At 40.1% G+C, this 57671-nt stretch carries 60 protein-coding genes and 1 pseudogene; 5 read left to right on the forward strand and 56 right to left on the reverse strand.

Annotation, left to right across the window (positions count from 1 at the left end):
• Positions 1-749: 749 nt before the first annotated feature.
• The 5 genes from Q0R57_RS00005 to Q0R57_RS00025 form a co-directional block, all read right to left on the reverse strand.
• Positions 750-1643, reverse strand: coding sequence for a hypothetical protein (locus tag Q0R57_RS00005; protein ID WP_294742520.1), 894 nt, complete (start codon positions 1641-1643; stop codon positions 750-752).
• A gap of 181 nt (positions 1644-1824) precedes the next feature.
• Positions 1825-2487 (reverse strand): hypothetical protein, encoded by a 663-nt coding sequence (locus tag Q0R57_RS00010; protein WP_294742523.1) that lies wholly within the window; start codon positions 2485-2487, stop codon positions 1825-1827.
• Positions 2480-5389 carry an N-6 DNA methylase gene (locus tag Q0R57_RS00015; protein ID WP_294742525.1) on the reverse strand — a complete coding sequence of 970 codons (2910 nt, stop codon included), beginning with the start codon at positions 5387-5389 and terminating at the stop codon, positions 2480-2482. The genes Q0R57_RS00010 and Q0R57_RS00015 overlap by 8 nt, the downstream gene beginning before the upstream one ends.
• Before the next feature lie 664 nt (positions 5390-6053).
• Entirely contained in the window at positions 6054-9131 is a 3078-nt protein-coding gene (locus tag Q0R57_RS00020; RefSeq protein ID WP_294742529.1) for a metallophosphoesterase, read from the reverse strand.
• A 259-nt stretch (positions 9132-9390) separates the two neighbouring features.
• Complete coding sequence (locus Q0R57_RS00025) at positions 9391-9828, reverse strand: hypothetical protein (protein ID WP_294742531.1); 438 nt, start codon at positions 9826-9828, stop codon at positions 9391-9393.
• 236 nt (positions 9829-10064) lie between these two features.
• Here Q0R57_RS00025 and Q0R57_RS14705 point away from each other — a divergent pair.
• Positions 10065-10250 (forward strand): annotated as a pseudogene (locus tag Q0R57_RS14705) (D-Ala-D-Ala carboxypeptidase family metallohydrolase); the annotation flags it as partial.
• A 21-nt stretch (positions 10251-10271) separates the two neighbouring features.
• Positions 10272-10547, forward strand: coding sequence for a hypothetical protein (locus Q0R57_RS00030; RefSeq protein WP_294742534.1), 276 nt, complete (start codon positions 10272-10274; stop codon positions 10545-10547).
• A gap of 64 nt (positions 10548-10611) precedes the next feature.
• On the opposite strand, the gene Q0R57_RS00035 is transcribed toward Q0R57_RS00030, so the two are convergent.
• Positions 10612-10980 (reverse strand): four helix bundle protein, encoded by a 369-nt coding sequence (locus Q0R57_RS00035; RefSeq protein ID WP_294742536.1) that lies wholly within the window; start codon positions 10978-10980, stop codon positions 10612-10614.
• A gap of 66 nt (positions 10981-11046) precedes the next feature.
• Between Q0R57_RS00035 and Q0R57_RS00040 the strand changes: the two genes are divergently transcribed.
• The 3 genes from Q0R57_RS00040 (at position 11047) to Q0R57_RS00050 (ending at position 12774) form a co-directional block, all read left to right on the forward strand.
• On the forward strand, positions 11047-11757 hold the full coding sequence (locus tag Q0R57_RS00040; protein WP_294742539.1) for a hypothetical protein: 711 nt from the start codon (positions 11047-11049) through the stop codon (positions 11755-11757).
• Positions 11758-11925: 168 nt separating this feature from the next.
• On the forward strand, positions 11926-12165 hold the full coding sequence (locus Q0R57_RS00045; RefSeq protein ID WP_294742541.1) for a hypothetical protein: 240 nt from the start codon (positions 11926-11928) through the stop codon (positions 12163-12165).
• A gap of 192 nt (positions 12166-12357) precedes the next feature.
• Positions 12358-12774, forward strand: a complete 417-nt coding sequence (locus Q0R57_RS00050; RefSeq protein WP_294742544.1) for a hypothetical protein — start codon at positions 12358-12360, stop codon at positions 12772-12774.
• 527 nt (positions 12775-13301) lie between these two features.
• Here the strand turns inward: Q0R57_RS00050 and Q0R57_RS00055 are convergent.
• The 50 genes from Q0R57_RS00055 to Q0R57_RS00290 form a co-directional block, all read right to left on the reverse strand.
• The gene (locus tag Q0R57_RS00055; protein WP_294742547.1) at positions 13302-13769 is read right to left on the reverse strand and encodes a hypothetical protein; all 468 of its coding nucleotides are present in this window, start codon (positions 13767-13769) and stop codon (positions 13302-13304) included.
• Between the two features lie 11 nt (positions 13770-13780).
• Complete coding sequence (locus tag Q0R57_RS00060) at positions 13781-14275, reverse strand: hypothetical protein (RefSeq protein ID WP_294742548.1); 495 nt, start codon at positions 14273-14275, stop codon at positions 13781-13783.
• Positions 14259-14837: a hypothetical protein gene (locus Q0R57_RS00065; RefSeq protein WP_294742551.1), complete on the reverse strand. Its 579-nt coding sequence runs from the start codon at positions 14835-14837 to the stop codon at positions 14259-14261. Before Q0R57_RS00065 ends, Q0R57_RS00060 begins: the two co-directional genes overlap by 17 nt.
• A gap of 410 nt (positions 14838-15247) precedes the next feature.
• Positions 15248-16114 (reverse strand): hypothetical protein, encoded by an 867-nt coding sequence (locus Q0R57_RS00070; RefSeq protein ID WP_294742555.1) that lies wholly within the window; start codon positions 16112-16114, stop codon positions 15248-15250.
• A complete protein-coding gene (locus Q0R57_RS00075; protein ID WP_294742556.1) occupies positions 16101-16529 on the reverse strand; it encodes an STAS-like domain-containing protein in 429 nt (142 codons plus the stop codon). The genes Q0R57_RS00070 and Q0R57_RS00075 overlap by 14 nt, the downstream gene beginning before the upstream one ends.
• Positions 16511-17596, reverse strand: coding sequence for an ATP-binding protein (locus Q0R57_RS00080; protein WP_294742558.1), 1086 nt, complete (start codon positions 17594-17596; stop codon positions 16511-16513). The genes Q0R57_RS00075 and Q0R57_RS00080 overlap by 19 nt, the downstream gene beginning before the upstream one ends.
• A gap of 19 nt (positions 17597-17615) precedes the next feature.
• Positions 17616-18056: a hypothetical protein gene (locus Q0R57_RS00085; protein WP_294742560.1), complete on the reverse strand. Its 441-nt coding sequence runs from the start codon at positions 18054-18056 to the stop codon at positions 17616-17618.
• Positions 18057-18071: 15 nt separating this feature from the next.
• Positions 18072-18686: an MAE_28990/MAE_18760 family HEPN-like nuclease gene (locus Q0R57_RS00090; protein ID WP_294742562.1), complete on the reverse strand. Its 615-nt coding sequence runs from the start codon at positions 18684-18686 to the stop codon at positions 18072-18074.
• 4 nt (positions 18687-18690) lie between these two features.
• Positions 18691-19791 carry a DUF262 domain-containing protein gene (locus Q0R57_RS00095; protein ID WP_294742564.1) on the reverse strand — a complete coding sequence of 367 codons (1101 nt, stop codon included), beginning with the start codon at positions 19789-19791 and terminating at the stop codon, positions 18691-18693.
• Between the two features lie 185 nt (positions 19792-19976).
• Positions 19977-20354 (reverse strand): hypothetical protein, encoded by a 378-nt coding sequence (locus tag Q0R57_RS00100; RefSeq protein ID WP_294742568.1) that lies wholly within the window; start codon positions 20352-20354, stop codon positions 19977-19979.
• Between the two features lie 102 nt (positions 20355-20456).
• Complete coding sequence (locus Q0R57_RS14710) at positions 20457-20642, reverse strand: transposase (protein WP_366516817.1); 186 nt, start codon at positions 20640-20642, stop codon at positions 20457-20459.
• A gap of 348 nt (positions 20643-20990) precedes the next feature.
• A complete protein-coding gene (locus tag Q0R57_RS00105) occupies positions 20991-21368 on the reverse strand; it encodes a hypothetical protein (protein ID WP_294742570.1) in 378 nt (125 codons plus the stop codon).
• On the reverse strand, positions 21343-22836 hold the full coding sequence (locus tag Q0R57_RS00110; protein WP_294742572.1) for a hypothetical protein: 1494 nt from the start codon (positions 22834-22836) through the stop codon (positions 21343-21345). The genes Q0R57_RS00105 and Q0R57_RS00110 overlap by 26 nt, the downstream gene beginning before the upstream one ends.
• Entirely contained in the window at positions 22833-24113 is a 1281-nt protein-coding gene (locus tag Q0R57_RS00115) for a hypothetical protein (protein ID WP_294742573.1), read from the reverse strand. The genes Q0R57_RS00110 and Q0R57_RS00115 overlap by 4 nt, the downstream gene beginning before the upstream one ends.
• 96 nt (positions 24114-24209) lie before the next feature.
• Positions 24210-24608 carry a WbuC family cupin fold metalloprotein gene (locus Q0R57_RS00120; RefSeq protein ID WP_294742576.1) on the reverse strand — a complete coding sequence of 133 codons (399 nt, stop codon included), beginning with the start codon at positions 24606-24608 and terminating at the stop codon, positions 24210-24212.
• A gap of 90 nt (positions 24609-24698) precedes the next feature.
• The gene (locus Q0R57_RS00125) at positions 24699-25061 is read right to left on the reverse strand and encodes a 4-fold beta flower protein (protein ID WP_294742578.1); all 363 of its coding nucleotides are present in this window, start codon (positions 25059-25061) and stop codon (positions 24699-24701) included.
• A 6-nt stretch (positions 25062-25067) separates the two neighbouring features.
• The gene (locus tag Q0R57_RS00130; protein ID WP_294742612.1) at positions 25068-26867 is read right to left on the reverse strand and encodes a hypothetical protein; all 1800 of its coding nucleotides are present in this window, start codon (positions 26865-26867) and stop codon (positions 25068-25070) included.
• Between the two features lie 38 nt (positions 26868-26905).
• Positions 26906-28114: a polysaccharide biosynthesis protein gene (locus tag Q0R57_RS00135; RefSeq protein ID WP_294742615.1), complete on the reverse strand. Its 1209-nt coding sequence runs from the start codon at positions 28112-28114 to the stop codon at positions 26906-26908.
• Positions 28115-28216: 102 nt separating this feature from the next.
• On the reverse strand, positions 28217-29329 hold the full coding sequence (locus Q0R57_RS00140) for a nucleotidyltransferase family protein (RefSeq protein WP_294742618.1): 1113 nt from the start codon (positions 29327-29329) through the stop codon (positions 28217-28219).
• A gap of 6 nt (positions 29330-29335) precedes the next feature.
• On the reverse strand, positions 29336-29758 hold the full coding sequence (locus Q0R57_RS00145; protein ID WP_294742621.1) for an FdtA/QdtA family cupin domain-containing protein: 423 nt from the start codon (positions 29756-29758) through the stop codon (positions 29336-29338).
• Positions 29745-30164, reverse strand: coding sequence for an FdtA/QdtA family cupin domain-containing protein (locus Q0R57_RS00150; RefSeq protein WP_294742623.1), 420 nt, complete (start codon positions 30162-30164; stop codon positions 29745-29747). The genes Q0R57_RS00145 and Q0R57_RS00150 overlap by 14 nt, the downstream gene beginning before the upstream one ends.
• Positions 30165-30169: 5 nt before the next feature.
• A complete protein-coding gene (gene rfbA / locus Q0R57_RS00155; RefSeq protein WP_294742626.1) occupies positions 30170-31078 on the reverse strand; it encodes a glucose-1-phosphate thymidylyltransferase RfbA in 909 nt (302 codons plus the stop codon).
• Positions 31079-31089: 11 nt separating this feature from the next.
• The gene (locus Q0R57_RS00160) at positions 31090-32373 is read right to left on the reverse strand and encodes an aminotransferase class I/II-fold pyridoxal phosphate-dependent enzyme (RefSeq protein WP_294742628.1); all 1284 of its coding nucleotides are present in this window, start codon (positions 32371-32373) and stop codon (positions 31090-31092) included.
• A 25-nt stretch (positions 32374-32398) separates the two neighbouring features.
• Positions 32399-32941: a GNAT family protein gene (locus Q0R57_RS00165; protein ID WP_294742630.1), complete on the reverse strand. Its 543-nt coding sequence runs from the start codon at positions 32939-32941 to the stop codon at positions 32399-32401.
• 6 nt (positions 32942-32947) lie between these two features.
• Complete coding sequence (locus Q0R57_RS00170) at positions 32948-34021, reverse strand: hypothetical protein (RefSeq protein ID WP_294742633.1); 1074 nt, start codon at positions 34019-34021, stop codon at positions 32948-32950.
• On the reverse strand, positions 34018-35046 hold the full coding sequence (locus tag Q0R57_RS00175; RefSeq protein WP_294742635.1) for a DegT/DnrJ/EryC1/StrS family aminotransferase: 1029 nt from the start codon (positions 35044-35046) through the stop codon (positions 34018-34020). The genes Q0R57_RS00170 and Q0R57_RS00175 overlap by 4 nt, the downstream gene beginning before the upstream one ends.
• A complete protein-coding gene (locus Q0R57_RS00180; RefSeq protein ID WP_294742638.1) occupies positions 35027-35668 on the reverse strand; it encodes a sugar transferase in 642 nt (213 codons plus the stop codon). Before Q0R57_RS00180 ends, Q0R57_RS00175 begins: the two co-directional genes overlap by 20 nt.
• 13 nt (positions 35669-35681) lie before the next feature.
• The gene (locus Q0R57_RS00185) at positions 35682-36923 is read right to left on the reverse strand and encodes a glycosyltransferase family 4 protein (RefSeq protein ID WP_294742640.1); all 1242 of its coding nucleotides are present in this window, start codon (positions 36921-36923) and stop codon (positions 35682-35684) included.
• Complete coding sequence (locus Q0R57_RS00190; RefSeq protein WP_294742642.1) at positions 36923-38050, reverse strand: DegT/DnrJ/EryC1/StrS family aminotransferase; 1128 nt, start codon at positions 38048-38050, stop codon at positions 36923-36925. Before Q0R57_RS00190 ends, Q0R57_RS00185 begins: the two co-directional genes overlap by 1 nt.
• A 41-nt stretch (positions 38051-38091) precedes the next feature.
• Positions 38092-38526 (reverse strand): acyltransferase, encoded by a 435-nt coding sequence (locus Q0R57_RS00195; protein ID WP_294742643.1) that lies wholly within the window; start codon positions 38524-38526, stop codon positions 38092-38094.
• Positions 38527-38571: 45 nt separating this feature from the next.
• Positions 38572-39354 carry a hypothetical protein gene (locus Q0R57_RS00200; RefSeq protein WP_294742645.1) on the reverse strand — a complete coding sequence of 261 codons (783 nt, stop codon included), beginning with the start codon at positions 39352-39354 and terminating at the stop codon, positions 38572-38574.
• A 6-nt stretch (positions 39355-39360) separates the two neighbouring features.
• On the reverse strand, positions 39361-40473 hold the full coding sequence (locus Q0R57_RS00205) for a glycosyltransferase family 4 protein (protein ID WP_294742647.1): 1113 nt from the start codon (positions 40471-40473) through the stop codon (positions 39361-39363).
• A 91-nt stretch (positions 40474-40564) separates the two neighbouring features.
• On the reverse strand, positions 40565-41704 hold the full coding sequence (locus tag Q0R57_RS00210) for a hypothetical protein (RefSeq protein ID WP_294742648.1): 1140 nt from the start codon (positions 41702-41704) through the stop codon (positions 40565-40567).
• A gap of 6 nt (positions 41705-41710) precedes the next feature.
• A complete protein-coding gene (locus Q0R57_RS00215) occupies positions 41711-42856 on the reverse strand; it encodes an EpsG family protein (RefSeq protein ID WP_294742650.1) in 1146 nt (381 codons plus the stop codon).
• A 26-nt stretch (positions 42857-42882) separates the two neighbouring features.
• A complete protein-coding gene (locus Q0R57_RS00220) occupies positions 42883-44064 on the reverse strand; it encodes a hypothetical protein (RefSeq protein ID WP_294742652.1) in 1182 nt (393 codons plus the stop codon).
• Between the two features lie 5 nt (positions 44065-44069).
• Positions 44070-45521 carry a lipopolysaccharide biosynthesis protein gene (locus Q0R57_RS00225; protein WP_294742654.1) on the reverse strand — a complete coding sequence of 484 codons (1452 nt, stop codon included), beginning with the start codon at positions 45519-45521 and terminating at the stop codon, positions 44070-44072.
• Positions 45511-46554, reverse strand: coding sequence for a hypothetical protein (locus Q0R57_RS00230; protein ID WP_294742656.1), 1044 nt, complete (start codon positions 46552-46554; stop codon positions 45511-45513). The genes Q0R57_RS00225 and Q0R57_RS00230 overlap by 11 nt, the downstream gene beginning before the upstream one ends.
• The gene (locus Q0R57_RS00235) at positions 46551-47621 is read right to left on the reverse strand and encodes a nucleotidyltransferase family protein (RefSeq protein WP_294742660.1); all 1071 of its coding nucleotides are present in this window, start codon (positions 47619-47621) and stop codon (positions 46551-46553) included. Before Q0R57_RS00235 ends, Q0R57_RS00230 begins: the two co-directional genes overlap by 4 nt.
• A 42-nt stretch (positions 47622-47663) precedes the next feature.
• Complete coding sequence (locus tag Q0R57_RS00240) at positions 47664-48482, reverse strand: Rho termination factor N-terminal domain-containing protein (RefSeq protein ID WP_294742662.1); 819 nt, start codon at positions 48480-48482, stop codon at positions 47664-47666.
• On the reverse strand, positions 48463-49050 hold the full coding sequence (locus Q0R57_RS00245; RefSeq protein ID WP_294742665.1) for an MBL fold metallo-hydrolase: 588 nt from the start codon (positions 49048-49050) through the stop codon (positions 48463-48465). The genes Q0R57_RS00240 and Q0R57_RS00245 overlap by 20 nt, the downstream gene beginning before the upstream one ends.
• Complete coding sequence (fabD, locus tag Q0R57_RS00250; protein ID WP_294742666.1) at positions 49050-49925, reverse strand: ACP S-malonyltransferase; 876 nt, start codon at positions 49923-49925, stop codon at positions 49050-49052. Before fabD ends, Q0R57_RS00245 begins: the two co-directional genes overlap by 1 nt.
• A 693-nt stretch (positions 49926-50618) precedes the next feature.
• Positions 50619-50936 carry an acyltransferase family protein gene (locus tag Q0R57_RS14715; RefSeq protein WP_366516813.1) on the reverse strand — a complete coding sequence of 106 codons (318 nt, stop codon included), beginning with the start codon at positions 50934-50936 and terminating at the stop codon, positions 50619-50621.
• Between the two features lie 6 nt (positions 50937-50942).
• Positions 50943-52004, reverse strand: a complete 1062-nt coding sequence (locus tag Q0R57_RS00255; RefSeq protein ID WP_294742669.1) for a ketoacyl-ACP synthase III — start codon at positions 52002-52004, stop codon at positions 50943-50945.
• A 2-nt stretch (positions 52005-52006) separates the two neighbouring features.
• Positions 52007-52762 (reverse strand): SDR family oxidoreductase, encoded by a 756-nt coding sequence (locus tag Q0R57_RS00260; RefSeq protein ID WP_294742671.1) that lies wholly within the window; start codon positions 52760-52762, stop codon positions 52007-52009.
• Positions 52753-53832: a ketoacyl-ACP synthase III gene (locus tag Q0R57_RS00265; RefSeq protein WP_294742674.1), complete on the reverse strand. Its 1080-nt coding sequence runs from the start codon at positions 53830-53832 to the stop codon at positions 52753-52755. Before Q0R57_RS00265 ends, Q0R57_RS00260 begins: the two co-directional genes overlap by 10 nt.
• A complete protein-coding gene (locus Q0R57_RS00270) occupies positions 53832-54065 on the reverse strand; it encodes a phosphopantetheine-binding protein (protein ID WP_294742676.1) in 234 nt (77 codons plus the stop codon). Before Q0R57_RS00270 ends, Q0R57_RS00265 begins: the two co-directional genes overlap by 1 nt.
• 39 nt (positions 54066-54104) lie before the next feature.
• Complete coding sequence (locus Q0R57_RS00275) at positions 54105-54752, reverse strand: hypothetical protein (protein WP_294742679.1); 648 nt, start codon at positions 54750-54752, stop codon at positions 54105-54107.
• Complete coding sequence (locus tag Q0R57_RS00280) at positions 54749-55960, reverse strand: ATP-grasp domain-containing protein (RefSeq protein WP_294742681.1); 1212 nt, start codon at positions 55958-55960, stop codon at positions 54749-54751. The genes Q0R57_RS00275 and Q0R57_RS00280 overlap by 4 nt, the downstream gene beginning before the upstream one ends.
• Complete coding sequence (locus Q0R57_RS00285; RefSeq protein WP_294742684.1) at positions 55960-57099, reverse strand: DegT/DnrJ/EryC1/StrS family aminotransferase; 1140 nt, start codon at positions 57097-57099, stop codon at positions 55960-55962. Before Q0R57_RS00285 ends, Q0R57_RS00280 begins: the two co-directional genes overlap by 1 nt.
• Positions 57100-57111: 12 nt before the next feature.
• On the reverse strand, positions 57112-57642 hold the full coding sequence (locus tag Q0R57_RS00290) for an NUDIX hydrolase (protein WP_294742686.1): 531 nt from the start codon (positions 57640-57642) through the stop codon (positions 57112-57114).
• Between the last annotated feature and the right edge of the window lie 29 nt (positions 57643-57671).

Consider the following 57671-nt stretch of genomic DNA (forward strand, 5'->3'; position numbering starts at 1 on the left):
AGTACAACTTTTCTCTGAAACAAACAAAGAATTTAATAACAATTTGGTTGTTTGGTAAGTTTTTATTTGGTTGTTTGGTAAGTTTTCGCTTGGTTATTTGACAAGTATTCATTTGGTTATTTGGCAAGTATTCGTTTGGTTATTTGGCAAGTATTCTCGCTTGGGATAGCTCAAGCGAGCTTGGCTCTCCGCTCGCTCGTGCGTCGGTTCTGATGATTAATGCCTCTCATCATCACATGGAAGATACCAGTACTTGATTCCTTTCTCGCTTGTCTTGGCATGTTATACGTTTATCGCGGCAATTTTATGGCAATTTTGCTGATGTCACTGACCTGTCCCCCTGCCATTTTCATCTCCCGCTGATACGTCACCCTCATCGGAAACCACGTCTTGGGGTCACCACACATCCTTGTGTCGCGTCCCAATTCACTTCCCGTTTCTTTCGTCGTCATCATATCACTCTGGTCTTCAGTCGCTTTATGATTTCAACTCTTGATTCCATATCACCATGGAGTTTTATCATTACGCCACAAAAATACAAATTTTATTTTAATTACGATCTATTCCTGCAACTTTTTATCGATTTTTCTTCTTTTTTTCTCCAAAACAACAAAACGCCCCTGAAAAGAGATTCTCTTCTCAAGAGCGTTTTGCTTTGGATATTGATTACAGACTCGTGGGCGACAGATCTTTGTCAGTACCTGTCCCTTAGCATCTTGACATCAGCCTTGACTCCCTGTATCTAATATTTATTCTTTATCAAAGTATTCATTTATTACCTTTGTGCTTTCCTCTGCATTTGCACCATAGCCAGAAGAGCTCTTTACAATTATTTTGTAGACGTCTTCAGATTTAATACCCGAATCAACACACTTAACAATACAATTATCTCCACTTTTATGCACAGAACCTGTAATATAGCCCGCAGCAAAGGTTGTCACGACAACACCCAACTGGTAATTTTCATTACCTTTAAACAGACTATTCAGATTAAATATCTTACCCGTTTCTACTCCTCTCAGGCATGCATAAATTACTAACAATCCATTATAAGAGATTCGTTTTAAAAAAGAATTTGAATTCATATTAGTTGTCTTATCATTCGTCGTATTTTGAAGAGTGATATTTTGCATTTGTATCTGTTCCGAAAGGGTTTCCTCAGTTTTTTGCATACGATCATTAAGCCTTTTTCCAATCTCATCAACAATGCTATTCATCTGGCATGAAATATCTGTAGACGTTTTTTCTAGATTGTTTTCAGCCTCCTTTAAATTTGTCAACGTGTTCTCAATCTGTATTGACACTTTATTAATAGTTCCGAATTGTTTATATATATCCGAACTCGATTGCACAGTAACAAATATCGCTAGAACAGAAAGAACTAATGAAGTAATCGTGGATCCAAAAGACAAGTATGTAAATATTTCATTATCAGGTCCACCATATTTTCCTGTAATAAGCATTATAACAGCAAAACTCAAAAAGCCAGCGATGTAATTTCTATGAACCTTAATTATCTTCTTGGACATGAAACAATCTGTAATATCAAATATTTTTCGTTCAAAAAGATAGTCGCAAACAATTGAAACAAGTGCAATTACCGTCGCACAGATAATCATCAAGATAATAACATTCGTATCCATAGTTCTGAATATTGATTAATCTACTTTAATTTTACTATATCATTAACAAAAAAACTGCGATATTGGTTAATCCGTTACAGGGACAGTATAAGATTGTTGAATTGAATTCTGACATCACAGTTGATCATATTCTTTGTTCAATACTATTAGTCAGATTATGCAATATCTTTCCTCCTTAAAACTATTGCAAATCTATGAAATAATGAAATATCATTATATCCGATTTACTTGCCCGTTTGTTTTTGGATAAATATTTGGTTACTGTACCTACAGCCCCACAGGCATGAAGTAACTCGTCATCGTCTCTCCAATCTACACCAGACAATGGTGATTGACTAGCAAGATTTGTAATCCATGAATTAATCTGTTCCATCCAATATTTCGAATCATGGACAAACACATATCCCAACATGCCACAATGAGGCAAATGTGGAGAATGTATCTCACGCTTAAAACGCTCTATCCCGCCTCTTTCCCCACAAACATATTCTTTATTAGCTGAAGATGGCGATAGTTTTTTTGCTTCAAATTCAAAGAGGGGACGCATCGGATTCATTTCCTTGTCTTTTACAAACACACCCATATCACTTTCCCTGTAACCGACAATCTGCGTGGGATTTTTCCCAAACCAAAATGGCAGAAAGCCATCTAAACTCATATTGAGATGAGAGCATAGCAAATCTGTTATTCGATTCTCCCCGACAGGACTGCCCTGAGCTTTAAAATAAGCCACGAAATCTGGAAGATGATTATCCATATACGATACGACTACAGCCTCAACCTCCTCCCATGAAGAAAACAATCTCGTACCAGTAATTGATGATGTATTCTGTTCTCTAAACATGGGTTAGCATTTGAATATTATCAGCAAAAATATCGTCAGAGTCTCTCAATGCCATGGATTGCAGCCAGTATCTTCTATTTTTGGGCTTTACCAATATCACAATACCACTACCACCAATTTTTAATATTTTCTGGATATATGCGGAATTAATATGCTTGTCACGAGATGGGAATAACGATCTCAAATAGCCAGCAATATCATCGTTCTTTTCCTCCAAATAATGTATTTCGCCTATCTTTCGGAATTCAAACTGTACAGCATAATAATCACCAGCATCAATAACCTTGGACAATGAATATTCATTATCTTCACACTTGGCATAACTGTTCAGTCCTTTACAAAATACATCTGCAAAAAGAATTAGTTCTTTAGGTGAAACATTTTCTTGGTAAAGTTTCTTATGTATGGATTGCTTTCTCGGATTTGAATAGTACTCAAGCGCATCATTCATTATAATCTTATCAGCCTCCGTAAGCTTTACATAAAAATCCTCTTCTGGATATGGGAGGTTTTCTATGTCTTCGTCGTAAAAAGAATTAACTTTTATAACGCCAACTCGACTGCTCATTGCCTGTACAAGGAATCGGAGAAGTACGCCGTTCTTCTCTAAGTAATCAGCCAAGTGCTTTAAGATACCAATATCTTCTTGTGGGGCATGAATCGAATAAATACCACACTTAAAAGTAACATATTCGTTGTAAAGACAAGAAATTAGACCGTCTTTTTTTAATACCTTCCTGATTAATAAATGAGGTGGTTCGAACAATATTTTAGATGTTCGGCGCCAAAAACGATTAATAGTACAAACTCCCAATTTATTATGGGAATAGTCACCCTTAAATGATTCGGTGTCAAGAAAGGCCTGACCATAAATATAATCAAGTTCAATTTTATTTCCCTCTATAAATCCTTCTCCACTTGCCCAACCTTCGCTTTCCTTTTGCCTTAAGAATTCACCAATAGTCCTGCATTTTGTGAATTTATCAATCATTCTGTTTACGCGATAGCCGCCAAGCAAATTGGATTTCCAGATATATGGATTGTAAATGGCATCATGCTTACTCACATAATGAAAATCGTAGTAATCAAATTCCAAGAAGAGTTTGTGGGTATTTGAGAAAGAACGATTCGCTACCAGATGAAGAACATTCTTTGTATCAGGCTTAGAGTTCTCTAAAAAAACTGCTGCCGTTGCCACTCTCTTCCTTCCCCATAACTTGTCATCCAAGTTTGTAAAATCAATAACCTGCAGCAGATTGTGTTTGCCAAACAAAGACTCCTTAAATTTCTCGTCTTTCTGATAAAGTAAAGGGTTGGATGGCTGAATCATACACAGCAACCCCCTATCCTTCAGCAATGGCATTGAATTACTAAGAAAGTGAAGTGCAGGATTTTCATCAGGGATAATTATATTGCTTTGATATCCATATAACTTCTTCACCTCATTAAAATAATCCTTCCTACTCGGTTCCTTGCTGTTTTCCTTCTTCAAATTAAACGGAGGATTGCCTATTACCAAGTCAAAAACACCATAGTTCCGTGAATCTGTTATGTATTCAAAGAAATTCTGGCAGCTTATATTTCTGTCAATTCTTGGAAATTTAAGTTCATTCCACAGGGGTGGATTAAGATCTACCTCATCAAGAATCGCCAATGCCAAACTAAAAACAGAGAGATTGATAGCATCTCGCTCTACATCCACACCATATACAGAATTTGTTAGAATTGTCTTCAGAGTCTCGAGGTTTGGTTTCTTTAGTTCACCAGTTTGTTTCCACTGCTCGTATCGCCACCACTGAATAAGTCGTTTGTAGGCTTTTACCAAGAAAATACCTGAGCCGCAACTCACATCAATCAGTTTGAAGTTCTTTTGCGGCTTATCAATAGGCATACACTCATCTATGAGAGTAGAAACAATCATCTCTGGCGTATAAACGATATCCTTACTGTCAGTAAGAAGTTCCTCATATACAGAACTAATAATCTCTACGGGTAAGCAAGAGAAAGAATATTTACGCCAAAGCAGATATTGATTATCCTCAATATTAGCATCAAGGTAATCAGCCAGTTTCTTGACTTCTGTCTGTTGGATAGCAGCTCTATCCTCGACCTGTGTCTCAACATCCCATTCAAAAATTTTACCATTAAAATCCTTAGAGAGTAAGTCAAGAAGATCCAATAGCTTACCAGCTCTTATGGTGGAGCAGAAATCATCACAATTAAAGTTAACCTTAAAGTAATGGGATGCAAAATATCCACTTTTGTTTGAATCGTCACGTTCCTCGATATACTTGATGAGCAAGCACTGCATAAGCAAACGGAGAGCCACATGCCTGTCAAGACCTGATTGAGACCGAAAATCTGTAAATACGCTTTTCAAGCCCCTAATCAAATCCTTCGTCGCTGTCTGATCAAAATTATTGTTCTGTTCTTTATCCAGTAACTCCCAAAACATACCATTTGCGAACTCAGATGATGGGAATTTGTCAAAAGAGTCAGCTGCACATTTTAAAATTTCAGATATACTCTCATTGGAATTATCCGGTGTCAATCTTGCATTACAGATTGTAATTTGTGCTTTCTCAACAATCATATATGCAGGTACTTGACTTCCATTCCACATAGCTTTATGCACATTCTTCCGATGATCTTCAGAATATGCTTTGATCGTAAAATCAAAAATATACATCTGTGGAATGTATGTTTTCCTATCAGCATAGTAACGAAAATAAACAGCATCCGCATTAAACCTGCTTCGAGCTGTCTCAAGCGCAAACAGAATGGACGGATCAGACACATCATTCTTGTTAGTAAAAACCACACCGCTACATTCCTGGCCTTTTTTAAGAACCGGGACACGAATTCCGTTTATAGTATTCTCAAATATATCTGAAACCACCATTTATTATCTCCGAATTTGTTTGCAAATTTAATATTAATATTACAAATTCACAAGAAATTGCGCAATTATTCTTAATTAACATATCATTTTATACATATTTCCATTCAAATCTGAACAAAAAAAACGCTGATTAGCATATTAACCAGCGTTTTTATCTTTTAAAAATACTCTCTTACTTGTCCCTTCCTCTACTCAAACTTCTTATTCAACCACAAAGAGGCATGTGCACCCCGCACATACCCCTTCACAATCTCCTTTATCATATTCATAAATCCCTGACTCCGTAGTTCTTTAAGCCCCGCCGCAATCTCATCTATCGCAACAGCACCTCCCAACGACCTATACACATACAGCGGCGTCACGCACCCAAAAATCGCGGTTAAGCGAGAGCAATGCCAAGTTTACTTGAGTTTTGCCAAGTGTGAGCGATTTCGACAAGGTCAAATCCATGGAGCCCGAACGGGCTTCGTTCTCCATAAAATCTTTCAGTCTATCTGTAATACTATCCATACATTTAATATCAACCTGCTATTTGCCATAAATCACTCAGCTAGCACTCTCGCTCTACCCAAGCTCTACCCATACTCACTGAGTATACCTAGAGTATATCTAGAGTATAGGTAGAGTATGGCTAGAAGCAGTCTAGAGTATGGCTAGAGTATGGCTAAGGCTGTTTACGACCAAGTTTCGGTATGACATTGCTACCAATTTTTGCGTTACCTTCGTCAAAACGTAAAGCACTAGCAATCCTCTTGCGATCGTTAATCTCCACGTAGTTGTTATACAGATAAGAACGAACCCTTGCACGGATGATGGTCATAGCCGCAGAGTTGTCCTTGTATTTTTCTACTAGTTTCTTAAGGTCATCAACAGCCAGTTTAGAATAGACGGACTCGATGGAGAAGGTGACAATCTCTGCCGCAGGCGAGGCTATCTCTTTTGAGGCATCGTTATACAACCAGCGCAGTTCCTTCACACCAACGGAATTGATGATTTTGCTGAACGTGAACAAGCAGAAACGGAAGGTAGTCAGCTCACAGAAATAGTTGATGTGGTCGCGAATCTTCATGGAGTCGCCATCAAGTTTCTCATCTTTGACAATATCCTCAATGAGGGCTTTCTTTTCGTTTGCGAGTGTGGAGCCCAGATAGCTGACAGTACGGAAACCAGCATAGTAAAGCTCTACCAGCATTTCTTTCAGTTTACTTTTCTCCAACGTATTGCGACGGTTCTTGATAATCTGGCCAACAACCTCGATGGAGCGCATGGCCTTATCTATCTTCTTAAACCGTTCATTCTGACGTTTCTCCTCCTCCAGATGTTCACGCTCCCTTTCAGCCGTATCCTGTTGACGAAGGAATTTCTCACGGGCCTTCTTAGGGTCAGACTTCTTGAATACATCTACGGTCTCCTTTTTCATCTCATCGCAGAGACGTGCTACTGAAGCATAGAAACTGTCATCCTTTTCGAGGGTGATGGGTTCGACATCTTCAATAGAAGCCATCAGCGTGAAGATGGTTTCGTCAATGAAAGAGACATCATCAATGTGGTAAGTCAGGAAAATCAGGATGTTGGCAACTTCCTCAGACTCTATCTCATTGCACAATGCTTGAATAATGTGCTTTCCTTCCTGACTGTTGATAATGCCAGAGATATATTCAGCTACCGTGAAGTAGTACACATATTTGTAACCAAACTTGTAGTAGCATTCATCTTCACATACCAACAGACCAGCATTAAGGAGCACTCTCTTGCAAGTATCATAGCTTGCGATGATATACTTATCCTTGTAGTCTTCAAAGAACTCCTGAAGTTCCTCCTCAGAAAGACTCTCCATCTTCTTGGTGAACTTGTAGAAAGCGAAATGTTTCAAGAAATTCCTGTACTGGGATACATCCTCATCCTTGACCTGCGTAAGCAACGCACAAGTGATAATGGCATCATAACAATGGCCATAGGCGGTCTGCGAATAGTTTTGGCCCGCCATTTTGGTGCTTGACAGCAACAACGAGAGAATATAGATGGGATAAGGAGGTATATACTCCTTGCCGAGGAACTGCTGCACCATGCGAAGCGCTTCGTTGGTCTTGTCGAGCATCTCTTGTGGGGAAATGCTCTGATTATCGAAACGCTCGTAGAACTTCTCGATTAGCTTTGCACGTTTCTCGTATCCAAAAGACTTAATGTGGTAGAGTGCCGTCTGGTCCTTGTCGAAATATTTCTGTGATTCAACAATAAACTTATCTTCCCTGACGGTAATAATAACCCTACTGAACAGAAGGAGCAAGTCTTTAATCATCTTTTCTTTGACATTGCGCGGAAGTTTGCACTTATCAAAGTTATCGAGTAGCAAAACCTTTGCAGACTTATCGTATTGCTCATACTTCTCATAGTCTGCAAACTCAGGCATATACTGTCTATCGTAGGCATTACGCAGTATGCGTTTCAGATTATCGTTGTTGATATCCTTACCACAGAGCATCAACGGATACTTGTGTGCGTTGGCCAAAGACATATAGTACATGTGGCACAGACTAGTCTTGCCACACTGATTGCCTCCTTCTAGAATGAATAGCGAATGGTCGGCATCGCCAATAAGCTGGTCGGCACTCAAGTATTTGCCATCAATATCAGTCTTGTTGACACGGTCGTTCATAGACTCCAGGTCGGGATAGATGTAAATCTCGGACAACTTAAGTTTCTCCTTCTCATGATTATATATAGGAGTAGGCATTTCGTCCAGATTCTGGAAGAATTCCGTATTACTGCGGAAAGCACCAGACTTACGCTCGCTGCTGATATTGCGTGATTGGCTGCTGATTGTCATGTAGATGGCGTTCTTGGGCGAGTACTTAAAGGTGGTCTGATTGCAAGTAGACTGTTCAGTATCAATCACCAGAACCTCAAACATAGACTCCTCTACCCCTGTGGTCTTATCCTTGGAATAGAAGGCTGCGCCCTCATATTCGCTGATATATCCATCCGTGAGATTGTCCGTCTTGCCCGTAGCCATGAACTCATGCTCATGACCATAGATAAGGATGTTGGATGAACCAGCTACGCGGCGCATAAACTTGGTCTTGTTCTGTTTGCCAACAGCCAACCAATTGTAGTAGTGGTGCATGACTGAGACAACCATATCTACCGGTTTCTTGTCTGCAGACATCTTCACACCGTCCATAGGCATGAAGATGGTGCCCTGCGCATCCTTTTTACCACACATCCACGCGGTATTGTAAAGGTTGAAGCGTATCTGAAAATCGCCCACCTTATCTTCAATAGAACTTAGCAGCGTAGGTTTGTATGCTGCATCATCATTTATCTTTCTTATGAAGTCTGCATAGGCAGATTGTGTACCCACAATGTTCTCGAAGATGCTTTCGTCAATTTCCGGATAACTGTCCTGCACACTTTGTAGCAGGACGGAGCGCATCTTGTTCTCCTCCTTCAGGAATACATCATGATTACCGGGGACACAGAGGATACGCTTCTCAACTGGAATAGCACCATTGTAGTTGTTAGTGAGGCCGGATTTCAGACGTGTAAAGAACGTGACAGCATGTTCATATTGTTCCGCCAAACCCTCGTTGGCTATATCGCCCGACACCACCACATATATCTTATTACAGTCAGCAAAGGCCATTTTTACAGCATTGGCCACTTGGTGTGCCCTATCAATAATCCAAGCAGCATTGGCACTGTTTATATGTAGGTCTGAAAGATGTAATATAGCTATTTTCATCTTGTTCCCTGTTTGCGATATTTGCACTTCGCGTTGGGGTGACTTATGCTTAACCACCTCAGAAGGCATAACGCTGGTATGATTCTTTTCCGAAATGGTGTTATCAGCGGTCCCTCCCGATTTTTGAAGAGCAATTTTGATGGCCGAATCGCCAATGTAGATATTTTGCTTGGCCTCCTGGGCATTGGGCAGTATCTGATTGCTTCCGCCCTTAATATCGAACGTATTATCTGACATTGCTTTATACCTTATTATATTTTTATTTGTTTCTGAGGGTGCGCTTTCGCTCCGACCACGCGTTGTTTATTTGGACACGCAAGTTGCTGATGCCACGTCCTTTATCGACACCATTGATAAAGGGGAGCAGGGTCTTGATAAATTCTTCCTTCACAATACGCTCCTCAGTGATAAGGGGCTCATTCTCGCACATCATGGCAACGACCTTACCTACGTCGGCAGCATTCTCACACACGGCAAGTTGGGCCTCATAGTTGCGAAGCGACTCTTCTTTCTCTATGTACACGAGCAACCTACGCTCATCGTCAGTGAGCGGTGGCTCTGCAGCAGCCCCTTTGCGAAGGGCTTCCTTGGCGAACTGGTCACCATAGAAATGCTGCTCTGCTTTGGTGGCATTGGGCAGTATCTGATTACTCCCGCCATAGATATTGAAAGTGATGTTATTTTTGTCTTCTTCCATGATGATTTCTAGCTATTCTTAAATCAATAATCAATGATATTTAAACCGTTTTTGAACGCCTTTTAACGGAATTGAAAAGGCGTGCTTTCTTCTATATCTTTGCATCGAAATCCAACGAGAAAAGCATCCCGGGTAAGCCGCTCTCCGAAGGTTTCTACGAGACAACAAACATTAGTATAACAATTTAAAATGTAACGCGTATGCAAAACATGCTTTTCACACCGCACTTCTCTCAGATGGAGTTCACCGAGAGCCCTACTGCCAAGAAGCGCGGTATCGACAACACTCCGACGCCAGCGGTCGTGAACAACCTCCGCTCACTTTGCGTCAACACCATGGAGCCACTTCGCGAAGAGCTGCAACTCCCAGTCATCATCACCTCCGGTTATCGCGCCAAGGCACTCAACGACATTCTGTCTCACAGTTCACACAAGAGCCAGCATTTGCAGGGGCTCGCCTGTGACTTCTACGTAGGCTGGAACAAGAACAATCGCGGCCAGTCTGGAGTCTGTGGTCTCAACGCTCGTGAGCGCCTCATCAAGGCCTTCCGTCTCATCTTGACGAGTGAGAAGATCGATTACGACCAGCTCATTCTATACCCCAACTTCATCCATGTGAGCTTCGTGTCCCACGAGTCCAACCGCCACTACATCATGAAAGCGGATGGCAACGGTCGCTACGGACGAGTAACCCGCGCTCAGGCGCTCCTTCTCGAATAAAGTGTAAAGTGTATGGTGTATAGTGTAAAGTCAGAGGAAGCTTTGTAAAGTGTATAGTGTAAAGCTATCTGCCTTCGGCTTGATACGAATTGCGTAGTCCGGATAAAAGACGAGCGACCTCCGTAACAAGTTCATCCATGCTAAGACGTTCGCTTGTGGTTATATACCCTAAGTCTTCAGCTACCTCGAACTGAGAAGAGACCTCCATCAGGGAACCAAAGGCAATTTCAATGAAATGTATCTTGTCTTTTACTGAAAAGCGGTTAACCCCCTCAGCAATATTAGAGGTAATAGACACAGAAGATCTCCTAAGTTGATCGCACATCGCGTAACGCTCTTCAGCAGGGAACTTCTTCAGAAGCTGATAAGTACGTTTAACAACCTCTTTCGCTTTCTGATATGCTATCAACTTCCTGTAACTGAATACTTCCATACTCTAAACTTTAAACTGCAAAACTGACTTTAAACTATAAACGTTCAACATTAAACTTTATTAATTATGGCACAGATCAAACAAGTCGGCATTGGCCGCAAAAGTTCAGGTACCATCGATGGTATCACGTATTACACTCTCAACGGCAAAACCTATGCCCGTAGTACTCCAACCATTCCAGCCAGTGTGTTCAACACCACTGAGGCTCGCATCCGTCAGGCTATCTTTAAGTTCATCCAGATGCACTTGAAGCACCACCTGCGCACCATCCGTCAGACCGTCACCGGCAAGAACGGTTCTCCCAGCAACCGCTACTACAGCATCAACGGCAAGGCCCTGTCCTTAGCTCTCCATACGCTGGCTGAGCAGTATGTTGGCGGTGCAGATGTGACCATCACCGATATCGAGGCCGCCATCAGCACCTATGCTGCTGAGCATCCCACCTCTATCAAGATTGTCTCCAAGAGTGGTTATCAGGATGTGTACCTCACTGGGCCCTGGCCTGCAACCATCACCCTCAATGCTTCTGCTGGTGACAACACCGTCATCATCACCGTGAACGAGCATGGCGAGCAGACCGTGATTAACACCGATGGATCGGTCTCGGTTTCAGGTAATCAGGGTTCAGGTTCCAATACGAATAACACGAATGGCGGTTCGTCGACAGGCTCAGAAACCGGTGGTGACAACACTGGTGGCTCTTCGACCGGCTCAGATACCGGCGGCGGCAATAACCCAGGCGGCGGCGACGGTGACGATGATGACAACATGAACTAAGCTAAAGGCTTAATTCGTGTATAGTGTATAGTGTAAAGTTTAGAGTCAGTGGCGAGCTTCGCTCGACAGTGTAATGTGGATAGTATAAAGTGTATCGCTGCTGGCTCTCTACTTTCAACTTTCAACTGTCTTTAAACATTAAACTTTAAACAATTAACTTTATTTATCATGAATAAATTTTTCCAGAAGCTTCTCAAGAAAGCAGTAAAAAAGTCGGTAGATGCCGCAGTCGAGAACCCCGAAATCCTTGTTCCTGCATCGGAGCAGGAGTCAGCCCCTGACAAGGTACCCGACGTTAGTGTCAAACCTAAGGATCCTATGTGGGTGATTATTCTGAAGATCCTGTCTTATATCATTACCCTCATCCTCGGTTTCGTTACTTCCAGCTGCACCAGCCATCTCTTCTAATCGCTTCGCTTAGTTTCAGGTTCCAAGTTTCAGGTTTCAAGTTTCAGGTTTCAAGTAGGTTCCTGGCTCCAAGCACAGGCTCAGGCATTTTACATGAAACCTGAAACTTGAAACCTGAAACTAGGCCTTCAGGCCCACCTGAAACATGAAACGTGACACTTGAAACTAATTTTAATTTAAAATTATCATGCTATGCGCAAAATCGAATATATCTTCATTGACTCAGATTGTCCGAATGACAATGGTAAGTCTCGTCACCATGCTGTGTCTCTCTTCCGACACCACTTCATTATTAACGAAGAGGGACTTGTCCTCCATCCCATCGACATCAGTTCAACGGTCAACCTCATTGAAGGTCCCATCTACGACCGCGACAAGTACAACAAATGCTCTATCAGCATCCACTACTGCGGCTCCCTTGAACCTGGAACATTGAACGTTGAACTAATAGCGAAGCTCATACGTTTGCTCGTTGGCCTTCGCTCTCGCTTCCCCGAAGCCAAGATCCTTGGCGTTTCAGAACTCGATGGCAAGGAACTCTACAGCAAGAACATCATCGTCAGCGATACCATGAATGTTTTGAGACGTGAACTTAGCGACTATCCCTAAGGGCAGAACCTTGAACCTTTAAACTTTGAACAATAGAGGCTTCCGTTCGCACGGTTGTCTCTATTTTTGGTTGGTGTGGTTCCTTTTGTCGTTTTGTGAACCTCCGGGACGGGGCCCTGTTTCATTACATACGGAATATCATACTATCGAGAGTAGCAATAAATTGGTAATAGTCTTCTGGTTCCTCGAAGATATTGACTTCGTCTCCCTCCTTCTCGCTCGGGATAGCTCAAGCGAGCTTGGCTCTCCGCTCGCTCGTGCGTCGGTTCTGGTGATTCTTGCGTCCCTACGGTAGCAAGCGTCCAAAGGCCGAGCGAATGCCTCGCATCATCACATGAAATATCCCTGTTCCAGACTCTACCCTTGCCTTACGTGGCATAAAATTGTGATATTAAAAGCATCAAGCTTGAACTCTTTATTTATCTGATGTCAGTTTCCTGTCCCCTTGCCATTATTTCGCAGAACCAAGCTCCATAACAACCATAAGTCTGCATATCTCAGCCTTCAACAAAGCACGCTGAGGTTTTTTATTTTAGTTTCTTCTGTGGTTTGTTTGTGCCTAATTCAATCTGCTTTTTCATTTCAAGCAGACGTTTTTCAGCAGCATGAACTATATTTTCGAAAGGAGCTTCTATTTCAGCATAAACCCTCACATCTGGAGTGCCCTCGTGACACTCATGCTGCCCACTCATCATTGTTACCTTAAAACAATTAAGTTTCTTGGTAGTTTCGGCTATAAAATATGCACGATTACACTTCAATCTATCACCAACAGCAAGGTGTACCGAAGGTTTCTTCGTTGCCGCAGTCTTAGCATCATTTGAAGGAAGAGCAACAGTTATCTCTGTGCTTCCATCTCGCGAGCACTTGTATTTTCTTCCTTTGAAACCTGTTGGAGATGCAATGTAGGCATTGGCTTGTTTAACAAGCTTCTTGAACTTAATCAATACTCGTTTGCCATCAATACAATCACCACCATTATAATATTCTGCCATAGATGATATCCTTAATAGGTCTGCAACACTTCCATTGCTCTATCCATGTCCAACGAGAATACCTCGGACACCTCATCCACCGAGCTTTTCTCTCGCCCTAGTTTCTTCATAATTTCAGAAACCTGAATGACCTGTTTAACAGTGGGTACAACTGTTGGTGAAGGTATCAAATAACGATCTTCATTTTCTTCCAACTCTTTGTCAAACTCTTCCTCACTGATATCCTCGGATTCTAATGCCTGGCTTAATTCAATGAAGTCAATCTTGCGATATAAATTTCGCAAAGCTTGCAGATATAAACTCTCCTTTTCCTCAGAAAGAAATCTCTTTATCCACAATTGCGCATCATTCTTACCTTTAGAAGTAGCTCTATATGCAATAACCTCAATACCGTCTCCCTTTTTGTTGGTACGAGTATATTTTGATATTTGAACAAACTGTTCGTTCTCCACTGAATCTTCCACTTCCGAAAGATCCTTGGTTGTTGTGTTAGAAAGTAAGCTCATATCCCAAAAAGTTCGCTAATTCAGTTATTATAATTTTAAAAATAGAAGTGCCATCTTGTCCTTTCGGCGGTGTCACATAATGGAAATTGCATCTTATTTCAGCTACACTACCTGAATTTCGCACATCAAAACTACGAATAGCACCATCTTTTACCGCACTAAACGTTTGTGAGTTGCTCGTGTAAACATCTATAGTCTGCGGCTTTATAATTCCTGCAATTTTCGTCTTCTCAAATTCATCTTTTGCAAGAGTAAGGTTCAAATTATATCCAACGGCAGTAATAGGAGTAAATGGAAGGACTTCATAAAGATGCTTATAGATTTCCTCCATTTGAATGAGAACATCCATAGATTTAGCATCCGTTTTCATCTCTATACCCCTGTCAGTCATTAATAACTGAATACCTTTCCATGCATAAGTGAGATTCATTTGCTTTTCATTAAGTGCAATATTCATCGTATCACCTTCAGGCATAGAAAAGACATTAGTTGATACCCATTCTGGCGTAAATATACGAGGATTCCAACTACCCACACTGACTATAGAAGCTGTTATTTCCATTATTTTTTCCGTTTTTGGGGTGCAAAGTTACTTATTATTTTTTAATCTATTGCAATTTTTATGCCAATTTTTAGTCATTTTTGCACTTTTACTTCATTTTTGTGCAATTTTGTGCGCTTTTTCTCGCATTTTCTGCTAAAACTCTGGATCATTCACCATGAACCGTGAACCCAGAACCATCATTGTTCCCTCTCTTCGACTTATATTCCACTTTTGCAGCAGTAGCCTTTTTCTTATATGGTTTATATGTCTTGTTGTTCTCCATTGAATTAAATCATTAACCGTGAATCATGAACCATGAACCATAAATTTCTTCATCATCAGGGTGCGCTACAACAATCAAATACTTCATTATATTCTTTGTTTAATTTATTTGTATCTTTAGAAAAACTCCTTATCCATATAAGCCATTACTTGGAAGCCTTTATCCACCCTTTTAAACTTGTTGTATCTCTTGATGATATTTCATTCAACCTAATCGAATAGGTTGAAGGGCTCTCAACAACTACGGGTTCTTTATCTATTTTCTTCGATACATCTTTAACGATAGAATTAAGACTATCAAAGCGTTCTATTAGTTCAAGTTGTGCTGAATTATCATTATCTTGTTTAAGCACCTTGCCTATATTTACGAAAAAGAAATAAACAATTATAGCAAGAACCGCCCAAAATACAATAATTGACTTATGTGTACAAAGCCAATCCAACAATATATTCAAGCATGCCTCATTCCTTGATTTCCTTTCTGAGGTACGATAATAAAGGTAATGAGACTTTAATTCCAACCATTTTCTCTCTATATAATCTCGGGCTCTTACATTATTTATATCATAGAGAGTTCTTTCCACTAGCATATAGAGTTGTTTCTCGTTCTTGCCAATGGCGATCTTTGTTGCTGCTCTAAATTTTATCTTACCCTGATTATAATTTGTATTAAAATCGTTACTATTTGTAATATACTTGTAATTCAGAAACAACTTCTTAGCGATACTCCCTTCGTAAATAGTAAAGGTCTTTCTTACAGCCTGATCAAAGCTATCAATTCTATTTCTTATAGCCGAATACCAACCTATTATTTCTTTAGCTTCCAGTTCTCCCTTAAATAAACTTGCATAGAAATTGTTGATTTCCGACTTAATGGCAGCCAACTCCTGTATATAGTAATCCTTTATGGCTCGTGTTCTTGAGTCGCGAACTGAAACCATATGGGTAATCACAAAACCGATGACTACTGTGACTACGATATCCAGAATAGCCAGCAAATCAGAGAGTTCCATCTGAAACACGTTCAATTATGTCGCCATTATTATTTATTCCATGCACCTTATACTTCATTGTCGCCTTAGGTGCTTCCCCGTTTTCACGCCGTTCCTGCCATTGCGGTATAGACTCTTCCTTTATCATTCGAGGCCATTCTGGCTCATCTGCCGATTCGATAATGAGATACTCGTCTAACGAAGCAGCACCAAAATCAAATGTCAATTGTCCAAATGCTTCATCAAGGAAAGACGAAGCAAATCCTGCTGTTCCATCAAGGTTTACAACAAGTTTCTTTCCTTCCCTATAACACTTCAGAAAAAGCGGATTAAGCTTTTCAACATAGAATTTCTCACCTGATTCCGGTCCTTGTTCATCGTACCTCGGTCCAGGATATTCCGTGAAATCTATCACATTCAAATATTCTTTTTGCATTCCCATTTATTATAATTATCTTTAGTAAAACTCCATGAGTATAAAACCCCAAAGTATTCATTCCTTGTTTTCTCATATGTTTTGCTTGCCATGTCATACCAAACCTTGTTTGTCAAGATCTTCATATTATCTACATAGCCAGCATCATAGTTCTCCTTTATCTTGGGTAGCCCCTTATGGCGGTTTATTTCCTTTGTTCTTGATTGATAACCTTTATTGAGCAAATCCTCCAGTATATCGCCGTCGCTTCTAAATTTATCAACAAACATTTCAGGCAACTTCTTTTGGATTGTACGCATAATACCTTCTCCAGTATCTACGACAATAAAATTCACTCTATCTGTCTCGTAGGAAACTGACACCACCCAGTTCTTGTCTCTTTCCTTCTTATTGGCGTGTTCAACAGAATTTGAGCAAATTTCAATAAGCATTGTATAAATTGGTTGGAAATGTCGTTCTTCACCAGTTAGGTATCCCACAGCTTCTTTTACAGATTGCCCTATTTTTTTATTATCAACTCTTTTTGATCCTACAATATAAAGTTGATTATTGTACTTTTTCGTCTTCAATGGTTTAAATGCAGACTGCATAATATCTGCGAAACCTGACTCCACCAGTACTTGCCTAGCTTCATTATTTATAGGATAATTACCTCTAGAGCCTATTCCATTGGCATTTATCTTATTTATCAGAGAGAGGAACAAACAAATAGCAGTGATGTCAATACTCGTTACCGCTGCTAAATCATAGTTATATCTCTTTTCCTGTACGCGATTCTTTAAGGTCTTATAATGATGAAATGCCTCGTTCAGAAAACGAAGAACAGATTCCTTATCTTTTTCAAAAGAGAAAGTTGCAGGAAGAGTTTTTTCAAGTTTCACTCTTCGAAAGTTTTTCAACTCTTCGCGCATCTTTCTCCTGCGAAATGACCGAGGAGCTCTAACCGTTGATGAAGGTATAAGCTTTTGCTTTTTCTTCATCTTAGCATTGCGCTTCTTCTTTTTCTTTTGTGAGTTGTCCTTCTCTTTCTTACGAGTATCTATCACCTCATTCTTTATCTCTGGCATATATCCATGCAAATCCTTATCAAATACACCTCATAATCAAACTCACCATATTCTCAGCAAACACATCTCTAAGGTCTACTCCATTCGGCAGTTTTGGACCACCCACATGGAAATGAGTGGTCACTTCAACCACCTCATATCCATTATCGTGAGCCAACTGATAAGCATCTCTTACGGTCTGTCCATAAGTACGACTTGCTGCAACAATCACTTCACAATCAGCAGCAATACATTTTTCAATCCATGCTTTCTGGTTTGAATAAGGATCGCCCTGACTCTCAACACCAATAACATGTTCCTCACCCTCATTGCCTTTGACTTTTCCTATTACATACGAGTCATAATCATCATTATGCCAAGGACTGATGAAGGTCGAAAATGGCATCTTCATTGCCAGTCTTTTTATACTCTGGGATTTTCCCCTCTCAGAGGATCCCCATACCAAAATCATTGTTTTCATAAGCATCATAAAAATCTATGAATGAAAACTATTTTGTGCAGAAGCATTCAGTATCTCTGTCCTATAAGTATCCATTAAGTTTATGACAGTGTCAGCAATATCGATAGCATCATCAGTATCATATAATCTTATCTCACCATGCGCGAACTTATTACGATCTCCAACAATTTTTTCATTGATATATATTTCTTTCGTATCAAACACATTAGACCGTAAGCCTACGTTATACAAAATCTTTTTAAGTACATCAAAATTAAGATTACTCTCTGTATCGCATAAATCATCCACATCAACAGTAAGAACCTTGTTATTGTATAGGCAATCTTCTGTCAACAGTATTTTATTCACTACACTGTCACTATTTTTCATAATCTGCCTATATGTAAGAGCTGATCTAAGTTCTTGCGAATATTGGTTTGCGTTTAAGCCCTGGAACTGCACATACTTCATATAAATCCTAGTAGCGTTCTTAACAAACCCTTCCCAATGAGAATAAGACATCACCACAAGACACTTTGCCAACAGAAGTTCATTTTTCGCTTTTGCATTAAGCAGTAACCCTTTCAGGTTGATAAGTTCCTTTTTTCTTTGAGCGATATCATTATCAACTTTCTCCTGTAGTTCTGTCAAACTTCTAATTTTCATAGAATGTATCCGCTAATGGTAGTGTTCTGCTTAATCTTCCTGCTGCGCTATTACCTCTCCATGACACTTCATTGTCATCAACTTTACCCCATAGATCTTTTATATGCTGCAGTAAATCAAAATTGGCAGGCATGTCACCACCATGTCTTCCAAGACCAATTGCGATTATCTCGAACGCGCCTATACTAAGACCACCTTTAAATCTGTCTAAATCCCTATAATACTTACAGAACACATCATCAGACAATTCATTGTCGAGTTGTTCAAATGTTCGGCGGAAAATTCTCTCTTCTTCTACCCAATCAATCTGATCGTTTTCAAATAAAGAAAGAATCCTTTCATTCAGATATTCGCCAAAATCACTAGCATTTCTCACATTTTCAATACTATCTTGGCGAAGACATATAAAACGCGTTACCAGTTCCATATCATAGCGCTCACTATACATCTTACCATTAATACGAAGAGTGCCCTTGAAATGTTCATCATTAGACAAGTTCTGTATAATATTAAATTTATCCCGATTAGTCATTACCATAAGGCAGTTTCTAACCTCTTGATCTGTTAATGTAGAGCCACCAGTGTTTAAACGCTGAAACAATTCATATTTACTACTAGCATCACTATTCTTTAACAATATATTCAAACTGATTTTAGCTCTCTTAAGATACCTCTGCTCTACATCAGTAAATGAATTCGCTTCATCATTAACATCTTTATATTTCTTCCCCTCAAGACTTGGAAGCATCTTGGTTCCCTTCAAAACCAATGGTGGTAAAGTGTTATTATTTTCATCTTTGTATATACCTACGAATTGGAAAATTGTAGATAGCCTTTGAAGGCCATCCACAACGTCCCAAACACCATCTTCGCGCTGTGAAACAAAAATAGGAGGTACAGGGATATTTAGTAGGAAAGATTCAATAAGTCTAGTTTTCTGATAATCAGACCACCTGTAAAACCTTTGAAATTCAGGATGAATATCAAGGTCCCCCTCTTTATACATACTTATTATTTCACCAAGAGAGATAGAATAGCTATCAGCTTGGATATTTTTACTCTTCTCAGTTATTTCATCAATAAGTGCCATATTATGTTTTAGTTAAATATTAAACAGAACTATAGTTTATACTTTCTGCGGTTTTGTGATTTCTGTGGGACAAACATCAGAAGTAGATGGTGGTGTCGCCAGCCCATGCAGTATCTATTTTTACAGTAACGAACCACCGGGACGCGAACACCGGGACGCGAACACCGGGACAGGTTCCTGTTTCATTACATACGATATATCATACTCTTCCCTATTCCCGTCAATCTCTCCAATTGCCGTAAAGAGGCTTTTCTACTTTTTAATTCGACTAATATAGACTTCTTTATATCTGTAGGCAATTGCTGAAAAGCACTGCTATTCGTTACGCCGGTCTTTTCTTTAATCAGCATCATAACCTGATCATCTGAAGGTCGTCCTTTAGAAGCATCCTCTATATCAAGGCAAGCGACTTCATCAGAAAGAGGCTCATTCACAAGTTCATTCAACTCACTAAAGGGTATTCGGTTCAAAACAGTGCGAGTATCACATAAAGGGAATAGCGTACTATTCTTGTCTTCATATTCATGCCAACTGCTGAACTCGTAATCATTTACTTTATTCACAATCCCAGCCTTCACAGGGTTTTGGTGTATATACCTCAGAAGCGTCACGAAATAAGCCATATCATTCACTGGCTCACTTTTAAAACGCTCCTTAAAGAGATGCTAATCGCGCCTGTACTTACGGTTGAAATAGTACACATAAGAACTTGCAATGCGTTTGATAGTATCACTTACGCTCTCTTCTCGTTCACGAATCAGCAAATGAAAGTGGTTAGACATTAAACAATATGCGTAATAGGTGCAATTACTTCCTGCAGGGGTACCATCCTCATCATAACGGAAACGCATCCTATCCAAAGTAGTAATGAACTGGTAATAGTCTTCTGGTTCCTCGAAGATATTGACTTCGTCTTCCTCCTTCTCGCTCGGGATAGCTCAAGCGAGCTTGGCTCTCCGCTCGCTCGTGCGTCGGTTCTGGTGATTCTTGCGTCCCTACGGTAGCAAGCGTCCAAAGGCCGAGCGAATGCCTCGCATCATCACATGAAATATCCCTGTTCCAGACTCTACCCTTGCCTTACGTGGCATAAAATTGTGATATTAAAAGCATCAAGTTTGAACTCTTTATTTATCTGATGTCAGTTTCCTGTCCCCTTGCCATGCCATTTACTGAAATCCTCGCACAGATGTGCTTGGGCATTACTCTTCCACATAGCAGAAATCCTGTGGGCCTCTTTCGACACCATAATCTGCAAGTGGCTTTGGTTGCTCAAATATCTGCAAGTGCTCTATCTGATAAGCGTAGGCGACGTCCTTTCCCTCGAAATAACGGTCAAACACTTCCTTTGATATTCCACCTATTTCAGATGTTTGTCCCCATAGCCATTCAGGGTTTCCAGACAGATAACCACCAAGAGTAAACTCAGCCACCACTCTCTTTACAGGATGTGAGGAATATATCAACACCTGCCTGACAATATCATCCTGAGGAATCCGCTTTCTATATTCTACCGTCTTTCTACCAGCAAGAATCTCCGCAACAAAGCAAGGCTTAATCGACAACAAGATCTTCCTCATACTCAGTTCCTTTAATCAAATATCTGAATTGATTGTTCTCAATGGGCAGGCATCGCGATGATCTCAACTTCATTATATCAATGCCAACCATCAATAAACTGCTTATCGAAATTGGTTTCATATAGAAACTTGCATTATGCAAGAAGTAGATGACCTTCACTTTACCTTCTTCCCTTTCCCAACGACTATGCAGTGCATCCGAAGACAGAGATGTCCGCTTCCTGCATCTGACCAAGAACTCTTCTTCATTATTAAAGCTCTGAAAGACATCATCAACAATTCCAGCCCCTATTATACCTTCCTCTTCACCACCACTACCCTTACGGAAGAAAAGAATCGCACTGCCAGGCTTTATGTCTATATTATCTTCTTTCAGGATAATCATCTTTCGTATCGCATTTCTGAATGGTTCCATGTCAAAACTATTTTCCCTCACACTTTTTGATGGAATTAATAGTTTGGAGTATCCCTTTCCTACTGTAATTATGAAGACATTTGATTTCCCATCTTGAAAAGGATAGCTTAAGCGAGGTAAAGGGAGTGTCTTCTTCTTCATCGTCCTAATATAGACATCCTCACCGCCCTTTTTCTTACCCCAGTATGAAAAGCCCCATCGTTTAATCATGTCTATCAGACGTAATCTGGGGGTATTGTTCGCATACACTGTCACATAGATCTCGTCCACCTTATGCTTCAAGGCCTGTTCAAAAATGATGCGCATAAAGCGTTCGCCAATCTTCTGTCCTGAATAATCAACTTTCAAAGAACTGATTTTCAGCCTACGTGCAGGTGGCAAGAGTGGGATTATGGTTGAGTAGTCCTCATCCTCCAATTCCAACTTTAATTTTAAAAGAGCTTTTATCTTGTCATTTTCATCTTTGGCGACATAAACCAAATCATCTTTCTTTTTCTTGAACCATTCATAGTAGTAGGGTGCGTATTCTCGCTTGAATGTATTGAAGAAATTGTCATCCAGAGATAAAGTGCCGAATGAAACCTCTTTTAGTATAATCCCTTTTGAGTCATCTTTATCACGATGTTCAATCGAGCATGTCTCGATAAATTCATCCATGGTGAACACTTTGTCATCCATCGAACAAATACGCGACAGTTCATGTGCTCTCAGGTTCTCAGTAACAAGAATATCTGCCTTATTATATTTTATAAGGTTCAACTGCATCAATAAAGCTCGTTCATCCCTCTCTTGCCACAAATCTTTTTGGCTTAGCATCATTTTGAATATTGCCAAGAGAGGGGGCATTTCGCGTATAACTTCAAAGCCTTTTAGTGCCGAAAGCCTATTCGTTTTCACAAAATGCGTGGTTATCGAGATAGTACCGACATCCAGCAACTGTTGTGCATTAAGACGCTTAGCCCATTGCTGCACAACAGACACGCCATCGGCATACTCCTCATTGAGCAGATAGCCCAGTATAATGTCTGTGCCGAAAAGTATGCGCTGATTCATCGCTTGCGATAGATTTTTGATTTAGTCACGCCTATCTTCGTAACAATCAGATATAAGCACACGAAAACTAGCAAGAAAAACGAAATGGCAGGTTTCAACCAACTCTTCCAGAAGCCTGCCTCATCGACTGACATAATAATATCATAGAACTTGAAGCTTAGCATAGAGCCAACCCAACTAAGCAGAATTGCCACTGCTACATAGGCAAACATCCTGCCCCAATACAGGCGTGGATATATCGAGCTAAAGAAAACACTAAAGCTTGATATTGGTTTCTCGTCAAACTTCTTATCATCATCTTTATCCGCTTTACGGCGTTTCTTCCAGTGATAAGCCACAAATGTCGTATTGTGCAGACTAGTCTTCGGCTGATATTTGTCCCACTGTTCTGATTCAAGAATGCGTGTATCTTGTTTTAGAGAGCTGCCGTTGTGCACTGTCTCGCGGGTGTCCACCATATAGAACATGTGTACCTTGTCAAATTTACACATCTCAAGCCGTGCCAACTTCATGGTTTCTTTCACCTTACTATCAAGCACCCTTGTTTCATTGATTCTCACGTCATAAAGGTCAGTCATCGAGAATGCTGCTTGTAAAAGATCATTTGTGATGTGTTCTGACTTTACATATTGACTCTTATCCTTTAACCTTACTCTGAAGCGCACATATATCTGGCTACATGCCTCACCCTCCGGTTCGCTGTTAATGGTAACTTTGATGAATGTTCCTTTCGGTGTATCCGTAAAAGACTCTGTTGTAAAATTAGTCTCTCCAAGTTTGTAAAGATAGAAGCTTCGGTCTTCATTGATGAAAGACACTGTACAGTAGTTGTCATTTACCCTCGATGTTACTTGGATATCTGCATTAAACACAGCGCCAAGTGTCTGGTCATTAGCGCGAAGAATGTCCGAAAGGTCTTGTGGACACCCATCAATATCAAAAGGTAGGAACAAGCAAAGCGTCTTATAGCTTTTAGGAAACATGATGCCGAAATCGATATACATGGCAGGATTGAGGAAAAGGCTACCAGTCTCCACTTTCCAAACATTCAAATGTAGTTCTGTATTTGTTGCAGTCTTCTCGCCAGGCTCCTCATAAGGGACCGGCAAAGTGCTACCCACCGTCTTTTTTGTTGCAGCAACAATCTTCATCTGAGACTTTTCAACCTCCAAAACCATAGTAGATTGAACAGTTGTGGCAGAAGCATTATGTGAGTCAGCAGAAAACAAACTTCCACTAATTCTGCTCTTGCTATAATATAATGCGATACTTTTCATTGTTCTTGTTATTATTAACCTTTTTCTATCTGCTATTTGAACATTTGATGAGCCATAAAAGACCTTAAAAACTAAGAACCGCTTTCAGACACTTCATCATTTCTCTGACATATTCATCACCTCATCTTCCTCCAATGGCCTATACCCGCCATCCTTCGCTTCCAGCAATATCGTCCCGCTCTCCAAGCATCGCAAGCTATGCCACTGCCCTTTCTCGATATTCAGCACAACTCCTCCAGGTACCATATCAACCGTTTCCGTTAACCGTCCCTCAGTGTCATAGAAGTACTCTTCGAAATGACCTCGGACACATACACAAGTTTCTGAAGAACCCTTGTGCCTGTGTATCGGCATAATCGTCCCTGGCTCCAGTGCATTTAACATACGCTGGCTATTATCGTCAGCAGAGTTGCGCAAATCAAGGTTACACCTTAATCTTGGATTCGCTTTCGCTTTCTCCGTCAGTTCATCAAGTATATCTTTCGTTATAATCATTCTTCAAACCTTTGTTTTCGTTGTGGCCAAAAGAGGTATGAGCAAAACTGCCATAGACCTTTCAGAAATCCCAACATTAAATCAATTGAATTATTTAGCACCACTCATCAAAAAAGAAGTTAATGACTCACTTGATTTTACTCTTCCGAAATAAGGTTTTGGATGACTATACTCCATATAATTGCGATACGGGCTATATTGTTTGTATGCTTTGTATGGCTCATATTGAGTATACACATCGGCTGCAAACTTGTTAAAGCCGCATATCAAGCCATTGAGATTACGTATTTCACCCTGGATATACCATCCCAAATGCTTCCCATTAAAACCATATACCTTATCTTCATAAAGATACGCAACAGGTTTTCCATTCCATAAATATATTGTAGAGTCGTTGTCAAATGATATATAGGCAACTGGAACTCCACTAATATCAAACAACGTTTCTTCCATCAACTTTTACTTATTAAATACCATAGCTAAAAGATTATTCTCATCGATAGTTTCTCCACGAGCAGACTGAAGCATATTCTTATAGCTCTTGTACCTTATAGATGTTGCTGTATATGACAACTCTATTTTATTATAGTGCATCTTCAAATTATCTTCTATAAGCTGATTTACCAATGAATCATAATAGGAATGAAGATTCTCCACCATGGTTGCTATATAATGCGGGCTTCTTCCGCCATGAACGATCATATTCCTCGTCCTATATATTCTATCAACGTGCCATCTAATTCTTTCTTCATGGCGTACTAGAAATGCTAAAATTTCCTCTGGCTTAGACAGGATTGTATACATATCATGCATCCTATGTCTCATTAAATAGAACTTGTCTGCTGTCAGTTGATCATACAAGAGGTTCAACTCCTTCTTGACATGTTCATCATCTCCATCGTATTTTTTCAACACCATTAGAGCTGCCAACTTCTCAATGTCGTCTGTTCCTTCTGTTACCCTACTTAATATTCTTTTATAAAAACCTTTATTCCATATTTTCAAGCTACTATCGATTGCACCTATCAACTTGCGATAGTAGTTTACACAAAGGTAAGGAACAATAGTTTCATAGATTTGAGCTATACGCGCATTCTTACTATTTATGTCCTTTGGAATCAGCACTTCGAGTGCTGTAAAGAGATTCACAAACTGATTCTCAAGATTATCTGTTACAAGTGCATTTTCGTGAAGTTGTTTAGAACTATCTATTCTTTGAATTGATTCAGGAGCGTATGAAAGCCGGTTGTATGTCTTTGATGTCATAACAGAGGCCGGAAATGGTTTCATATCTTCACAATGAACAATGTTTCCGATAGGCTTTTTGATGGGTATCACCGTATGAGAAGCCTCTTCAATCACAAGACATTCATTCTGGATGCTCAATTCGTCCTTGTGATGGTAAAACCTAAATGTTCTTGAATGGCGGTGAATACGCTGGAGGGACAATTGCCTCGCCATATAAGGGTCATTTGCCTTCACCTCTGTGATGATAAACATTTGGGAATTTTTTCGCCTTAAACTGAATCTATTAATTACAGGATCGCTAAACGAAAAATGTAATGTATCATCAACAACATCGTGATCTTTACCAAAAGCATTTTTTAAACTCTTGAACAACGGATTCCCTATATTGACAACTTTATACTTCTTTACAATCCCATCATATAAGGAAAAATAATGGTCAACAGCATTCTCATCGTCAATTTTAGTTCCAGAGCTAAAGAAAAAATTTAGATTCACTGCATAAATATATTCTTCCGAATAACCCAAATACTTCAGGTGCGTCACAAATATTCTCGTGAGATTCTCTATTTTTTTCTTTTCTCTTTCACCCTTAGTCTTAATTAATTCGGAAAGAGTCTCCTTCAACTTTATAAAGTAAAGTTCGCCTATCTTTAGCTGTTTAAGAAGTACTATACAATTTAGGATTTCTCTGTTGGTAAAGTTGGTCCAGGCATTATAACATAAATAAGTCATACCCATGTCTTGAAGCAAAACTGCCATAACTTCATCGTCTTTGAACGATTTTGATAGCTCTTCAAGAACTGAACGCATCCCCTCTTCTTTTATCATTCCATTTTCAATATCCAACACAGTTTCATGTGCTTCATCGAGTAATGAAATGATATTTAAAGCTGGAGCCTTGTATGAATCATAAGTATAGTTGAATGTCATTTCATCAATTAAGTTAGCAAACACCACTAATCCTTCCATTTTTGATGAAAAGTTCCATCCAACTAAAGACTTGTTCCTCATAACAGAAATATCCAATAATATAACAAAAAAACTTCTACTTACATCTTCTGATCCAAATTCTTCCCCTTCTCCTCATGCTCGAAGTTAGGAATAAACTCCTTGATAGCCTCCACCACCTGGGCCTTCGTAAAGTCCTCCTTCGCAAATATTCCCTCTATCTTCTCAAAGAAAGAATCAACCTCCTCCATATCATGCCTTGTCGTCTGCTCCACCACACCCAGCGCCGCAAATCTCTGCATATCAATCTTCTCCCCAGGCACATAGAACTCCTCGTAGGCCTTCTCACCCGTGGTATCCGAGCCGAAGTACACCGTAGGATACTTATTGTCATCCCAACCCAGTGCAGCGGCCTTGCGCTTGGCCTCATCATCCGAAGAGCAAGGATCTTTCTCCAGCCCGTTGGCCGTCACGAACTTGTCACAGATCGAAGAGAATGTCAGCATCTGGTCTTCACCCAACTTCGGGAAGAACACCTCTCCCCCATTACCCAAGATACAAGCCAACATACAAATCTGACCAGACTCTTCGGGCGAAACGAAGTAACGCTTCACATCACTTGGTGCAGCCAGCGGCTGCTTCTTCTGCAAGCGGTGAATCCAGCCGTCAGGCAGCGAGCCGTTGCTGAATGCCACGTTCGCAAAGCGGGCAGTTGTCACCTTGAAATACTTATTGTAAGCCATCACCAGGTCTTCCATGATACGCTTCGATGCGCCCATGATGTTAACTGGATTGGCAGCCTTATCTGTCGAAACACAGAAGAAATGCTTCGGTGGATACACCGTCAACAAGTCCATCAACTTCTTCGCCTTGATGTCGTTGTTCTCTATCAGCGCCTGCACGCTGTAGCGGTCCTTCTCCGAACGCACATGCTTGTGCGCACTGAAGTTCGCCACAATGTCAAAGCCCTTCTCCTCACGGAAGATGCGCTCAAAGATCGGGTCTGCGAAGTTCAGCGTGTAGCAGCGGAACTCGTCGGGCACGTAGAGGCCGTTTGTTGAGCGCACATCGCGCACCAGTTCAGCCAACCCGTTCTCGTTCAGGTCAACCACCACTACTGATGCCGGTTCAAACCGCAACACCGCCTTGATGAAGCTGGAACCGATAGAGCCAGCACCACCAATCACACATACTTTCTTACCCTTAATCTCCTGAGTGAGCTTCTCGGCATTCGCCTCGATGTCACCCTTAAACATGCTCTCCGGTCTGAATGTAACCGAATCGCTTATAAACTTGTCTAAATTAAACATCTCTTAATCATTATATTTACGATGCAATATTTTCTTTAAAAAGTAAAACTATTCCCATCTTCACTTTGTTCACATGCCAATTCCTCCAGCTGATTACACTTTTCATTCTGTATGAAACAAATATCCGCTGGCGTAGAACCACAATTGTCGCCAGACGCTTTCTTCGTAAATATCTTCATACTTCCAGCGGTAGCGGAAAAGATTCTTTACCAAATGCCAACGATTGTGCCAACTACCCTCACCTGATCCAAATACATAGTCATCATCATATAATGCACTATCCAGTATCTTTTCTGCGAATGAGCTATCCGTGGTAATATCAGGATTCGAGACTTTTACACCCAGATAGTTCACGCATATAGCTGTAGCTGCATCTGCAAACCTCTTCAAGTGACATCGCTCACAGAATACATAGAACTGCTTCCAGTCCACATCATTCTGATGTTTCTCCAGAAGCATTGCCCAATCGAGTATCTGCTTCAACCTTAATCCTTCACTCACAAAATGAGCACAAGCGTGATAGGTCAGAAACATTGCAGTCCACTGCATTGGAGGTATCACGCTCGATTTAGTCAACGGCTGAAATTTCTGAGGTTCCCGCGTGAGTTCATCAACGAGCGCTTTCTGTAACCTCTTCCCTCTTTTGCCATCTCTGGTATGAACAAAATACTGATGGTTCTCAAAGGTCTCACCTTGGTAGAATATCTGCGAGTGTTTATACCATTCCTCATCTACCTCGGCTCCGACTTCACGAGCAATCTCATTTCCCTTAGCATAATTCTCAAACAGATAACAGTCTATATCCCCAGGACTTCGATGTTCAGGCTTAGGATACATTGTTGCACTTGCCTGCCCTTTGAAGACCATCACCTTGCATCCTTTTCCTGCCCATTTCGATGCCAAACTATCCATGACCTGTAACTGTTGGTCATTACTCTGTTCGGTTTGAAGCAACGAACCTGTACCTTCAAGCACATACATCTGCCACCAGCCACTATCTATATTGGGAGCTATACCATCCTTTCCATATTTCTCCACCAACCTACTCAGCCCATCCATCACAATAGCGGACACGCCTTGTTTTTCGGACATATCCCTAATACACACCCAATCCTTCTGTGACAACCCACGAAGGGATTGTGTATTGGCAGTAGAAGCATCTTCAGTCTCTATGCCAAGCCTTACAAGCGTCAGAAAAGCATCTTTTGCAAGCATCTGGGGTTATTCCTCTTTTCTAAATTCCAAGAACTCTTGATAATCCCTTATATAATCTTCCTTCTGATATATTTCTGAAGCCAGCACCATACATACAGCACCTGAAGAGAAATCCTCCAAATCACGCCATAGCCCAGGCTTTACATATAATCCCTGATATGGTCTATTCAAGAAGAAAGAACGCTTTGCCTTTCCATCATCAAGTGTAACTGTAAACGAACCAGAAGCGGCTATTATCAACTGCTCCAAATCCCTATGAGCATGTGAACCACGGCTCTCGCCACCAGGTACATCATATAGGTAATACACCCGCTTCACATCAAATGGCAAAGTTGTGCCATTCTGAACCACCGTTAAGTTTCCTTTACGGTCGCTATGGTGCTTATCCAATTCCACCATAGTACAGTCGAAAACGCTATATTTTGCCATCTTTCTTCAGTTTTAAGAATTCATCGTAATCACGGATATAGTCATCAGCAGAATACCCTACCGATCCGAACTCTAAAGCAAATGAATTGGTTGAGAAGTTCTCCATCGTTCTCCACAAGCCCTTAGGGATATAGAGGCCATAATAAGACCGATTAAGACTAAACCGTTTCTTATTCACGCCATCGTCAACCTCTACATCAAAGGCCCCTGACAGAGCTATCACCACTTCCTGATTCTCACGGAAGGCATGCCCCCCTCTATCTTCTCCACCAGGAACATCATATATCCAATAGGTCCTCTTGATTTCAAAAGGAATATGTTTATTCTGTTCCGCAAAGGATAGATTTCCACGGGCATCCAAGAACTTTGGCAACTCTATGATTCTTACGTCTTCAATACTTGCCATAATTATTATCTGAGAGTATCAGAGTTAACTTCTTCTTTCATCTCATCAATCACCTTCAGAAGGTATTGGCCATACTGGTTCTTCAACATGGGCTTGGCAAGTTCACGCATCTTATCTTCTGAGATCCACCCATTGCGATATGCAATACCCTCCAAGCAAGCTACCTTCAGGCCTTGACGTTTCTCAATAACCTCGACGAATGTACTTGCTTCAGCCAAGCTATCGTGTGTGCCTGTATCAAGCCAAGCAAATCCACGACCCAAAGTCTGCACCTTTAACTCGCCATCTTTCAGGAACTCCTGATTGACTGTAGTTATTTCCAACTCTCCACGAGCAGATGGTTTGATATGCTTTGCAACATCAACCACTTTATTAGGATAGAAGTACAGGCCAACCACTGCATAATTTGACTTTGGTTCCATGGGCTTTTCTTCAATTGAGAGGCAATTGCCCTCACGGTCAAATTCTGCCACACCATATCGTTCAGGGTCATTCACCCAATAGCCGAAGACTGTCGCCTTACCATTTTTTTCAGCATCATCAACAGCCTTCTTCAGAAGATATGTAAATCCTGCACCATAAAAGATATTATCGCCAAGTACAAGGCAGGCAGAATCATTACCGATAAACTTCTCACCGATGAGAAAAGCCTGAGCAAGGCCGTCTGGTGAGGGCTGTTCGGCATACTCAAAGTGAACGCCATAATCTGAGCCATCGCCAAGCAGACGTTTGAAACCTGGAAGGTCGTAAGGCGTTGAGATAATCAGAATTTCCCTAATTCCTGCTAACATCAGAGCTGAAATAGGATAATACACCATCGGTTTATCATAAATCGGTAGTAACTGTTTGCTCACACCCTTCGTAATGGGGTAAAGTCTTGTGCCAGAACCACCAGCAAGAACGATTCCTTTCATCTCTAATTTTTTTAATCTACAATTGCACTTTTGATGGTATCTACAATATATTTGATATCATCTTCTTTTACACAGGGGCCAGAAGGAAGGCATAAAGCAACCTTGAAAATCTCTTCACTCACACCGTTCACGTATGCAGGAGCATTCTTGTAAACGGGTTGTTTGTGCATCGGTTTCCATACTGGACGTGCCTCAATCTGAGCCTTATCCAAATATACACGCAGAGCCTCTACATTGTCATTGGGCTGACAATCTGTAGTTGCCGAAGAAGCTGCATGAATAACACCAGCTGCACCACCTACAGCCCCAGTCACTATAGTCTTATAGGTGTTTTCCTGCCCCTTAATTTTCAAAGATGGATCAAGGGTTATAGTGCAAAGCCAATAGTTTGAGTCATACCTACCAGTTGAAGGCTGGCTATTAACAGACACGCCCATGACATCTTTCAGTAATTCTTCATACATCTTCTGGACCTTCTTATGATGATTAATATGATCTTCTAAAACTGTCATCTGGCCCCTTCCAATACCTGCACAGATATTGCTCATACGGTAGTTATAGCCTATCTTCTCATGCTGGTAGTACGGATAGCTCTCTCTGTACTGTGTAGCAAACATCATTATTTCCTGCCACGCCTCTCTGTTAGGGCATATCAACGCACCACCACCCGAGGTAGTAATCATCTTATTACCATTAAAACTCAATACGCCATACTTTCCAAACGTGCCAAGTACTTGACCATTGTAACGACTACCAAATCCTTCTGCAGCATCCTCGATTACGGGAATATTGTACTTATTCGCAATCTCCATGATGCGGTCTATCTGATAAGGCATACCGTAGAGTGCCACAGGCACAATGGCCTTGGGGAACTTTCCCGTCTTATCCTTGCGGTCGATGATAGCCTTCTCCAGCAGCTCTGGATCCATGTTCCATGTCTCGCGCTCCGAGTCAATGAACACAGGAGTTGCACCCAAATACGTTATCGGGTGACTTGATGCACAGAATGTAAAACTCTGCACCAAAACTTCGTCACCTGGGCCAACGCCACACGCCAATAGTGCCAAATGCACTGCAGCCGTTCCTGCAGAAAGTGCAACTACTTCCCTGTCACAAATCTTATCTCCATTTTCCTTGGAACACACATAATTTTTCAGGTCATCCTCAAACGCGTTCACGTTCGGCCCAAGGGGTACTACCCAATTGGTGTCAAATGCCTCCTGAATGTACTTTTGCTCTAAACCGCCCTCGCTCATGTGAGCTAGACAGAGATATATTCTTTTTCTTTCTGACATAATCACTTATAAAAAATAATTAAACTCAAATGTTTTCAAACTTTGACAAAATAACTACATCATAATATCTGTCATTCTTGAAATTTTCATCTTTCAGAACGCCTTCCTCCTCATAACCACATTTCTTGAACATATAGTATGAAGGAAGGTTCTCTTTCAAAACGAGAGCTTTGATTTTATGAAGGCCTAATACTGAAAAACCATATTCTGAAATCGTATTGGTAATTATGGTTCCATAACCCTTTCCACGGGCATTTTTTGTTCCAATTAGAATACCATACTCTGCCTTTCGGATACGCTCGTCTATCTTATAAATTCCAGCATGGCCTATAACATGACTTGTCTCGGTATCTACAATAACAAACACAGCCTCGTCATCTTGGGTGTTATGAAAGTTTATCCAGTTGGTAATATCATCTTTTGTATAATGAGGATGCACACCTCCGAGAAGTAATGCAGATTCATCGTCGTTTTTTACAGTCATTAAATCATCGACATCATCTAGACAAGGTTTGCGAAAAAGTAAATTACCAACACGTAATATGGCGTTATCGTTATGCTCGATCATTTTTACTTAGCTCTTTATTTTGTCAAATATCTCTTCACTCTCCAAAATAATAGGCTCCACATCCACATCACGCAAGAAGATATATGGCTTTTCGTAATGATAGAATGGAGCGCGCTCAACTCTATCAGCATTGCCATCTTCCATAATCTTGATGGTGTCCTCAATCAGGTCAAATCCGACATGAGCCATCACTCCAGCGTAAGCCATGTGACGGATATTCACCTCCGTCACCTTCATATTGCCGTTCTTATCCTCCTTCAGGTCAAAACTCAGAATACCGTGTGCAGGCACATTCAGTTTCTTCTCCAAATACTTGATACAATCATCACAGAACTTATTGATACGGTCTTCGTTCAAGAAGCGACCAAAGGCCGTATTACCGGTCACATGACTTGGTGCAGTATTAGCCATCACATATTCGGCACACTCCAAGGCAGCACCTTTCACATACTCGCCATTATAGTAGAGCATCTCATTGGCCAAATGACGACCAGTCAAGAACTCGCTAACGGTAAACTCTGGAATGCGGCTATTGATAAAGAGCCAGCTTTTATAACTACTCAGATCTTCCAACTTTAATGACCCCAAACCACCTGTTCCTTCAGTAGCACGAATCCAGCAGGGGAAGCCAATCTCTTTCTCTACATCTTCATAACGTGGATTATCCTGCGTCACCTTGATGGTCTTGGGAATAAAGTCAGTACCCTCCAGCAGGTCAGCCATGATACTCTTATCCTTTAGCGAAACGCTCAGGAGCTTGCTGCCCATAAATACAGGAACAGGGAATTTTCCATGCTTCTCATAGTAGTCACCCCATTCCACGATCTCGCTCTCTGGCTGCACAAAAGCATAGTCAACATGCTTCTCTGCCACCAGCTTCTCTATCCATGGGAAGTAATTGGGATCTGTGCATCGAGGGCATACATAGTATTCGTCCAGCAGACCCTTCATAAAAAAGCCTACTGCCTTTTTATTTACATCGACACCAATAATGTGGTAGTCGGGATGGTTTTCACGGATAATACCCGTGATTGAACGTGGCGTCAAACCGCCAATACCTGTTACAAGAATGGTTTTCATATTAATCGCATTAATGTTTCTATTTCTCGTTTTATTTCAATTAATCCATATCGCTGGTCACAAATCAAAGACAATTCCCGACTCACTATGTCATTTACTTTAAATTCCGTCGGAATCTGCTTGGGCTGTGGCCAATGTATAGGGCAATATATCTGTTGCTCGATCAACTGCTTTCTAACAGTATCTCTTTGTTCTTTGCTTTCGAACAAAACCGGTACAAACAAGGGTACAGACTTATCCGTAAATTCATACATAAATTGCACGCCCTTCAGCTTCTCGTGTATATAAGCAGCATTCTCTCTTCGCTGTTGCTTCATCTTCTGAGGATCTTCTTGCTTGTATAGCGTATAGGACAAATCGTCCATCGCATAATTGCAATAATCATCCGCCAATTGATGTCCGAACTCTCCGAATGCAGCAAGGAACTCGTCTTTTTTTATGCTAATATCACCCGTCAAATAGCGGTACTTATCTTTCATCGCTTTCTCTTTGACAGAGATATAAGGACAATTCTTCAGTTCAGGTTTATCTATTCCTTTAACAACTGCACCACCTATCACGCCCATCCATTTCCTAATACTTGCAAATGAATAATCCGACAGCTCATGATATTCCTCATCATCCATCAAAAATGAATGTGTGCGGTCATACAGGATGATACTCCTTCTATTCTTTATTTTCCTTACCTTCTCAACATCCAGCGTATTCCCATACCCAAAATAGTTCGTTAAATAGAATATATCCGTATTATCCGTTATATCCGTGTTCAAATAGTAATCTGTATGATCATAATCATAGAATCGAACATCAATTCCGTGTGCCAGAAATGGTGCGATCATTGAATCACAGCACCAAGCAGGCATAGCCACAGTTTTTGCCTCCTTCTCCCTCAATATCTCTTGGAGGATAAGGTCAATGGCAGTACGCCCTGAGAGACAGTAAACGCCCTCCCTTCCCGTCAAAAATGTTTTGGGTTCGTTCTCTATCCAGAACTCGCTTCCTATTTCACTTATCATTCTTGACATATTCAGGTCTTTGTACACCTCTGACATCATAGAGGCTGACATTACCACTGGTCTCAACGCCAACACTCTCGCGCTTAAATACTTTATAGATAGTCATAAAGAATATCTTGATGTCGAGCCACAAGGTTAGATGCTCCACATAATAAACATCACATTCCAGTTTATGATCCCAAGTTATGTTTTTACGCCCATTCACCTGAGCCCATCCACTGATACCAGGGCGCACATCATGACGATGTGCCTCATGCTCATTGTAATACGGCAAATATACAGGAGGTAATGGTCTGGGGCCGATAAAAGCCATATCACCTTTTAATATATTGAAAAACTGTGGAAGTTCGTCAATACTCGTACTGCGGACAAACTTACCAGCCTTCGTCAATCGCTGTGCATCAGGAAGAAGATTACCATTTTCATCCCTTTCATCTGTCATTGACTTAAACTTATACACCTTGAAAGGTTTCTCTCCTTTCCCTATACGAGTCTGATGGAAAAAAGCCCCTGCCCCTTTATTGGCAAAATGCAACCACACTGTCACCACGATAAACAATGGCGACAATAATATTATTGCGACAAAGGCTCCCAGAAAGCCTAATAATCGTTTTAAAAAAAATCTATACATATTTATCCGATTTTTATGATGCCAATGCGGCTTCAATAACCTTTATTTCTTCTGCCGCTAAGTTCTTGTAATCAAACTTTTCGGCTGTCTTTCTTACACGATCACACATACCATCATATCTGTATCTCGGCTGCTCTGCACAATTTCGGATTGCCTGACACAAAGCTTCTGGTGTAGATATATTCTCCGAAACACCAAGCTCATTATCTCGTATCACGTTGTCATACGCAATGTTGATATTGCAGACAATAGGTTTTCCTGCAGCCAAATACTGGAACATCTTGCCAGAGCTAACACCCATATACCCAAACCGCTGCTCGTAGGTCATAATATTAACAGTTGCCTGACTAACAACCCACGCACATTCGCAGAGTGGAATGCGTTTCTCTTTGAAGTGAACATTTTTAATCCCTTTGTCCACGACATACTGTTCTAATGCCTCACGCTGAGGGCCATTACCGTAGATAAAGAAGTGATAATTAGTGTCCCGCTGAAGCAAAGCTGCCGCATCTATCAACATCTGAACTTGGTTGGCAAAGCTAATAGAGCCTAAGTAAATCACCTTGAAAATATCCTTGCGGTTCAAGTCTGCATCTTCACGCGGATAACTATCACGGTCATAATCAAACTGCTTCAAGTCCACTCCATTATTAATATAATGTACACGAGCCATTTCTATCTTACCACCAGTATTGGTCGTCCAACCCTTATCTTGCAAATACTGTAATGCGCCTGCAATGGTAAACACCAACTGGTCTGCATGTTCATATATCCACCGCTCAATACGGTAAAAAAACATCATGACAGGATTCCTGCGCGAAATCATACCAAAATTAGCAAAATTGTCAGGCCATAAGTCCCATACCTCTGTTACATACTTTGCGCCCAACTTTTTCGCCACCTTCACTATTGGATAATCGAATGGCGCATGCACGTTATGTAATATAACATCTGGTTTTTCAAAAGCATTACGGTTCTTGTAAAGATTATGCGCAAACTTCCAGATAGAATATATTCTTTTAATGCCATTCCCTACATATTCAGGCGCATATACATGAACAAACTTGTATTCGCCATATTGCTTTTCCAAATACTTCCTGCTAGGAACTTCTATTCCTTCGCGTTGCGACGAATTAAATGTAATTACATCATAACCTGCCGCCATAAAGTATTTTGCAAACTCCAAATAACGTGGGTTAGCCACCTTGTCTGGAGAGCCTGTTTGGGCATTGACTATCCAAATTCTCTTTCCCATTACTTAAAAGAATTGATTAAGCGTACCACTTCAGCAACATCTTCAAGCGAAATCGCCGGGCCTATAGGTAGGCTCAATTCCTCGTCAGCCAAACGTTCCGTAATAGGGAGGCTCAATTGAGGCGTATTCCAGGCCTCCTTAGCATAGCATTCCTGTTTGTGTGGTGCAATGGGATAATGACAAACAGTACCCACGCCATTCTCATCCAGGTAATCATGGAGACTATCACGATTCTCCTTACCCTTTACGATGATTGGGAACAAATGGTATGCATTCTGATCATCAGGAAGCAAGTCAGGCAAAGTGATCAGCGGGTTATTGATATGCTCATAGTAGTAATGAGCAACCTCCTTACGATGAGCATTATCCTCTACCAAGTATTTCAGCTTGACATCAAGCACCGCAGCCTGTATCTCATCCAATCGACTGTTACGTCCTGCATACTTGAACACATATTTCTTCTGACTACCATAGTTGGCCAAAGCTCGAACTGCTGCAGCCAATTCAGGATCGTTAGTGGTAACTGCACCACCATCACCAAGAGCGCCAAGGTTCTTGCCAGGATAAAAGCTATGGCCAGCAGCATCACCGATGCTACCTGTCACTCTGCCATCAGTAAACTTACAACCATGACTCTGAGCACAATCCTCTACCAACTTCAAGTTGTACTTCTTACAAAGCTCGCCTATCTTCTCTGTATAAGCGATACGGCCATACAGATGCACAATGGCGATAGCCTTGGTCTTAGGCGTAATCAAGCCTTCAATCAGGTCATCATCTATCTCCAATGTATTTGGCTTTGGTTCACAAAGAACAGGTACCAGTCCGTTCTCAGTAATGCCCAAGATAGTTGCAATGTAGGTGTTTGCGGGTACAATCACCTCGTCACCAGGCTTCATCACACCCATCTCAATGTATGCACGGAATATCCAGATAAGTGCATCCAATCCGTTGGCGCAACCAATGGTAAATTTTGTACCAATGAACTCTGAGTAGTGCTTCTCGAACTGCTCGTTCTCCTTACCTTGGAGGTACCAACCTCCATTCACAACACGGCTTACAGCCTCGTTAATCTCAGCTCCATGCAGAGCCGTTACATCTTTTAATGATAAAAATGGTATATTCATATTATCTTAATTTTCAATTCTCAATTATCAATTTTCAATTCTCAAAAGTCAACCTTTCGGTAGAACCTAGCAGGATTTCCCAGCCACAATTCACCAGCCGGCACATCTTTGGTCACTACAGAGCCTGCTGCAACAAAAGCGCCTTCGCCTATTGTGATGCCGGGAAGAATAACACATCCTGCTCCAATGGTAGCTCCTTTACAGACTCTTGTTTTTAAAAGTTTCCAGTCTTTATTCTTAGATCGTGGGTACATATCGTTGGTAAAAGTCACATTGGAACCTATCATGACATTATCCTCTAACTCAATACCATCCCAAATCTGCACACCGCATTTCACGGTGCAATTATTACCAATCACCACATCATTCTCGATTAAACAATGTGAGCAGATATTACAATTCTCCCCTATTTGAGCTTTAGGGAATATCACACAGAACTGCCAGATTTTTGTACTTTCCGGTATGTTCTCATTCATACAATCAGCTAATTGGTGTATCATTTTAGCTTTATAATTTCATCTTTAAATTCTCATCCACATACCTCTCGCTACTCTACCTATTTCTTCCTTTAGGTTCACCCACACAGGCGAGTTCCACTGTCTTGGATGCGTCAGTAACTCTAGAACAGGTTCTCCACGTTTAATGGCTTCAACCGCTTTTGAGGTAAATTCTTCCATTTCCACCTGATCTGCTATTCTACACGTCAATGCATTCATGTGGGGTTCATCATAAGCCTCTCGCAATATGCCCGTAGTTTTTCGCACCCTATTATCTATCAGTTCTTTATTCTGAAACTTGAACCGTGTATTAATATAGTCACCATGCGAAGCTATTGTCAGGCAAGGTTGTCCCGTTTTCTCCTTGAACTTGGCATATTGACTTATAAAGAAATCACGAATCTCTTCAATGCGCTTAAGCATCACCTCCTTCGAACGGATTCGATGTTTATAACAATAGGTTGCAATCTCCTCAAAATGATAGGAAGCCTCACCACCTGCCTCTGATATTTCCTTCATCAGCTGCACATTAACAGTGTTCCACCGAAAGTAATATGTTGCCCTTACGCCATACTTCTTTTCGAGTTCCAGCATCTTTCTCAGGATCTTGAAGTCAGCCGTATCAATATCCCGACGAAGGATCAGATATTTCTTTCCTTCAATTCTGCCGCCCTCAATTACTTGCTCAAACGACAACATGGTATGGACTTCATAGCCATTGTCGCATGCCGCTTTTAGTATAGCTTCATATTCACCTTCTTTCGACGGACGAAAAAAATCGTTATATATTCTCGTTTTTATACCCATAGTTCTTTAGGACCGTGCAATTATATCGTCTATATACATTTTTGCTACTTTCTGATCTGTCAAGCGTTTTGCAGTTGCAATTGCATTCTCAGAAATTCTCTGCCGCTCTGCAACTGGCATTGCATTAATTCGTTTTATGACCTCAGACAATTCTTCAGCATCACCAGCATTACAGAGGAACCCATTTTCTCCATCCACAATAACACCATCAAAGCCTTCTCTCCTAGATGCAATGGTAATGCAACCACGAGCCATAGCTTCCAAATAAACTAATCCATAAGCTTCACCTCTGCTTATCATCACCATACAATCTGCTTTATCATATTCTTCCACAATTGTATCACGTGGTATTCGACCAAGTATTGACACCTGATCTTGAAGTCCATAGTTACCCATTTTTTCACGGATCAAGTCTAACTGTTGCCCCTCTCCTATATAGGTAAGATGGAATTCCTTGTTTTTATACACATCATATAATGCATCCAATACCTTTTCAGGATATTTCCTATCAATCATCAGCCCAACATAAACAAAATTTCTCAATGGTTTTGTGAAATCATGTCTATTAATTCCAGTAATATAACTCTCAGGAATCCCCGAATAACAAATAAACGGGTTAACTACCATACCTACCGCTGCTTCAAACTCTTCTAGAACCGGTTTGCTTCTGAAGCCCCACATATCAATATCTTTCATCAGTTCAGGCAGTCTTTCTCTATAAACCTTTATCATGATTCCAATATCACCATGCATCACAATGCATGTCTTAACATCGGGGTATTCATTCTTAAGCAAACCCAGCATTTCAATCTGCGGGTTTGGGAAATGCCCAACAATCACATCAGGTACAAAACCATTTGTTTTAGAATCTTCAACTATCGACTGTACAGCCTTTCTTATTGATTTGGCTGAGAATTTTCCGTGTGGGATAGGCTTAAAAACTGGCACACGCATCACTGGCACATTATCCATCAAGTAGTTTTCTTTATGGTTCAGCCGCTTCGTATAGACGATAGCACCTGTTTTAGCAGCAATACGTTTTGCATTTAACTTTGCTATCCAGTAAAAGGGACGTGGATAAACGGCTTGCACATGCACAGCACGTACGTTATATCCCATCTTCACCCATTCCTTGGTGAAATAATGACATACTGACGTACCCTTATTCTCCTTTGTTGGAAGAGGATATATAATAGAGAGCAATAGTATATTATAAGATTTCTTTGATTCCATATATAATGTCCTTAATAGTATCATCTTGGCTTTCCCAAGTTATTTTATCCTTACTCTTCTCAACGTTCGCTTTATAGAAATCATAGTCCTTTATCAATTCCTTTAATCCTTCCATTATTTTAAGGTAATCCGTCCCGTCAGTATCTATTGACAAACCAAATTGATATTTATTAATTAACTCTCGCATCGATGGATTTTCACCTACTACAACAGGAAGTCCCTGGGAGACTGCCAAATAGAAACGATTGGCATCGCAATAGTAATTGTTAGCTCTCGTGTTTTTATAAAAAACAGCCGATATGAAACATTCTTTCATATAATTAGTTATCTGCATCTGAGGTATCCTACCCACAAAAAAAACTCTCTCATTGACAGCATCCCCAAATTCTTCTTGCAACCTTCCCATACTATCCTTATGGAAAGGTCCAACAACTACTGCATTTAGATTTTCTATATTTAAAATAGCTGCTATTGTTTCATACGCAGCCCTTCCATCATCATTTAAGCCCTGAAGGTAAACACATTTCTTATTATTAGCCCATTTCTTAAATTCTTGATATTTCTCACCCATCTTGATTTCCTCATTATGAATCTCAGGATAATTACTTAGTACGAAATGACGGTCTGGGTTTGGAACCACACCAAGCGACTTCAAATACTCACGTCTTTGGTTATTTGCATGTATCACCACTTTACAACGGCTAAAAGCATACTTCAAAATACCTCTTTTGATACGATGGCTCAATAAGCTTGTAGGTAGTTCATGAAGATCCCAAATTAGACATTTTGTTCTTACTAATAATGTAATGAACATTGTCTCACAATCAGCAGTCCATACAGCATCATATTCTTTCAAATCCTTCCTTACTGCTTTCCAGAATTGATAACCTTTTGTTAGTGTTCTTTCCGCTGATGCATATTTGTCCCGAGCTGGAATATAAATTGACTTATAAGGTACTCCATAATCAGTAACTCCTTCTACTTCCTTGTTTTCTGGAAGCATCGCGAATATCTTGAATTTTATACTTGGATATAGTCTTTGTATTGACAGAATCTCTTTCCGTATTCTATCATCGTATTCCAACCCGTCAGTTTTTAATACTAATGCAATTTTCATATTTATTTAGTTTTTATCACCAACTGATTTACCAGTTCTTTCTTTATAACTATCGAAATTATAATTGCTTCTCTCAACAAAAGGCTTATGCTTCGTTAGAATATAGTAAATACTATTAGAGTAAGGTATATAAACATACGTGTTATTAAGAGTTCTAAACAATGTCAAAGAGAATAGAGCAATAAAGCAATATTTCATAATCTTCGCTTTATTTTCCATTATTAAATAAGCAAATGCTGCTGAATAAAAAAATGAAAGGGGTATAACCATTCTAAAACCTGTAGGTATAAGCAAAATAACTCTACCTATGATTAGATATAATATAGAGTAAAAATAAATTTGATTTCCATTCTTCATGGATATCACTTTGTCTCTATTATAAATGATTATTGCAGCAAGAAATACCTTTAAGGCAGAACCTATAGTAAAAAAGGATTCATTGCTTTCCACCGAATACGACTCATAGTTTCGCGTATCGCCAACATAATTCAAAAAAAACTGTGCATTATTAAATATCTCCGATATAAACATCTCATCGCTACAAATTATTGCAATTACGATGTATATCAGGAAAATCGTGTGTTTGTTAACTTTCTCAATGGGAATCCTAAGGAAACCTAATAAAAGCAATAATATAGGGAAGATACTTGTCATGTGGAAGAAAACAGCCCATAAAGATATTAACAAAAACTTTTTCAGTTTTTTAGCGAATGCATAAGGTATAGCAAAATTAATAAATATATTGGCTACCATAAAGCGCAATGGATTATCTACTATCATAAAAAGTATCATAGTAAACATAATCCCCATTGCCGCCATCCAATGGTCTGATATTTTTTTAAATGCATATATTAAAGAATATAAATAAATACATTTAAGTATCGCAACCGCCACGAAAAAATCAGAAGAGATTTTACTTAGAAGATAGTAAACTAACCAGAAACCTTTATCATAGTCATTATAGTTTACAAGTAAATTAGATTCGCGAAAATCTAGTTCATAATATCTCCAGTCTGATCCCGTCATATATCCAAAACACAGGAATACATAGAGAAAAAACAAAAAAAAACTTTTTTTCTTTTTGTTCTTAATATTATCAAGATAGAACAAACCCAGAAAAAAGAAAAAATATAGAATAAAGCTGAATATCATAAATAAAAATTATTCAAATAAAGATATTAATTACCCTCATTATTTATACTCTTCTCAAAAAGGCTATGCCATCTTTCTAGCATCAATTTCCAACTTTTAAAAGATCGTATCGCTTCTTTTACCTCGCCAGACACCATTATCCTGGGATAATCACCAGATAAAACATTTTTTATACACATACTCAATTCACTTATCGAATCGCATCGATAATATGGGAATCCATATTTCTCAATGAATTTATATTTTAACCAACTACCATTAATCACTTGTGTATCGGCTAACAAATACTCTAGAATACTGGCGTTTGTTGCATCTGTTTTCTGTACATGTATAAACAAGTCGGTAAGAATTCGCAATGCAGCTACCTTCTCTAAACTTAAGAAATCCATAATAAATACCACATTCAGGGCCAAAGAATGGGATAACTCAGAAAGTTCTCGGTATAAATCCTCTTTTGCTGATCCGTATGAAAGTTGAATAATAACACAGTAATCTTTCGGAAGTAATTTCTTATTTTCAGCTAATGCTTTAAGTATTTCCTTATGGTTTTGGTCTCGGCTCGCATTATATCCACAAGCTATATAGTGTGAACTTTCAGGAAGATTTAACATCAGAGATAGCTCTTTTCTTGACTGGGTGCCAATCATACGGTCAATAATATCAATAACATCCGAACCAAAACCTGCATATACTATTTTTTTGTCTGGTATATGAAAACGATTTATCAAACCTATTCCAAATTCGTTATTTTTTCCTACAGTAACAAAATCTATTTCTTTAAACGCCTTCTGCAATGCGGATTCTTCAAGTTTTGAACTTCTTAACACATCACTTCCTAACGGAGCTATATGTGTTTTTGCACCTCTATGATGGGCATACCTAATCATGGATGAGGTAAGTGTCGTAACCCCAACAAAAGATACAAACTGGATATTTTCCGAAGAAATAACCTCCTTGACTTTTCTTTTAAGTAAAACAGAAAAAGCCCAAGCCCTCACTTTTGGTATTTTAGACAGTATCTTAAAAAAACAATTAGATTCAACACCATAGACATGTTCAATTCCTGGTATATCAGGGTATTTATAGCCCACCCGAAACGAAGAATCAAACACATATATTTTCTCAACCTCTTTTTTGCTCGCACCTAGCTTAGTAACGAGCGTAGAAATATGCTTCGTTGTTAAAGTGCCTACTATTAAAATATTCATTATTATTATCTTTTTGGACGAATCATTTTACAAATGATTTCTACATCATTTTTCACTGGAATTAATGCTATCATATACAGGAAAACAAATATGGCAGAATATACGAAAAGGTGCAACACATTGTTGCCGAATGTACCAAAAATATTCATTTCCAACAAGATTCGTGTAATTATTGCAGCAACGCCAACCAATAACATATATTTTCCAAACTGTCCCATATAAAGGCGTGCAGATATCGGGTATGTGTTCATAACAATTAAACGCCAATATATTGGTATCAAAATCAAACCAAACAGGAAATTACATACAACAAGAATATCAATTGAGAATTGGCAGCATATAAGCGTTATGGGAATTATCAGACAAACACGGAAAATCGTAGCTTTAAAGTTCAAATCTGTACGCCCCTTTGCAATACCTAACATATCATAGAAACAAGTGATGCTTCCAAACATCGAACCTATCGCAAAGATGCTCACCATAAAGGACGCATCCAAGAACTTCTCACCATATACAATCCATACCACATCCTTACTGAAGACCGCTATCGCAAGGCAGATTGGAATACAAATGTAAGCAACTACCTTCGTAATCATTAGGAATCTCACCTTTACCGCTTCGTCATCATTATTGTTGTTGGAAAGAATGGGCAAAGCAACTTTCGAAACAACCGTATTTACAAAATTAATTATGCGATGTACTAAGTCTTTTGCTAAATCATATACCCCTAGTACATCTGTCCCAAGGAATTTTCCAATAATGAAAACATCAATTTTGCTGGCTATAAAATCTATAATTCTAGTACCAGTCTGATAAATACCAATCTTCGCCAATGGAACCACTTCTTTCATACTAAATGTCATACTGATTCTCTGATACTTAAAACCAGATAATAAATTCCATACATTTACAACCACTATAGAACACAAAGTGGAATAAACCAATGAATAAATGCCATATCCATTATACGCTAAAAACCATGCTAATACGAGTGACAAAAGATTAGCCACAATATTTCGCATCGCCAATTCCTTAAACTGGTATTTCTTCTGCAGGACACTATCATATAGTTTACCTAATGCCTGAAAAATGACAGACAATCCAGACAGAGGGATAAGAGCCGCTAAAATTGGAGTTTCATAAAAAGAAGCAACCAATGGCGAACTTAGCGACAACATAATATACAAAACTAAGAATATAGCAAACTGAGCCCAGTACAAAGAGCTGAACTCCCGAAGAGTTAGCTTTTGTTTATACATAATGACGCTAGCGAAACCTAAATCGGTAAAAGAAAGACATAGACCAATAACCATGTTAATGATGGCCACTGCACCAAAATCGCTCTTCTCTAAGAAACGAGTCAATATGACAACACGCCCAAATTGCGCCAACATCACAACACCTGTTGACACGGACGTCCAAAAGCCTCCTTTTAATGCAACGTTTTTATCGCTCATTATTAACTAATGTATTTAAAATATCCATCAACGGCTTGTGCGCCATAACAACATCTCTTCCATCCACGGATTTGCTGCCTTTTATCCGTTCTGCAACAGTGGTATTATATAAAATAAACTCACCCTTTTTATCAACTAAAGCTGCACCCCTATATGAATTGAAATCAGATAGCGGTATATTATATATTTTCAAACCACTCAAATCCTCATTAAATTTTCCTAGCATCTGCCAGCATCTTTGTTTCTCGCCATGCTTAACACATGCAACTATAGCATATAGCGCATCTTGATACGAAAACACAGATAAATGCCAGGGTGTAAAACCTTCTATATCAACAGAAACATTCTCCCACTTATTGGTATTATTGAAGCCCTCAATACTATCTGAACTCATTTTTGAAATAGAGTACTTCTTCGATCCTGTATTATAACAACTTGATTCAACACTGAACAACTGATATTCATTTTTATATTTTACTAAAGATGGGCTTCCGCATATCACATCATCAAGTAAAACAGTTGTTCCCATATAGCGATATTTGTTATCAACCAATTTACCCTTTATAAGAAATAATCGACAATCAAAATTGAGCCCTCCGCTATAAACAGGCCGCCTTAGTACAGCTCTATTCAAAACATAGACATCATCGTTTTCTATATAAATGTCCGGATCCGAATTAAAAGAAGGTAATCCGTAAAAATTATCAGGAGTACCCATCAGCGGGTTTGATGTCAATGGGACAAATTGAGTGGGTGGGAACGCCCCATCATTCACTCCAACATAAATACATGGGTTTTCAAATGAATCGGAAGGTCTATTATCCAACAATTTGTAGAAAGTCAGCTTATTAATAACCGCTCTCAGGTATGCACAGAACTTGCTCCTACGGATTGAAGGATATGGCGATGTCGTCAGATAAAACAATCCATCATGCATAGCCACCCCCGCGTGTGTCTGTGACTGAGGATAACCTTTAGGAACTGGCACATGACAAAGCGTAAAATCGTTATTTTTGAAAATCGAAGCTATCATAGCACATCTATCATTTTCAGATATTCTGGCCACTCACCCATGTCCTTCCACGAATGTTCACTTACAGGAAAACATCCCACACGACCACCACGGGCTTGCACTTTCTCCATCAAATGAGTAATATGGAAGAACTCACCTTCTGGAATTTCATCAATCAGTTCTGGGTTCAAGATATAAACACCCGTATTCACTTGATAGGTTTGCTCAGGTTTTTCCTTCAAAGCGGTCATCAAGCCATCTTCACCAGTTTCAATCACACCATACGGTATTTTGAAGCTCTTCACCATCGTCACAATGGTCATATCATTGTGATTGTTCACATGATAATCCCAGACATCACGGTAATCCTGTTCGTTGATACTATCACAGTTACTGACAAAGAAAGGGGTGGTGATCTTTCCTTTCAACAGAGACACACTGCCAATAGTTCCAAGGGGTTTATCCTCCATGAAGAACTCAATGTCATACTTGTGATCAAGCTGGCTCAGATAATACTTCATCATGTCTGCCTTGTAGTTGACAGACATATAGAATTTATGGCAGCCAATACCCTCGAACTGATCCATAATGACTTCAAGAATGGTTTTATCGCCTACAGGTACCAGTGGTTTGGGAATGACATTGGTAATAGGTTTGAGACGTGTTCCTTTGCCGCCTGCCATGATGACGACAGGTAATTCTATTTTAGGCCGCAAATCTGTTTCTTCCTTTTCAAAGAGATCACGCCAAAAAATAACATCTGCAAGTACACCCTTTTCATCCAAGACAGGCATACATTCTGCTCGTAGTGACAACATCTTCTTACGGATACTGTCCATAGATTCACCTACGTGAGCAAATTTTTTATTTCGATCCACGACATGAGCGACAGGTGTATCTAGCGCAATGTTATTAACAATAGCACGTTGAATATCACCGATGGTCAATATACTTACGAATTGTTCATTATCAAAAACGAACAACATTTTAACCATTTGCCTATCCATCTGCTTCAACGCAATCAACAAACTGTCTTCTGAAGCAATGAGCCGATTTTTTATTTTTAAATTACTAAATTGGGTGCTCATTTCTTATGTAATAATTGGAAATAAAACATTCAATGATCTTCGTTAATCTTCAATTTCAAGATTATCAACACCAAAGTATTCCTTCATTCTTGCCTTTGGGGCTTTAGCATCACTCTTTTCTAGTTCCTTCCACATCTTATCAAGTGCCTCGCGGAAATGGAAAAGCACTTCTAATGCTTTCTGGTCATTAACCACACCATAGTAAACCATGCTTGGGAAATCGCCATCATATATCTTTTCCGTCAAATACCATCTTGGTTCTTCGCTTTCCCAAGCAATAGTCATCAGATAAGGCATGGCAGGCCATTTGCCTATACCATCGGGCTTTACATCATACAAAGAGGCAAGGTATGGATATTTCTTTCTAAAGTGTTTCTTCAAGACAGCAACACCTCCTTGTTGCTCAACGCCATTTTTCACGAAGTCCAGCAAATCACCTAAACAACAGCAAGCAATGATACAATCCTTCTGCATGATGAAGTAACTCACCATATACAAGTCCTCTGCCAAAGGAAATACAGACTCTATCAATCCTGGGCGTATCAGCTTAGAGTTAATGAGCATATCATCCTCCAACAACCTTGGTGGGTTCTTAGTGATTGCGGGATATACCACTACAGGAACTTTTAGTTTTTTATTGGCTTCATCCAGTTCTTTCTGAATCCGTTCAGCCAGTTTCTTGGTGGCATCATCCAGCACGGAACCTGCATTCTCTCCTAAGATGAGCGCAATCAAGTCTGCTTTTCTCATCTTGGAAGTAACTTTCAGGCCTTTCTCCTTAATGATGTCCTTAAGTTCTGCAACAGTTTTCTTCTGAAGGGCCTCCTCTGTATATTGTTTTTCAGCTTTCTTCTTTACCATTATGTCCAGGTCGAATTTTCTTTCCTTTTGCAAGTGTCTTTATTCTTTCCAATGTTACCTGCGCCTGTTTCTTATCACCCTTTGGTAGATTAGTCACAACTTTAATGCCAGGGATATAAGCATCACCGGTAAACAGATTATCCTCTACCATAAAAGTTAGGCAACTGGGATGATGGCCAGGAGTTTCATGCACCTTTGCTGATATATTTTCAAACAATTCAATATCATCACCCTCGCCACAGATAGTTATCTGTTGGCTTTCTACAGTCAGAGGAGTTTCATGATATATGGACATGTTCAACTTGGCATTACCCAATGTCTCACGCCCTGTTTCGTTCGTTAAGATTTTGCAATAGGGGTAAACTTTCAAAAGCTCAGGTAGTCCATAGATATGATCGAAGTGCGCATGCGTTAACAGCACTCCTACAATGTATCTTTCTCCAATCTTCTCTATGACGGGTTCAACATCTCCACAATCTACTAGCCAAACCCAGCTGCTCCCTTCTTCGGAGAGCAACCAGGTTATCGAGTCAAAAAAAGAGTTTACTATATAATCAATCTTAAGCATTACTGCTCAAGGCTTTTCTGAATACGACCAATCAGTCCAGTGAGTACCTGACCGGGGCCACATTCTACGAATTCTGTCATGCCGTCACCAATCATGTTGATAACACTCTGGGTCCAACGTACAGGTGAAGTCAACTGCTTCAGCAGATTCTCCTTGATTTCTACAGGGTCCATATGAGGCTTGGCATCCACATTCTGATATACAGGACAAATAGGTTTGCTCACAGGTGCAGCCTCAATAGCCTTTGCTAACTCTACACGAGCCATTTCCATCAATGGAGAATGGAATGCACCACCTACAGCCAACGGCAATGCACGCTTAGCACCTGCCTCTTTCAGTTTGGCGCATGCCTCCTTAATAGCCTCCACATTACCAGAAATCACCACCTGCCCGGGGCTATTATAATTAGCAGGAACAACTACATTTCCTTCTTTACTAATCTCAGCACAAACCTGTTCAATGGTTTCATCAGGCAAAGCAATGATAGCAGCCATCGTTGATGGTGCAGCCTCGCAAGCCTTCTGCATGGCCATAGCACGAGCATAAACCAACTTCAAGCCATCTTCAAAAGTAAGAGCACCTGCTGCTACCAATGCAGAGAACTCACCTAATGAATGACCAGCCACCATATCAGGCTGGAAGTCATCCATAAACAATGCCGAAATCACAGAGTGCAGGAATACTGCAGGCTGAGTTACCTTGGTCTGTTTCAACTCCTCATCAGTTCCATTGAACATGATATCGGTAATGCTATACCCAAGCACCTCGTTGGCCTTGTCAAAGAACAACTGTGCACGTTTATTACTCTCATAAAGGTCTTTACCCATTCCTACGAACTGGGCTCCCTGACCAGGGAATACATATGCTTTTGCCATAATTATTGTTTATGATTTACAAATATACTCTTGGGTAGTGGCGAAGTCATAAAATAAAGTATAGGAATATCCCGGAGTAACCTCATTATGACAAAACTACCAATAGCATACACTAAAACCGATAACACATTACAAGTAACACCTAAGTTAATCACAAGGTACCTAAAAAACAACACAAAAAACATGTGATACATGTAATAGAATAGCGTGTATCTACCTTCTTGTGAAAAGAACTTAATATTCGGGAATATGGCGATAATTGACAACGAAATTGGGAGCGTCCAAATATAGAAAAGGCATCTATTCAAAACTGATGTTACTATTTCTGAATAATTGTACGGAGTTCGTTGCAACAAGATATTTATTTGTGGTAATGTCTTATATAACACTATAATAGCATAAATCAAAATAACTCCAAGGGGAATAATCAATGGAACTTTTCGTAATTGAGAATAAACATCCTTGAAATAATATCCTAATACAAAATAAGGATAGAACGCAAATGTTCTTTGAAACGAAATTTCCCTTCCTATGGGTACCAATCCTGCCAATAGACTAATTCCGAGCACCACACATAAATGAAGGACAATATTCTCTTTTATCCACTTCGGTGTATAGTTCAGAAATAATCTCCATAATAGTAGAGATATTATATACCACAACCCATCAGCAGGGTCGTATAAATGTGTTGCATTATACGCAAAGCCCTTTAGCCAAAAGTCTATAACAGAGCCCCCAGTGTAGGCTAATGTTTTTCCTCCATACAGAAGATGGAATACTAAGTATGTGGCTATTAAAGAAATACCCCCCCCCCATCAAGGCTTTAAAGCCTTTTTCTTTAAACATCATGCCTGACAATAATACAAAGACAGGCATATGAAAAGAGTAAATAAAACGGAAGAGCGAATTGTTAAGATAGGAACTCAGCCCTATGTCCAGACAATGACCTACAAGAACCAAAAAGATCAAAAAGAACTTCAAGGAATCTATTTGGGTATTTCTTTCTTCCATATCCCCTTAGACTTCAACGATATCACTAATTTTGCAATCCACGAATGGAACTATTGCGGTTGCCCAGGCCATGCCTACGCCAAAGGCACTCATCATCAGCTTCTTCTTTCCTGCCATTTTATCTTTCAATTCACTGGCAATGGTAAGAGGAACTGATACCGATGAAGTGTTGCCATATTTTTGGATAGTCCAAGGTATTCGCTCTTTGTCAAGTTTCATCTTCTTGGCAATATAGTTATTAATGAAAGCATTAGCTTGATGGAATACATAGTAGTCCATCTTTTGGATGTCCTCACCAGATGCAGCCATCAAACGTTTAATATCCTTAGGGACTTCAACTATCACAAAATTGAACACATCTGCACCATTCATGTGACCATGCTCATCGCTGCGGATATTACCATACTCATCAACGACCTTTTCTCGTAGTGTTTCGATGGAACTCATATTTCTATAGCCACCTCCGGGAATCATAATGAGCTCACCGCGTGAACCATCGCTATTCAAGGAGAAATGGCTTTCACCAAACTTCTCATCCCTTTCAATCAGGGCAGCAACACCGGCATCTCCAAAGATGAAGGCTTCGCGACGATCCTTGCGGCTATATACCTTTGAGCGTGTTTCACCATCAAGTAGCAAAGCTTTTCTGAAACCATTGTTTTGCATCATAGCATAGACTATGCTAAGCGCACTGATAAAACCAGAGCAGCCTAAAGAAATATCGAAAGCCATTGTTGACATTGGCAAACCTAACCTATTTTGAAGTAGGATTCCTGTGGCAGGCATACGATAGTCTGGAGTTTGAGACAGGAACACCAACAAATCTATCTCATCTTTGTTGATGTTGTTATCTGCAATCAGTTTTTCTGCAGCAGCAAAACAAAGATCAGAAGAGCAGGTCTTATCATCAGCAAAGCGTCGCTCTACAACTCCGACTTTATCAACCACTTTCTTAACTTCCTCTTCAGGCCAGATGTCTAAGTCGTAATGATAATTGTCAATTACCGTTTTAGGCACAGCTGCAGCCAAAGCAGTAATGCCCACATTTTTGAATTTTAATATCGCCATTTTTATCTTGTCATACCTCCATCAATAACCAATTCAGTACCCGTGACCCATGCGCTTGCATCACTTAACAGATAAATAATGCCGTAGGCAATCTCTTCCGGTTTACCAAATCTTTTTAATGGATAGAGCTGTCGGTTGATTTCCCACTGCTCTTCGGTTACATTTGCTTTGCCTTCTTTCAAAGGTGTCTCAACCATTCCTGGCAAAACGGCATTACAACGAATTCGTTTGGCAGCAAGCTCCAGAGCTGCATTTTTCATGAATGAAGAAAGACCACCCTTGGTTGCCGAATACATGCTATTGCCTACTGAGTTTCTACCCCTTGCAGATATTGACGAGGTAAACACGATGGATGAGTCCTTGGCTATTTTCTTTTTCTTCACCAAAAGATGCGTGAGCATAATGGGGGCAGTCAAGTTCACGTTCATGATACGTCCTAATTCATCTTTCTTGATGAAAGGAATTACAGACATAACATTATATCCTGCATTGTTTACGCAACCATTCAGAACTGGGATTTCATCAACGAGCCGCTGTATCTCCTCATCATTTGACAAATCTGCAATAACCTGAATATGTCCCTCACCTTCTAATGAATTATAGACCTCATTAAGTCTTGCTTCATTACGGCCAGTGATGACCAACTTAGCTCCCATCTTGGCACATTCAATGGCGGTTGCTTTACCAATGCCAGATGATGCACCTGTTACTAAGATCGTTTTACCTTCAAGTGTGAAGGGATTGTATGTTACACCCATTTCGATTCTTCTTTTGGTTCTTCTACTTCAACTAACTCTGAAACAATCATTTTTTCAGACTTGAATGCCAAAGTACCCCATGAAAGACCTACACCAAAACCACAGCAAAGAAAATTCGTGGGCTTTGTTTCAAACTTGTCCTTCAACTGAGTTACAATGGTAAGTGGAATACTTGCTGATGATGTATTGCCAAACTTGTACATGCAAGACGGGACCTTTTCAGGATCCAACTTCAGTTTCTTCACAATCTGGTTGTTCATCTTCATGTTGGCCTGATGGAAGATAACATAGTCGGCATCAAGATAATTAAATCCGAAGTGCTCAGCCAGCTTCTTTACAGATTTAGGAGCGGTGGTAATTCCGAACGAAAACACATCCATTCCCTTCATGTGTGTCTGCAAGCGATGCATCTGTTTGCCTTCCACTTCTTCTAGCTCAAATGACTTCATCGAAACCTGATTTCTACTACCGCCATCGGGCATAATAATGGCATCATAGCCACTACCATCTGTACCAAAATGGAACTTAAAGCCATTATCACCTTCGGAATATTCGATGGCCGTCGCTGTTCCTGCATGGCCAAAAAGAGGGTCAAGTGAACCTTTAGCGCGTTTTTTAGCATCACCGGCCAACAATAAAGCCTTTTTGATACTGCCAGTTGCTACCAAAGATGCAACGTTGCTCAAACCATATACCCAACCAGAGCAGCCCAGCGCTATATCTTCAGCATAGCATTCACGAGACAGGCCAAGACGATCCTGAAGAATACATGCTGTTGCAGGAAGCACATAATCCGCAGTTTGAGAAACAAACACCAAGGCTTCTATTTCTTTTTTATCCCAGCCCAAATCTGCTATAAGTTTCTCGGCTGCTTCAAAGCAGAGGTCGGATGTTGTCAATGAATTTGACACATGACGTTCCAAGACTCCGGTAGCCTCAACGAAAGCTTCGGGGCTATAATCACTTGATATACCATCATTCTCCAATGGATGGAGATTGCTTGCAACGAACTTAGGAACGCCGGCGGATATACCGGCGATCCTAACATTTTTAAATTCTACAAATGCCATTAGAGTTTAGCAATTACTTTGTTATACAAATCTTCTACGGTCACTGAGTTCTTGACATCGTCACCTTTCAGGGCTACGTCAAACTCTTCATCAACCATAGCAATAACACTCAGGCCGATAAGGCTTGACCACTCTTCCAAATCATGGTAAGCCGTTGTTGCAGTGATTTCACTTGCATCGGTCTCGTCAAACTGCTCTGCAAAGAGCTCTACAAATTCTTCTAATGTTTTCATTTTACGTAAAAATTTAATAGATTAAAAAATAATGATATACTATTCTATCTTATACAATTTTGCAGCTGGTGACATATATTTTCCTGGTTCCTTAATGTTTTTAATAACCACACAGGCTAATCCTATCCATACATCATCACAAATTGTAATATGATCGGAAACACACGAACAAATACCAAAAAAACACCTCTCACCAATATTTGTAAAACCGGCAGAATTAAAACGACCAGAAAAATACGTATGAGAACCTACATGATTTTCATGACCAATGGTTGAAGCACCATGAATAAAAACGTTATCTTCAATAACACTTCCTTTATCTATAACCGTTGTGCCTCCGACAAAGATACCTTCTCCAAGCTTTACGCCCGTTGCTATCTTTGCTGATGGCATTATGATATTGGCAAAAGGAACTTTTCCTTTAAGCATTTTATAATAATACTCACGCAAATCAAATCTTGTATAGCCAATTCCTTCAAAAATACAGTCAAAAGACCCATTTCTATATTGGTCAATAGCATCTTCAACCTTTCCAAGGACTGGCTTCCCATTAATTATAGTTCCCGCCTCTACAAGGTCATCAAAATAGCCAACAAATTCAAACTCTCCTGTTTTAATTGCAAAGTCAATAATCTGTTCGCTGAATTCTTTTGTTCCTATTATTGTTAATCGTTTCTTCTCACTCATTTTTCTAAATAGTTTATATTATAATTCAAACAATCATCTGTGATAACTTTCTCATACTTATCAAATGCCTCTTCAATAGCATCTCTATTACCTGCTTGTAGAATCAGTTGACCATATCTGTTTAAACTTGATGTGATACGATTTACCTTATCACCTTCTTTTAGCGTAAAAGAGAAATCAACCACATGTGGCCAGCCTTTTACAAACTCTTCGTTCGGAACATGCTTAATAACACTACCCTCCTCAAACGCGAAAAAGCGAACACCAGAGTATTGCACTGCTTTGGGGGAGGGATTTATTACTTCACCCAAAGAAATCTTCAGTAATTCATCTTCAAGATTTACTCCCGTAGAAAGGGGAGTCAAGGTTGAAGTGATATAGTCACCTCCCAGTCGAGGGCTGGTTTCAATGACAAAGATGCCACGGTCGTTTATCTTCAGTTCTGTATGAGAAGGACAATTTTCAAAGTTGAGTGCTTTTCCTATCTTAGAAATGATTTCACGAATCTTTTGCTTATTCTCATCAGAGATATTAGCCGGCTGGATATGACCTAACTCTACATTGTAAGGAAACTCTGTGGTTTTCTTCTCAGTGAACTGAATCACCTCACTCTTACCATCGTGATGCAAACTCTCGATGCTATATTCAGGACCTTCAATGAACTCTTCTACCAATACGGTATCTAACTTGGAATTTTCCAAAGCCTCATCTATACTGATTTGAAGTTCATTTTTATCCCTACAGAGTTTTACTCCACGACTACCAGAATTATCTCTTGGCTTCACAATTACAGGGAACACCAAACCCTCTGCTTCTTCCACTTTGGAGATAAGACGACCTTGTGCATGAGGAACTCCACCAAGTTCAAAACGCTCCTTCATCTGGAACTTATCGGTACTCCATTGGGCTGTCTCAACTGAATAGAACGGGAAACCGTATTTCTCAGCAATACTTGCCATCATTACGAGGGGTTTGTCCGTTGCGGCAGTAACAATGGCATCAATGCCATACTTCTCAATAACAGCACAATGCCCCTCATAGTCTTGGCCAGGCACCACCTCAAAGGCATCGACACAATCTCTGCAAGTTGCATCCTCACAAGGATCTATGCCAACAGTGTAAAGTCCCATTTTCTTGGCTCTCGCAATGATAGATTCTTGCAACGGGCCAACTCCAAAGATAAGAACTGATTTCTTGTTCTGATACATTACTTACACTCCTTTACTGCCTTTTCAAACGTATCGCAGATAAAGTCAATCTGCTCTGGGGTTAGAGCTGCATACATAGGCAACGTCACCTCATTATCTGTCACATATTCTGTCTGTGGCAACACAGCTCCAAGTTCCTTATAGGTAGAGAACTTATGTGCTGCGGGATAGTGAACAGAAGTCTGAACACCTGCTGCATGCATATACTCACGCACCTTGTTTCTATACTCCTTAGTGCTGTTCAACAAAACAACAGGCAGGATATAGTTGCTGACAAACTCAGTATTATCAGCAAACGGTACTACAACACCCTCAATCTTCGAAAGACGGTCAACATACTGCTTGCGCACCTTCAAACGTGTTTCCAAATCGCCAGGAAGTTTCTTCAACTGCTCAATAGCAATGGCTGCACGAATATCGTCCATGCGGAAGTTATAACCCAAGCAGGTGATGTCATACTCTGTAGCATGACCGCTGGCACGCTGGTAGCTCATGGTGCTCATACCGTGAGAGCGAATCAGACGGGCTTTCTTCTCCATTTCCTCGTTGTTGGTGATGAACATACCACCTTCACCAGTAGAGATATTCTTATTTGAGAAGAAACTGAATGCGGCACAATCGCCAATAGTGCCGAGTTTCTGGCCTTTGTACTCAGAGAGTGGGCCGTGGCAAGCATCCTCAACCACTTTGAGGTTGTGCTTCTTGGCAATAGCCATGATCTCATCCATCTTAGCTGGGAAACCAGCCATGTGAACTACAACAATACCCTTGGTCTTTGGAGTAATCTTACGCTCAATGTCTGCAGGATCAATGTTGATGTGGTCTGGGCCAACAATATCTGCAAACACAGGTGTTGCGCCCACATAACGGATGCAGTTGCAAGAAGCAGCAAAGGTCAGTGAGGGACAAATCACCTCATCGCCAGGGCCAAAGCCACAAACCATACAACACACGTGAAGGGCATCGGTGCAGTTCGACATTGAGACTGCATACTTCACCTTCCACATATCAATAAACATCTGCTCTAACTCAGCATTCTTCGGGCCTGTAGAGATCCAACCCGACTTAATAGTATCATACGCTGCCTGAGCCTCGCGCTCGTCGAAGTTCAGATTAAAAAGAGGAATTTTGTATGCCATAATTTTCAATATTTATTTGTTTGCAAAGTATCGCCAGAGCGGAGCCAACATCACAGCTTCAGTCATGCGCCCATCCAGCATCAATTCTTTTATCTCTTCTTCCTTCAATAAATGAAATTTTATTTCTTCTGTTTTATCTAATTTTGGTTCTGCGACCTTTTTCAGATTGGTTGCAATAAATGTATAGCAGCAATTGTTACAACCACTTGTATTCGGTGCATAACATCCAAAAGCAGTCCATTCGTCACTTGTATATCCTGTTTCTTCAAGAAGTTCCCGTTTTGCTGCTTCCGTAGGGCTCTCGTCCTTCTCAACAATGCCTGCGCATAATTCGAAGCAGATTCGACCTATACCGTGCCGGTATTGTTCTTCTACCAAGAACTTACCATCATTGGTTATAGCAATAACATTTACCCAGTCCGATAGTTCTTCAACGTAGAAATCAGGTATCTCCATCCCAGATGGCATACGTACATGATCTTTACGTATCCGTAGCCAAGGGCATTCAAAAGGATAGGAGCTTTCTATTACTTTCCAATTCACATTAAGAATCTGCTTTAGCAAAGGTACGG

This window comes from uncultured Prevotella sp. (assembly GCF_946407605.1).
Classification (GTDB): Bacteria; Bacteroidota; Bacteroidia; order Bacteroidales; family Bacteroidaceae; genus Prevotella.

Excerpts from the sequence above, each read along its gene's own strand:
- Q0R57_RS00005 (WP_294742520.1), bottom strand. The coding sequence starts at position 1,643 with ATGGATACGAATGTTATTATCTTGATGATTATCTGTGCGACGGTAATT.
- Q0R57_RS00010 (WP_294742523.1), bottom strand. The coding sequence starts at position 2,487 with ATGTTTAGAGAACAGAATACATCATCAATTACTGGTACGAGATTGTTT.
- Q0R57_RS00015 (WP_294742525.1), bottom strand. The coding sequence starts at position 5,389 with ATGGTGGTTTCAGATATATTTGAGAATACTATAAACGGAATTCGTGTC.
- Q0R57_RS00020 (WP_294742529.1), bottom strand. The coding sequence starts at position 9,131 with ATGAAAATAGCTATATTACATCTTTCAGACCTACATATAAACAGTGCC.
- Q0R57_RS00025 (WP_294742531.1), bottom strand. The coding sequence starts at position 9,828 with ATGGAAGAAGACAAAAATAACATCACTTTCAATATCTATGGCGGGAGT.
- Q0R57_RS00035 (WP_294742536.1), bottom strand. The coding sequence starts at position 10,980 with ATGGAAGTATTCAGTTACAGGAAGTTGATAGCATATCAGAAAGCGAAA.
- Q0R57_RS00040 (WP_294742539.1), top strand. The coding sequence starts at position 11,047 with ATGGCACAGATCAAACAAGTCGGCATTGGCCGCAAAAGTTCAGGTACC.
- Q0R57_RS00045 (WP_294742541.1), top strand. The coding sequence starts at position 11,926 with ATGAATAAATTTTTCCAGAAGCTTCTCAAGAAAGCAGTAAAAAAGTCG.
- Q0R57_RS00050 (WP_294742544.1), top strand. The coding sequence starts at position 12,358 with ATGCGCAAAATCGAATATATCTTCATTGACTCAGATTGTCCGAATGAC.
- Q0R57_RS00055 (WP_294742547.1), bottom strand. The coding sequence starts at position 13,769 with ATGGCAGAATATTATAATGGTGGTGATTGTATTGATGGCAAACGAGTA.
- Q0R57_RS00060 (WP_294742548.1), bottom strand. The coding sequence starts at position 14,275 with ATGAGCTTACTTTCTAACACAACAACCAAGGATCTTTCGGAAGTGGAA.
- Q0R57_RS00065 (WP_294742551.1), bottom strand. The coding sequence starts at position 14,837 with ATGGAAATAACAGCTTCTATAGTCAGTGTGGGTAGTTGGAATCCTCGT.
- Q0R57_RS00070 (WP_294742555.1), bottom strand. The coding sequence starts at position 16,114 with ATGGAACTCTCTGATTTGCTGGCTATTCTGGATATCGTAGTCACAGTA.
- Q0R57_RS00075 (WP_294742556.1), bottom strand. The coding sequence starts at position 16,529 with ATGCAAAAAGAATATTTGAATGTGATAGATTTCACGGAATATCCTGGA.
- Q0R57_RS00080 (WP_294742558.1), bottom strand. The coding sequence starts at position 17,596 with ATGCCAGAGATAAAGAATGAGGTGATAGATACTCGTAAGAAAGAGAAG.
- Q0R57_RS00085 (WP_294742560.1), bottom strand. The coding sequence starts at position 18,056 with ATGAAAACAATGATTTTGGTATGGGGATCCTCTGAGAGGGGAAAATCC.
- Q0R57_RS00095 (WP_294742564.1), bottom strand. The coding sequence starts at position 19,791 with ATGGCACTTATTGATGAAATAACTGAGAAGAGTAAAAATATCCAAGCT.
- Q0R57_RS14710 (WP_366516817.1), bottom strand. The coding sequence starts at position 20,642 with ATGCGTTTCCGTTATGATGAGGATGGTACCCCTGCAGGAAGTAATTGC.
- Q0R57_RS00105 (WP_294742570.1), bottom strand. The coding sequence starts at position 21,368 with ATGAGGAAGATCTTGTTGTCGATTAAGCCTTGCTTTGTTGCGGAGATT.
- Q0R57_RS00110 (WP_294742572.1), bottom strand. The coding sequence starts at position 22,836 with ATGAATCAGCGCATACTTTTCGGCACAGACATTATACTGGGCTATCTG.
- Q0R57_RS00115 (WP_294742573.1), bottom strand. The coding sequence starts at position 24,113 with ATGAAAAGTATCGCATTATATTATAGCAAGAGCAGAATTAGTGGAAGT.
- Q0R57_RS00120 (WP_294742576.1), bottom strand. The coding sequence starts at position 24,608 with ATGATTATAACGAAAGATATACTTGATGAACTGACGGAGAAAGCGAAA.
- Q0R57_RS00125 (WP_294742578.1), bottom strand. The coding sequence starts at position 25,061 with ATGGAAGAAACGTTGTTTGATATTAGTGGAGTTCCAGTTGCCTATATA.
- Q0R57_RS00130 (WP_294742612.1), bottom strand. The coding sequence starts at position 26,867 with ATGAGGAACAAGTCTTTAGTTGGATGGAACTTTTCATCAAAAATGGAA.
- Q0R57_RS00135 (WP_294742615.1), bottom strand. The coding sequence starts at position 28,114 with ATGTTTAATTTAGACAAGTTTATAAGCGATTCGGTTACATTCAGACCG.
- Q0R57_RS00140 (WP_294742618.1), bottom strand. The coding sequence starts at position 29,329 with ATGCTTGCAAAAGATGCTTTTCTGACGCTTGTAAGGCTTGGCATAGAG.
- Q0R57_RS00145 (WP_294742621.1), bottom strand. The coding sequence starts at position 29,758 with ATGGCAAAATATAGCGTTTTCGACTGTACTATGGTGGAATTGGATAAG.
- Q0R57_RS00150 (WP_294742623.1), bottom strand. The coding sequence starts at position 30,164 with ATGGCAAGTATTGAAGACGTAAGAATCATAGAGTTGCCAAAGTTCTTG.
- rfbA (WP_294742626.1), bottom strand. The coding sequence starts at position 31,078 with ATGAAAGGAATCGTTCTTGCTGGTGGTTCTGGCACAAGACTTTACCCC.
- Q0R57_RS00160 (WP_294742628.1), bottom strand. The coding sequence starts at position 32,373 with ATGTCAGAAAGAAAAAGAATATATCTCTGTCTAGCTCACATGAGCGAG.
- Q0R57_RS00165 (WP_294742630.1), bottom strand. The coding sequence starts at position 32,941 with ATGATCGAGCATAACGATAACGCCATATTACGTGTTGGTAATTTACTT.
- Q0R57_RS00170 (WP_294742633.1), bottom strand. The coding sequence starts at position 34,021 with ATGAAAACCATTCTTGTAACAGGTATTGGCGGTTTGACGCCACGTTCA.
- Q0R57_RS00175 (WP_294742635.1), bottom strand. The coding sequence starts at position 35,046 with ATGTCAAGAATGATAAGTGAAATAGGAAGCGAGTTCTGGATAGAGAAC.
- Q0R57_RS00180 (WP_294742638.1), bottom strand. The coding sequence starts at position 35,668 with ATGTATAGATTTTTTTTAAAACGATTATTAGGCTTTCTGGGAGCCTTT.
- Q0R57_RS00185 (WP_294742640.1), bottom strand. The coding sequence starts at position 36,923 with ATGGGAAAGAGAATTTGGATAGTCAATGCCCAAACAGGCTCTCCAGAC.
- Q0R57_RS00190 (WP_294742642.1), bottom strand. The coding sequence starts at position 38,050 with ATGAATATACCATTTTTATCATTAAAAGATGTAACGGCTCTGCATGGA.
- Q0R57_RS00195 (WP_294742643.1), bottom strand. The coding sequence starts at position 38,526 with ATGAATGAGAACATACCGGAAAGTACAAAAATCTGGCAGTTCTGTGTG.
- Q0R57_RS00200 (WP_294742645.1), bottom strand. The coding sequence starts at position 39,354 with ATGGGTATAAAAACGAGAATATATAACGATTTTTTTCGTCCGTCGAAA.
- Q0R57_RS00205 (WP_294742647.1), bottom strand. The coding sequence starts at position 40,473 with ATGGGATATAACGTACGTGCTGTGCATGTGCAAGCCGTTTATCCACGT.
- Q0R57_RS00210 (WP_294742648.1), bottom strand. The coding sequence starts at position 41,704 with ATGAAAATTGCATTAGTATTAAAAACTGACGGGTTGGAATACGATGAT.
- Q0R57_RS00215 (WP_294742650.1), bottom strand. The coding sequence starts at position 42,856 with ATGATATTCAGCTTTATTCTATATTTTTTCTTTTTTCTGGGTTTGTTC.
- Q0R57_RS00220 (WP_294742652.1), bottom strand. The coding sequence starts at position 44,064 with ATGAATATTTTAATAGTAGGCACTTTAACAACGAAGCATATTTCTACG.
- Q0R57_RS00225 (WP_294742654.1), bottom strand. The coding sequence starts at position 45,521 with ATGAGCGATAAAAACGTTGCATTAAAAGGAGGCTTTTGGACGTCCGTG.
- Q0R57_RS00230 (WP_294742656.1), bottom strand. The coding sequence starts at position 46,554 with ATGATAGCTTCGATTTTCAAAAATAACGATTTTACGCTTTGTCATGTG.
- Q0R57_RS00235 (WP_294742660.1), bottom strand. The coding sequence starts at position 47,621 with ATGAGCACCCAATTTAGTAATTTAAAAATAAAAAATCGGCTCATTGCT.
- Q0R57_RS00240 (WP_294742662.1), bottom strand. The coding sequence starts at position 48,482 with ATGGTAAAGAAGAAAGCTGAAAAACAATATACAGAGGAGGCCCTTCAG.
- Q0R57_RS00245 (WP_294742665.1), bottom strand. The coding sequence starts at position 49,050 with ATGCTTAAGATTGATTATATAGTAAACTCTTTTTTTGACTCGATAACC.
- fabD (WP_294742666.1), bottom strand. The coding sequence starts at position 49,925 with ATGGCAAAAGCATATGTATTCCCTGGTCAGGGAGCCCAGTTCGTAGGA.
- Q0R57_RS14715 (WP_366516813.1), bottom strand. The coding sequence starts at position 50,936 with ATGGAAGAAAGAAATACCCAAATAGATTCCTTGAAGTTCTTTTTGATC.
- Q0R57_RS00255 (WP_294742669.1), bottom strand. The coding sequence starts at position 52,004 with ATGGCGATATTAAAATTCAAAAATGTGGGCATTACTGCTTTGGCTGCA.
- Q0R57_RS00260 (WP_294742671.1), bottom strand. The coding sequence starts at position 52,762 with ATGGGTGTAACATACAATCCCTTCACACTTGAAGGTAAAACGATCTTA.
- Q0R57_RS00265 (WP_294742674.1), bottom strand. The coding sequence starts at position 53,832 with ATGGCATTTGTAGAATTTAAAAATGTTAGGATCGCCGGTATATCCGCC.
- Q0R57_RS00270 (WP_294742676.1), bottom strand. The coding sequence starts at position 54,065 with ATGAAAACATTAGAAGAATTTGTAGAGCTCTTTGCAGAGCAGTTTGAC.
- Q0R57_RS00275 (WP_294742679.1), bottom strand. The coding sequence starts at position 54,752 with ATGAGTGAGAAGAAACGATTAACAATAATAGGAACAAAAGAATTCAGC.
- Q0R57_RS00280 (WP_294742681.1), bottom strand. The coding sequence starts at position 55,960 with ATGTATCAGAACAAGAAATCAGTTCTTATCTTTGGAGTTGGCCCGTTG.
- Q0R57_RS00285 (WP_294742684.1), bottom strand. The coding sequence starts at position 57,099 with ATGGCATACAAAATTCCTCTTTTTAATCTGAACTTCGACGAGCGCGAG.